Raw genomic sequence first — 57,671 nt, forward strand, 5'->3', positions numbered from 1 at the left:
CCCCCAACACCAGTGCTGCCCGCTTCCATGTGACGTACATACCCCCTCATATCACGCGTAGAAACCGCCGCCAGATTTTATGAGTTTACGTCCTAAATGCCGTCGTGGGTAACATTCTCGATGAGGCAACGAAATTGCCTAGGAACATTTTCATTGAGGCAATGCGACATTGGGATCGACACCAATCAGCCCGCAGGCCCGGCGTTGCGAGATCTCGTATTCCCGCAACACCCGCAGCACTGCGTCGCGCCGCTGCCCCGGTGTGTCGTCAGACTTTTCCCAGCAGATCCTTCAGGAAGATCCTTCAGGATGGCGTTGTCGAGCATGCTGTCCGCCAGCAGCCGCTTCAGCTTGCCGTTCTCGTCCTCAAGCTGTCGCAGGCGGCGGGCGTCGGATACCTCCATCCCGCCGTATTTGGTCTCCAGCTTGTAGAACGTCGCCGCGCTCAGCCCGTGCTTGCGGCAAACCTCCACGGTCGGAAGCCCGGCCTCCTGCTCTTTGATCATCCCGATAATCTGCGCCTCGGTGAAACGGCTTCTTCCTCATGCGTCTGCTCCTTCTCGTAGACAGACTCTACATCAGAATAAGGGATCTTTCGGGGGGCAGGTCAAGAGCATTATGGTTGGGCGGAAATCGAGGAATGAGTGGTCGACGCCGTTGAGCAAAATACTGCGCTGATTATTTTTTAATAATTGACACTTTTCATCAAGGATCACGGCGGCTTTTGAAACTGGAATCTCCATCGGTTGCCCCATTATCCCGATCAAGCGGCGGTCGACCGGACTTGAGCAGTTGAGACTGCTCGACAGATGTTATAGGCCCGGTTCCATCCACAGTACCTCGCCCGGCGTCGGCCTGTTCGAGATACCGGTTGCGCAGTCCGTCGTTTCCCAGAACTTTCTCGCTGAATTCCCTGGAAAAAGTCTTTTCCGGATGCGGTGAGCGGGCAGCCGCTTTCTCTGCTGATGCAATTGCCTCCCGGACATCATAGTTCACAATATCGATCGATGACCGCGCAACAACCGCTGAAATTCCTCGATCCGAAATCTCCGCGCTCAATCTGCCGCTCAAAGAGCCTTTGACACTGCCTTTGCCATCCGAGCCAACCCCTCGCGCCGCTGAAGCCGCGAGATCACCGGAGATGCTTTGGCTGTTTGCTGTTGAATGCTCAGCTGATCGTGACAGCGATCTTTGCCATCCTGTCTGTACCATGATCGCCATGACGTCGCGTTCAAGCGTGTCGGCCACCTGCGGCTTCAGCCGCCAGTTACCCCGGCGATCCATTTCAAACCCGCCTTTGAGCCAGTTTGCCATGGCTTCCTGCCCCTGCGCGCCGCTGCCGAGGAAATGCTCAATCGTGTCCGGCCCCGCCTGTTTACCCGCCTCGAACCGGGTGCTGGTGTCACTGCGCCCAGACTGGCTGAATCCAGTGCTGCTCGAAACCAGAAGATCGTTATGGGCAAAGCTGAACCGTGCATGTCCACCATTGGCGATTGCGCCAAGTTGGCTCTGGTTGATCAGTCCGCCGCGCCACATGTCAGCGGCAAGCTGAGGCGTCAGATTGAGGCTGACATCGCCGTTCTGATCCATCGCGATCTGGCGTTTCGGCATCGTGATGCCATGGTCGTGCAGCAGGGTTTGAATGCGCGACAGCCGCTCCTTGTCGACAATGCCGGTCAGACGCTCATTACGGGCGCGATCGGCAATGCTTCCGGCGCCTCCCTCTGCCATGTCGATCTTGTTTCCGGCGGTGACAGCCAATGCGCGGATGAAAGAATCCAGCCGCGCGGCTTCGCGCACGGACGCACCGTCTGCCCCGGCGCCTTGCGCAAAGCCTGCATTGTCAGCCTGACGGCGCTGTTCCCCGATCCTCGCCGAGCTGCGTGTGCCATCCGGCCCGACCTCGCGCTGGGCATCAAGCTTGCCTGATCTTTCAGCAAAATCATAACCGGCTGCTTCTCGGGTTCTACCATAGACGCTGCTGCCTTCACGGTGGGCCTCCGCCGTCACGCCATCAGCCGTGCCGACCTGGCTCGCGACATTGTAGGCCTCCAGCGCATGAAGTACCTGCGCCTCGCTGCGTCTTGTGGCATGTGCGAGCTGGCTGACAGCGCTCGAGCGTGCTTCGCCCGAAAGCGCATTGATAAAGCCTATGCGTCGATTGGTTTCGGTAACGGAAAGTCCAAGCATTGCAGCAGCCTGCCTTTGCCCCCGATTGTGTCCGGTCCGATGCGCCTGCTCGGTCGCAACATTGCCGCGCTCGCCACTGGCTACGCTTTTGCCCGCATAATCGCGCCTGCCTTCCATCGCGCCGACCTGAATCTGCGCGCCCGTAAGATCGTTGCGCAGCATCTGTTCCTGATCGAAGGCATTGGCAGTCAGCTTGGCAAAAGTCGTATCGGCCGAGGCCTGCGCAATGACGGTCGAGGCTTTCAGGCTTGCATCCCTGGCGGAATAGCCGCTTCGTTCAAAATGCCGCTGAGCGCCAGTAAGCATCATGTCATAGGCCCGATTGTCGCCAAACGCTTTCCACTGCACCATGTTCTGCGCGAAGGCGGCAAAGGTCCGTTCCCCTGGTTGCCCTTTGCCGAAGTAGCTGGTCCCCAATTTGCGCAGCGCGTCACCTTGCGCGAAATTATGGATCGCCGATGTCGCGGCATTGGCGCGAATGGCGCGGGCCGTTGCCGGATCGCTCAGATCACGACCGGCAAGGGCAGGGGTAAGACCGCCCAATTCCCGCGCAGCATCGGCCCGCCCGAGGCCCGATGCCGCCGTGCCGGACGCGCCGCCGCCATGCTCGCCCAGCACCGACCCTGAGGAGGCAAACGCCCGGTCCAGCCCGAAACTGCTGCGCTCGCCAAAATCCCCGAAGCTGGAGGCCGCTGAGCGGCGCGCCATGGTGCCTGTCGCCGAACCCTGCGCCTCAAGAGCATTGGCATAACCCTCGCTGGTTCCAACTGTCGCGGCCGCCGCGCTGCCCTGGCCTTGAACCCCGAGCGAACCTGAGGTGAAGGCAGTGAACACATTGCCGCTGAACCGGAACACCGTGAAGACAAAGGCTCCGGCAAGACCTGCCGCGGCGGTGCGGAACGAACCAAAGATGGCCAGCGCCTTCATCGCTGCGGATGGCGCCAGAATCCAGGTGTCGGTCGCAACTTTCGTTGCGCGCAATTCGGCCAGCACCCCCATCGCTCGCCCAAGGGTAAGCTGATAGATCCCGGCATCGATCACGCCCCATATGGCCACAAAGACGAAGAGCCCGAAGGCGAAGCTGGCAACACGCAAATTGATGGGGGTCAGGATGAACAGCAGCGCGATCGGCAACATCATCAGCATGATGGCAAAGACTGAGGCGCGGATGGTCGGCATCCATTCGTTGGCCGTTGAAAGTGTCGCCAGACCATTGGACTCGATGGCACGGTTGGCCATCACGCGTGCGGCAGCAGCCGGTGAATCCTCGAATAGGACATCGCCAACCGTCTGGCCAAGAAAGACATTGGTCAGGAACTTCTGACGGCTCATCGACTGATCGAGCATCATCCAGCCCAGCGCGTCGATCTGTTGGCGGCACCGGTCACGCTGGACAGTCTGGGTCACATCGAAGCCGGTGCGTGCGCAGATCTGATCGCTATAGGCGTCGAACAGTGTTGGATCGGCAAGCTTGTCGGCAATATAGGTCCATGCCGCTTCGCAGGACATGGTGGTGCCCGACTTATCGCCGGCGCTATAGACGGTCGAGAAGGTTGCCGGACCCGCCATGGCTGAAAAACTTGCGGGCAGGTCAGTCGAAGTGCGGAAGAGCTGGTCGTCATCGACGCCATAAGCTGGCGATACCCGGGCCACAGGGTAACATTGCCGGACATAGTCTTTCACCGTCGCGTCGAGAAAGGAGTCGACGATGGGGCTGCGCGGCGAGACAGCGTTCAGGAACAGATCAAAACTGTGCCCGCCCGCGCCGAACTCTAGCTTGGCATTAGGATCGGATGTGTTGTCATCGATCGTCTCGGCAAGCGCACGTTCCATGAGATTGGTGACGCCCGCCACCAGCACGATGAGATTGGGCACGCCGCCCACCGGCCGATAGGCATTACGGACCCGATCATAGACATGAACCGTGCCGGTGGTGGCGATCATGCCTGCAAACAGGCCAATACCCACCAGCATCTGAAAACCGAAGGCGACAAGGCCCATGCCGGAACCGCGAATGCCGGCGAGGACAGCTCCGAGTCCAATGCCGACGACAGCGATGATCACTACCAGCGTCTCGTAGCGTGGATCGCTGAAGATCAGGGCGACGATCCGAAAAGCATCAACCGTTTCGGAAAAGCCATCCCAGGTATGATAGCTGGCATCCACCGCCAGCGCGGGCGTGGCGATGATCATGCCGAGGAAAACGAGCAGGGATCGGAGCAATCTGCGCATCTGACACCTCATTGTTTGTGGCTGGCGCCGGTGGCATTGCGGGCATCGTGATCGCGCTGGCGAACCACCCCGGCATAATTGGCTGAGAGGTTCGCCTGGCTCATGGCGGCCATGTAGGACTGGCGCATCTGCGCGCGCTGGCGCAGCACCTCCTCACGGAGGTCACGAAGCTGCTCGATTCCTTTTGAGAGGATCCGCGTCTGGCAGATATTGGCGCTTTCACCGTCAGAGGCACCCGCCGCTGTCGCGCCTCGTTCAGCATTCTGAAGTGCGAAATCGATTGAGCGCGTCAGGTCATTGAGCATCTGATAGGCAAGGGTCAGCGCCACCAGTTCATCGGTGTCGGCGATCACGCTGTCGATCACGCCTTGCCGCACGCCCCATTCGAGCAGGCGGTAGACCGGCAGCGTTCTGACATTGGCGACGAACTGCTTTTCTTCGGTGGAGAGCGCCGAGCGGGTGCGGATCTTGCTGGCTATCGTTTCCATCCTCTCGCGCGCCAGCACGAGCGCGCCGCGCCCGGAACCGTTCACGGAACAGTCGGCAGCGGTCGCTGGAATATTAAGCGCCCGCGTTGGCACTCGTCCGGTCAGGAAATCATCGGCGCTCTCGGTATCCTGATGCGGGCAGGAAGGGATGGCCGAGAACAGCGGCACTTTGTCATTGGTGTCCCAGCGCATATAGACATCGCCGACCCGGGCACGCATCACCCCGGCCCAGTCCGAGGCGCCGACCCGCGCGGCAGCGTGCTGGAGCAATGAGCCTGTTCGGAAAATATCGGTCACCTCGGTCGGACAATTGGCGAGCGCTTCCTTGAGATCCTCGGTCGGATTGCCTTTGTTGGACTGGATCTTCTCGCGGCTCTGCTGCCAGCTTTTTGCAAAGCCCTCGCGCACCGATTTATAGCCCGTCATCTCCTCGACAATGCCCGACATATTGTCATCGCCTTTGGCGATCTGGACCATGCGGTTGGCCAGGCGGCAATCGTTCACCTGGATCGAGTTCAGGAAATTGGTGGCCGCCTCCATCTTCGAAATGATATTGCCCATCTTCTCGTCGAGCGTTTCGAGGAGGTACTGGAAGGCGACTGCCGGGGCCGCCTGAAGGATGGTCTCGAGCTTTTGCACCAGATAATCCGGGTCGAGAAACGACATGCCGCCAAGGAACATGTCGATGCCCCCGCAGCCCGCTTTCACCTTGGGCAGGCTCAAGGACATCAGATAATCGTCATGAACATCAACGCGGCCTGACATGCCGCCTGCGGTCACATAGCCGCGGGTCTGGTCGGCAAAGGTGCCGGGCGAGCTATAGGTGACTTTGTCGAACCAACTCTCCGCCCAGCTCTGGGCATGGGCCGGCACGGCTGCTCCGCAGGCAGCGAGGATCAGACAAAGCGCGAGGCTGAAACGGCTGGCAATGGGGACCATGACGGGCTTCCTGTTGTGGGAGGACACGGCCAGCTGCCCGTCGCGCGCTTGCCTTGCCGGGTTAAGAGGGGGCAGGGGGCATTGGCACACCCTCTGCGAGGCGACCTGCTGCCATCCCCCGATAGCGCGCCGGTCACCGCAAGTTTAAAGAGTTTGAGATGCTCTTGTAATTTATAAAAATGGCTGCCTAAATTACACATATAAAAAGGAATTGTTGCGAATTCGGTGGCGCGGTAATGATGGTCGACGCCGGTCATCGGGCAGGGCTCACGATTCCGGTAAATTTTGCCATCGCCCGGACGCCAACAGCAACGCGCACGCCGGTCAGCATTTTTGCTGCCAGATAGGTGTTGCGCGCGAGATTGACGCCATGGTCGGTGCCAATAGCGACCGGCACGATGCGATTGGGATCGGCGATTGGTCGCACCCAGGCAACAGGGTTGCCAACCCAGGGAAGCCCAAGTCGCCCGGAGCGGAGCATGGCCTCCTGCGCGCCAATCGTCCGGACCTGCCAGCCATAGCGCGCTCGTAACGTGAGCAGCTTCCCCCAAAGATCGGCGCAGGCGATGCAGGCGGGCGCCGTGCTCATCTCGATCACGTAAAGCGACGCCTGCCCGCGCAGCACGGCTTCGAAGTCGGGCGGAAAGTCGCGCGTGACAGGAACGCGGGCGAGCCATGCCCGGGCTTCAGGCAGCGTACTGACGGGATGGATGGCCGCACGCAAAGCGACATCACGGGAGATCGGCGGCTGAGCCCTGGCCGATGACGTCTGAACGGTGCCGCTCAGCAGGAGGCCGGCCCATCCGAATACCAGAATTTCCCCGGGGCTCATGGCTTCCTGCCTCCCGCCGCGATGAGATCGCCTCCGACCACGCGCGGATCGCTCGGCGATACCGGCCCATTGGCGAGGGCATCGAAGAAGCCGTCCTCTTCACCCGCTCCGGTCAGCCATTGTTCGGGGCGGATGTCGCCGGTGAGCAATTTGATGGCCTGATAAGCCATCTGGAGCAGGTTGGGATAAGTCTCGATCCCGGTCGCGATCACCATCTGCTGCTGGCTGCCGCGCCGGATCACCATCGTGGTTGGTGTCACCTCAACCCCGAAACGCTGGCCAAGGCCGGGGCGCTGCTCGAGATCCATTCGACTGACCTGCCAGCCCATCTCCTCCTGAAACCGCTGGAGGATCGGCCATTGCACCCGGCAATAGCCGCAGGAGGCTCGGTCGAACATCACCAGAGCGAACTCATTGCCGTGGGCGCGCAAATACTGGCGGCGGATATCATCCTTATGCGCGCCCAGCGCATCACGTGCCTCGCCCACCAGCGGGTTAGCGGCTTTGGCGTTGAGTTCGGGATGGGCCAGCAAGGCCAGTTGGGTAACGCCGGCAAAGGCGCGGGCCTTGCGCCGGGCAAAATCCTCCAGACGCCAGAAATCGGCGACCGCATCCACCGTCAGCACGGTTGCCGCATAATCGCGTTGCTGCTCGATCAGCCTGGCGATCCTTGGAGGCGACCATTTGACCAGTTCGGCCATGGGCGGAATGGCGGGTTTGGCAACTGCGTCCATCTCCGCTTTGTCGGGCGAGACCGGCTTTGGGGCTTCATACCACCAATAGCCGCGCGCGACGCCCGGGCCATCTGCCGCCGTTGCGGTCTGGCCCCATGCCGGCGCGGTTGAAAGCAGCATGCCGATGGAGAAGATTGTGCGCAGCCTCACAGCAGTTTCTCCATGCGGGTCAGCCTGCCGATCTCGACCGGCCCATAATATCGGCTGTCGAAACCATCGGGGGATGAGGAGCCGACAAATATCGTGCCCGCCGGGATGATCTTTGTCGCGGGATGCCAATGGGTGAGGGGGCGGCCGTCCCGGGTTCGGGGCTTGCTGATACCAAGCAGGCGGGCATTGCAGAAATACCAGCCGTCGTAGGTTTCGCCCATGGCTGATGGCTTCTCGATCATGTCGATCCGCTCTCCGGGCAGACAGAGCGCGTATTTGGTGACGCTGACCGGTTTGGGGCCGGCAATCGGATCGAACAGTGTGAAGGAGACGAGGTTGCCGGTTCGGATCTGGTCGGGCGCTTTGTAGATCACAAAGGCATCGATGGAGGGCGTCGCCACTAATGCGAATTGCGGCATCGCCCACCAGACGAGCAGCCCGATCGGCAGCACGATCCCGTAAGCCTTGAAGAGCTGTACCGGCCGGGCAGGTTCGCCAAATCCGCTTGCGCCCAGAGCAACTGCTGCGCGAAGCGGCAGGTGCCTGAGTCTCAAGGCCGCGCGTTTACTGGCGCGCCAGATGAGCGAGAGCATCGCGTATCTCCTCTTTACCGCCGAGGCGGCCATATTCCTCGAGTAGCCCGGAGAGGGCGGCATCGCCGTAGATGACATGGGCGGCACCCGGGCTGTTCTCGTCGCGATCGCAATAGGGCTGGGTGGGATCGCCGGTGATCATCGCCAGTGCGGGGACTTTCGTCACGCCATGCTGGCGGAAAATGAGCGGATCGACGATGATCTGCACGTCGCGCATCGCGCAGGCGGGGCCTTCGCAGCCCGGATCGAGCCGCAACACCTGGGCTGACAATTTCGCCATCAGCTCCACTCTGGTCATGCCGCCTGGCATGCCGCGAAAGGCCATCACCCCGCCGACGCGAGCAAGACTGGCCGCATAGGTGCGCAGCACTTCGACCGGCATAGCGGAAGACACGAAGAGAACAGCAACCCAGCTCTTTTTGAGGCTGGCGGGAGCGGCATTGGCCAGCGCATTGGCTTCGGGTTGTTCAAGACCCAGCGCCTGCGCTATTCGCTGACTTGCCCTCTCCCGCTCGGCGGCCAGCGCTTGCCGGGCCGCCGCGATATCCATCTCGGCGCGTTTCACGAGGGCCGGATCGCCCTTTGGGCGCGACAGTCCCTCAAAGGCGCGCCGCTGCAATTGGGGAGCGGCTTCGGATTGTGCCGGTATCACCGGGGCGGGGCCCTCGCTTTGCTTCGCCGCTCCAACCGCGCGTTTCAAGCGTTCCATGGCGGCATTCCCTTCGGCTTCCACCTGCGAGCGCGCCGTGTGGTTGGGCGCGGGACTGTCTGCCCAGGCCGGTATTGACGCCAGCATCAAGCCGACAAGGAGCCAGGCGAAGCTATTGGCTGATCGTTTGCTGATAGGCATCGATCTTGTCCTTCATGTCGATCTGGATTTGGGACTGGGCGCGCGCTTCGACCTCCGCATAATATTCGGTGAGGTCCATTTTCGAGAAATCGAGCGCCTGAAACTCTTCCGGAGTGAGGCCGCGGCAATAGGGCTGTTTGGGCGTTCCCCAACCCACGGCGTTGAACGATTGAAGCTGCGGTCGGCCCTGTTCCTGAATGATCCTGCCAAGTTTGGTGTTGAAGCAGCAATGGCCGACCGATTTTTGCAGGCAGATGCCCAGGATCTTCGAGCTGCAGTAGCTGCCGACTTCATGGCACATGCCCGAACCCTTGAGCATGCCGACTTCCATGTCCTGGCTGTCGCAGCCCTGCAGCAGCACCTCGATCATGAAATTGATGGCAAGGCTGATGGCGATGGAGGTCGGATCGAGCCCGATGATAATCGCATTGGCGCCTGCGCCGGCGGCCTGGCTTGCTGTCGCGCCCACCTGAAACGCGGCATAGGCTGCCTTCATGCCGGTAAACACGCCCTTGGCGATGGCGATTTTGGTCGAGATCGATGAGATCGAGCCGCCCATGCCATCCTTGATGATCTTGCCGCGATCCTTGCAGCAGTTCTGGAAGGTGGTGAGCAGGCCCGCCGGACGGCAGCGCGCGGCGCGGCCCGCGAAGATCTCGATGGACCCGAGGCAATGGCCATCGGCATCGACCGAGCCATCGGCTTCAACGCCGGGATCATCGACGACCGGGTCGGTCTGGATGGGGTTGGCGCTGGTATCGATGCAGGCGTTGGGCGTGCAGGAAGCGGGGCCGCCCGCGGCGGGCGTGACGCAGGCATATTGCGATCCAAGCGGGCATTGCTGCGCGCCGTCTGGACTGGTGACGCAAGGCGTTTCTCCGATCGGGCACATCCAGCCTCCACTTGCCGTCAGCTTGCAGCCAGCGGTTTCCCCTTCGTCGGCAGCATCGCCATTGCCGTTGAGATCGGCGGCGCACATCTGCTGGGCGCTGGCAATGCCGGGCATTCCAGCCGCGCCGCTGCAAAGCAGGGCCGCAAGGGTAAGGGAAAGCCGGCGACCGGTCATCGCACCGTCCCGGTGCAGATGAGGTCGGATCCGCCCAGACGCATCGACTGCATCATCACCACGGCCTCAGGGAAATCGTCGATGCAGCCGCAGCCCTGGACCAATTCCTCGCCATCGCCGACCGGACAGACGTTGTTGTCCTGGCACGCATGGTAGAGATAATCCCAGCCGACCGGCGAATTCTGCTTGCTGCCGGTCACACCGTCGAGCGCAGCGGCGGTGTTTCCTTGCGCCTTTCTGGTCTTGCAGACAGGTTCGCAGGCATTGACGGTGCCGCGTTCCGGCAGGGCGAAATTACGGGTAGTGAGTGAGTAGCTGCCGTCATTGCCGGCTATACGATCAGCCAGCAATGTCTCGGTGGAATGATCGATGATATAGGCGCTGCGGCTGATGTCGGGATCAGCCATACCCTTGTCTATCGTGCAGCTGTAGCGCCGATCCTTTTCGAAGAAGTCGCGCGTCAGTCCTACCGAACAGGTGCTGGCGGTAACGACACGGGTCTGTGCGATCGGTTTAAGGCCGGTGTGAATGCCGTTCAAAACCGTTGTGACGCCATCGACTGTTTCGCCGCTCAGGCTGCAGGCGGCATTGGCAGCATAGCCGACGCAACCATCGACGAGATTTTCCGAGACGCGGCAGCTTGTGTCGAGGGTTGCGTCGATCTGGGCGAAGACTTCGCCATTGCCGCCCACCGCCACCCGCAGTTCGATATCGTGGTCGCCTTTGGTCAGCCATGGTTTGAGATCGAGATTGGCCCAGCCCGACCAGTTGGTCTTGCGATCGCAGCTGGTGGAAGGAACGCCGCTTCCGGTCCAATTAGCAGGATCGGCAAAGACAAACTGCCCGTCGATCCATAGCTGGATCGAGTCGTCGAAACGATATTGGGTGAGCCGCACATCACTGAGGCGCTCGGGATCGCTGATGCGCAGCGTCATGTGATAACCGAACAGGCTGCAGCCAGCGCCATTAAGGCTGTTGTCGGCGGGCGACCCCATCATGAAGCTGATCTGATCGCTGTTGTAAGTTACCTCGCCATAGCCCCCCGCGATCCGGGAAATGATGTCGCGCTGATCAGGACTGGAGAGCGTGATCTGGCGCTCGATTTTGCAGTTACGGGTCTCGATGACCCGCGAGGTCGCGGCGGGCGAGGCCGAGAGCATCTGAAAAATCGAACTCGACGCTGCCGCAGAGCTCGCGTCACCGGCGATGGCGGTCGGGTTGGCACGGTAGGCGGTCTGCCCCAGGCTTGCGGAGGAAGCGCAGCTTGTGCTTTGCGCGCCGACATAGGAGATGACGGGCCCTTCGATCCTGGCCTGCGTGACGCCGTAGCGCGGATCGCTGGTGGTGAGCGCTGCCACCACACCGCCGCCAAGATCCTTGAGGACCGTCGGCAGATTGGCGAGCGCCAGCCCGTTGCCGCAACTGTTGTTGATGCAATAGCAACCCGCCAGATCACTCATGGCAACGGCTTCCAGTTTCGGCGCCTGCGCGGCATCGACCGCCCACCTGTAGAAATGACAATTGTTCCAAGTGCCCGTGTCGCAAGAAATGACGCCATTGGCGCAGATCCCTGAAACCGGCGCCGGCAGGGTGGCGCCGGCATCGAAGGTGCCATCAAGATTGGTGTCCCGGCTGATGCGAACCGCGGTGAGATCGCCGCTGGCCGAAGGCTGGGCCAGCACCTCAAGCAAGGTTGCGGTCTTCTGGCAGGCGATATCGGGGGTAAATTGGCGGTTGGAATCCACCGTCGAAACCGGCTGCCCGCTCAGGCCCGGCGTCAGGTAGTTGCGGAGCAGCGCATCGCTTTCGCCAGACTTGGCGCGCGAGGCCTGCGCGGCGGCGCGGGCGCGATCTTGCGCGCTCTGCGCCGCGAGCGGCAGCGGCAGGGTGAGCGCCGCGATCAGCAGGATAGCCCGGTTCCTCATGGCAGGATCTCCTGCGGGACCACCCGGCGCGAGCCGTCCGCCAGGCGGAACAGCAGGATCCGATTGTCTGGCGGTGGCAGAATCGCGTGGAACACGGCCTGTCCGTCGAAAACGGTCAGCGTGGCCACAATCGGGCGCCGAGGGGAGAGGAACCCGGCCCTGATGACTGCGGCCACGCCGACCGCCGAAGCGCTCCCATCGGGGGCAATGGGCGCTGCTCCTGCCGCAGGGAAATTGCCGGGGCCAACAGACTGACGGGTAGGCCATCGGTAAACCGGCTGCATTCCCATGCGGTATGGGGGAAACGACCGGCTCATGGCACCGCGATCCCGGCGCAGCAGATCGTTTTTTCGAAAAGCATGAACTGGGCATTGTCCTTGCCCGGCGCGTGTTTGGCGCTGGTCCACAGGGAGCCTGGCCGCCCGACATTGACGCACTGGCCGCCCTTGACGGGTTCCATGAGCTGGAGCTTGTAGCGGCTCTTGCTCCAGATCGGTTGCGGAATGAAGGAACAGCCATCCGCAGAGCTGATGGTGAGCGAGCCCAGCCGCCCCATCATAAAGATGCCGCGCGCGGCAAGGCCGGCCCAGGCCTCGACGCTGTCGTCGAAATGGATGTCGCCGGCAATCGGATAGGTCGAGCCCCAGGAACCCATGCACCAGAACAGAGGATCGACGACCTTGCCTGCTGCAGCGGCTGCGCTGTCGCTCATACAGGCAAGGCCCGCCGCAGGGTTACCGAAAAGAATGGCTTCGGGCTGGATGATCGCGCTCAGCGTTGCCGATTGCCAGGTCGAGAGCACCTCGGTGATCAGTGCGACATCGAAACCATCGTCCTCAAAACAGGGAAGGTCGGTGAACATGTCGAGCATCTTCCAGACCGGCGAGATGTAATAATGCATCTGGGCAAACATCTTGCGCGTGTTGGTGCCGTCGGCGATGGAGGACTGGCTGCCCTGCAGCCTGCCATGCGTGGAGAGAATATCGGCGCCGAGCGCCATCATGCAGCCCGGCTCTGTCACCACATCGACCATCCGGTTGGGCGACCAGAAGCTGACCTTGACGCCAAACCAGAACGTTACGCCCTTGCGGCAGGCGCACAAAGGTTTCGAGACCGATTGCGCATCGAGAGCCTTGCCCAGCGGATCATGCGGGCCGATCCTGACCCCGCCGATGGTGATAGGGAAGATGCAGGACCAGCGCACTTTGGTGATCGGATTGAAGATCGTGCCTGCCTCGCATTTGGAGGCGTGGGCGGGCGAGGCAACGGCAAGCGTCAGGCAGGTCGCGGCGAGGGCGAGCGCTTTGGGCAGGGAAAGGCCTTTCATCGGGAAGCCCTCCGTGTGGTTTTTGATGCATCCACTTCGGTCAGCACCAGGTGCTGTCCCGATTGCGCGACGATCACCGGGGCGACGGTCAACCCAAGCCGGGTCTTGATGCGTTCCTCGAGCAGGAAAATCGGGCGTTTCAGCCGCTCGCTGGCCGTAATCGGATCGGTATCGCCGGGGGCACCAGCCGCGATCAGGATGAAGTCGGACGGGCCAGCGTTGCGCATCGCCCAATCGAGTTCAGTGGGATGAACGATCACCAGCCGCTGCGGCAGCGATACATAGGCGAGCGGGTTGAAAGTGGTGCCTTTGGCGTAAAGCAGTCGCCCATCAGGCAGCTGAATGTCGGAATCGAGCGTGTAAAAGGGAACCACACTGCGCTCACGGTCGATCCGAGCCTTTCCCAGAGACGCAGGTTTTATGGCCGACCAGCCCGAGCGGGGGCCAAAGGCGGCTTTCATGTCGGGCATATGGGCGCTCCGGCCTTCGATCTCGGTCAGCGCATCCGGCTCAGCGATCGGCCATGTGCGTCCGATGGTGGATGTATCGGCGCGGACGGCCGTCGGCGCCATCAGGGCGGCGAGGAGCATCGCCAGCGCCGAAACCTCACTGCGACGATCAGGGAAGGATGGGGGGCTAGCGCGCATGACGGCGCCTCCACCAGCGCTCACCCGTTTGCGGCTTCTCACCGGCAATAGCGGCGACCAAAGCGGCAAGCGCAAGCAGGCCGGTCACCGCGACCAGCATCCGGAACAGGCTGGGGACAGCAGGCAGATGCCAGGCCATCAGCGATTGCATCAGCAGCAAGCCCTGGCTGCCCACGATCAGCCGGATCGGTCTTGGCGCCGGCGTTGAAGAAAAGATGCCGTTCATGGCTTTCCTCCCTCCGCAGGTCGCGGGGCCGGCCATGGCATGCCAACATAGAAGTTCACGGCCATCTGGCTGAAGACCGGCACCATATAGACCAGGCCGACCCAGACCGCGCAGGCGATAAAGAAGCCGCCAAACCAGATGGCCGGAAAGATCAATGGCGCGACGCCGCAGCAGGTCTGTACAATCGTGCCGACAAGCGGGACGTGTTCGGCGTCACGGAGCATCTTTGCGATGAGGCCATCGGCCACTTCAAGATCACGGTTCAACCGATCGTTCTCGTCTCGCAGGAACCCGACGAGCCGAACAAGATAGTCCTGCGTGCCTTCGCCGGGGTGACGGCAGCATCTGCCGATGAGGGCAAGATCATCGATCAGTGCGGGCGTTATGGTTTTGGTGGTGCCGGTCATTTCGACCTCCACTGACGAAAGCGGGACGCCGCGATGCCGCAGGCCGCCGAAACCCCGATCAGCAAAAGGCCGCTGGCAAAACAGGCCGCTGCAACGATGGTCCCGGCGCGCAGAACCTCGAGCCCGGGGCGGCCAAGCACCAGGCCTCCGGCGATGACCAAGCCGCCCATGATGAACGTCTCGATGATCATCAGGCGAAGGCGCCATTGGAAGGCTTGGCTCTGCGCGCGCTCGGCCACCCTCTGTTCGATCATTGCCTCGATATCCGGGTTCCTGATCCAGTCGAGCTTCAACGGATCGGTATGGTCAACGTGATGGCGTGTCATACGGACCTCCCATGGGATGAGAGGGGCCAAACACGTCCTGCGGATCGACGCCTGCCAGTTCGCACACCGCTTCAAGCGGGCTGCGTCCGGCGCGGACCAAAGCCTCGAAGGCAGCCACCTCATTGGGGGCCGAGGTGTTGATCCAGTAACTGAAAGGATCGACGACCAGTCGTGCGATGCCCAGACCCAGCGGGCTGTCGATGAACACCTCGGAATAATGAGGCTTGGCGTTGCGGACCGATTTCAGGAGATCGAGGACGAAGCCCGAATAATCGAGGATCTTGTTGTCGACCGCCTTGTCATAGGTTGAGCCCTGAAGCAGGAATTTAGTCGCGGCATTTTCGAGGATCACCTGTCCGGTGCCGCCAAAAAGCGTCAGGTCATTCATGCTCTGGAGCACGATGCCGAAGCTGCCCTGATATTTGCGGGCGCGGCGATAGCCTTGCCCGAAGGCTTCAGCGAGCCGTGAAAGATCCTGCCCGTCGCTGCGGGTCATGAATTGCGCGGCCTCGTCGCATAGGACGAAGCGGGGCTTGTCGCGGGCCGAAAGGTACAGCTCCTGAGTGACCGCGTTCACCACCACCATCACGATCACGTTGAAAAGATCGGGCAGGGCTTTGAGGCGCTCGAGTTCGAGCACGACGAATTCATCGCGGGAAATGTCGAAGGTCGAAGGCCCGTTGAAGAAATGGCCATACGCCCCGTCCGACCCGAAATCGCGGAGATTGAAGGCCAGTTCGCGCGCCACCGGCACGAGATGATCGACGCGGTCGAGATCGGAACTGGTGTTCTCGGGATAGCGTCCAAGCCATGCCCGCACCGCGTCGATGCCATCCTCGCCGCGCCCGCTATCGACAGTCCATTGCACCGCCGATTTGAGCAGATTCCATTCCGAGGTGGTGACGGGCTTGCGGGTCGAGGCATTGGCCATTTCCGCAACGATGGCGACGGCCATCGCAATGGCGGACTGCTTGTCCTCGCCATCCAGCGCCAGTCCCATGTCGAAGGGATTGAGGACCAGCCTTTCCTCGCCGATGTCGATATAGCGGCCCGAGCAAAGCGTGCAGAGTTTGCGATAGGACCCGCCGATATCAATGATGCGAATGAGCGCGCCTTGGGCGTAATATTGCTGGCACAGGTTGTTGAGCAGGAAGCTTTTGCCCGCGCCGGATTCGGCTGAAACGATGAAATTGTAATTGTTGATGCGCGGATCGAAGAGGTCGAGCGTGACGAGCTGGCCTTTGCGCCCGACATAGAGCAGGGCAGGGCGCCCGCCCCCGCGAAAATCGGTCTGGACCGGGGCCATCAGCGACGCGGCTTTGACCGGCATGCGAAAATCGCGTTCCAGCAGCTTGAGCGTGCGCTTTTCCGGGTAAAGGCCGAAGGGCAGACTGGCGGCGAGCAGGACGGGGAGGAGATAGCTTTCTTCCTGCACCATGAAGGGCAGGGGTTCTGATTCCCACAGTCGCTTGGCGCGGGCGGCCATCTCGCGGGCCTGCGCGCTGTCGCGACCGAACACCCACATGGTCGGGATCACCGAGACAAAACGGCTGTTTGAAGCCTCGTCGAGGATCCAGCCGATTTCCTCGATCTGCTTGCCGACCTCGACCGCAAAGCTGCCGGCGGCCTTTTGCGCGGAGAGAATTTGCGCGCGCTTATGAATTTCGAACTGGGAATGATCGAACATGACGGTCAGGCAATAGAGGAAGGGGCCGCCGATCTGATCGCTGTCCTCGGCGCTTCCGCGCATCCCGCCCATGAGACGGTTGGCGCGCTCGGCAGTGATCCTTCGTGCGGGCGCCTTGGGGGTGAGGCAGCGCGCCACCTGATTGCCGAGAAAGACTTCGGGTCCCTCGAAACAAAGATCGGGCCCTGCCTCAATGATCTGGCGCGCAATGGGCGGGGCAGGCATGCCGCCGACGCTCTCTCCCAGAAACACGCCCGGAGCGGGAGTAAAGACGCCGTTAAAGATGCGCCGGTAAAAACTCACCATCTCTTCGGGCGCCAGACGCCGGATCCCCATCTTGGCGAGTTGCTCTTCAACCTGACGGCGCAGATCCGCGCCGAGCTTCACCCTCGTCTTGATCGCGAGGAACAGACGGAAATCGCGGACGGGAATGCCATGGAGGGCATCGAGCCCGTTGGTGCCGGCGCGCAGATAATCGGCCATCCGCCGCGCGGAGGCCTGGACCAGCGGGTCGGGCCGGAATTTGAGATCAAGATAGGCATCAAGCGCCGGGTCGATCAGCGGGTCGGCGAAGGTGATGAGCTGGAGGACGGTGCCTTCGGGGAAATAGACGTTGAGCAGGCCCTGCAGCGCCTGACTGACATGGGCGAACATATAGGCGGAAGGAACCAGTTCCCATGCCTGCCCCCAGCCATCATCGATGCAAAGGAAGGCTTCCTCCTCCTCGACCCAGGCGACCATCGGCAGGAAATCGGAATAAGCATCGCGCTCGACAGCGGCGCGCAGACGGCGGACTGTCAGGCCCGGGCGACCCGCCGCGCTCACTGGCGGGGCTCCGTCAGAAGGGCAGAAGCCTCTTTAGCATCCTGCCGCGCCTCTTCTGGCAAGGCATCCTTGTCCCGCATCGAGCGGAGGACGTGAGGGGTTGGCGCGTGTCCGCCAGGCTCGACCAGATAATCGCCGACCACCCAGGCGGGCCGATCGATGATCGAATAGATATAGCGCGCCATATAGAGCCGGTCGGGCCGCTGCCGATCAGCATAGGGCAGAATGAGCGTGCGCAGCGTGCGTGAGGGTTTCAGCATCGGGGTGGAATTTCCGACCGCCAGTCCGCTTGTGTCAGCGGACCCGGGCTTTGCCGGCACAGTGGTTACGCCCTGTTCGGGCCTCTTGGGCTTGCCAGACAGGTTCATTGACTTGTCCGGCATCTGCTCCTTGACCGTGGCGGAGACGGCCATTGCAGTCTGGTCAGGCACCAGAAGCTTCCGGTCGTTGGTGACTGCCGGATCGGATTTCGAGGGGCGACCGGCTACCGCATCGGCCCAGGCCTTTTCGGGATGAATGCATTGGCCGTGGTCACTGTTCTTGCAGGAGAACTTCTCGCTGTAAGGTGACATCATCGAGCCTAAGGCAGCGCAGCCCGAGAGCGCGAAGAGCGGCAGACTCCGCAGGATCTGGCGGCAGGGCTGCATGAGGGGATGAGGCTGGATCATCATGCTGTCTCCGGTTGAGGCGCGCATCAGAACTTCACTCCCGCGCCGGGTTTGATTTCGAGGGTGACGCCTTCCTGGATCACGACGACCACGTCCTTGGCGGCCCCGACTTCGACGATGGGGCTGGCCTGACGCGCGAGGTCGAGATAGAAATCGGTCAGTTTTTCGGAGGATTTGGACAGGCCTCCGGCGATCCCGGTCTTGGCTGTGTCTCCGGCATCAAGTGTTCGCACGCTGCCGAGGGCCGAGGTCGAGGTGCTGCCAAAAGTGCCTTCGACCGATTGCGAGATGCCGCTGACGGTGCCGGCGATGAAGGCGCGCGCAAGCGTTGCGCCGGCCCGTGTCACCACCTTGCCCGAGAGACCCTTCTTGCCGTCGGCATCGACGAAGAAGCCTTTGACCGGTTGATCGACGATGGAATGTTCATCGAAGTCGACGCAGGAAATCGAGACCAGTTGGATCTCGACCCGCTCTTTGGCCAGACTTCCGGTGGCGTTGCCGATGACAAAGCAGCCGGCAAGATTGGCTTTGACTTCATTGGGGAGCACGGCGGGCGCCTGAACCCGGGCGATGATCGGTTCGGGGTTGCTGGTCGCGTCCCGACTGGCCAGCGCGTCGATCCCCGTCAGCAGCCGCGCCTTCATGAAACCAGGCGGCAAATAGATCGTCCGATTCTTTTTTTTGGCGACGGACGCGGCATCGCTCGCGCCCTGCGGAACGAGCTGGCTGGTTGCCGAACCGATCGCGCCCACGGTCTTTTCGACCGGCGGAGCGGGCGGGGCGGGCGGTGCCATCGCCCCGGTGGGCGGCGCAGGCAGCTTGTCGGCAGCGGCGCCGATATCGCCAGTCAGCGGCGGCGAGGGAAGATGCGGCGCGCTGCCGGGCAGGGCAGCGGGCAGGTCGCCATCGCGGGCCGAGCTTGCTCCGCCTGCGGATCTGGCGCCCGGTGTGACCTTGCCCTCTTCTATCGCGCTGATGCGATCACCGAGCAATTGCTGGCCGTCGAGCACCTTCTTGAGGTCGCCTCGCAGCTTCTCCTCAAGACTGTCGCCGCGCAGGCCCGCACCCATGTTGAGCGAGGTCGATTTAGCGACAGGCCTGGCCTCTTCCTTGTGGCCGGTCGCGGTATAGAGCCCGAGGCCCAGCACACCGACGCCGACAGCGACAGCCAGTTGTCGGGCGCGCAGCTTTTGGCGTGCGGAAAGGCTTTCCCAACGGGCCTTCCAGTCCCGCGACGAACGGGGAGCGGCATCGCTCCCGGCCATATCCTGGTCTGCTTGCCGCGCGAGATGCGCCTGATAGGTCGAGGGGCGCTCGCTTTTCTGGCCCGTGTCCGGATCGACCTCGGTGCTCATTGCGCGGCTTCCCCGCGAATGACGATCAGCCGGGCGCTTTCACTCGCGCCAAGGCGGCTGCGGTCAAAAGTGATCGCGAAAATGTGCTGACCCAAAGTTGGATCGATAAAGGCGCGCTCTTCAAGCGTGACAGGGGCTGCGGCCCGGACCCAATATTCCGATGCGGACAGGCCGGAGCCTTCGATGGCGAGGCGGCGGTGTTCCGCGATCGTCACAGCCGGAACGCTGGAGAGCCGAATGACGGCATCGGATGGGGCGACCTCGGAAAAGGAGGCCGGGATGCGGTTGCCGAGCATCGCCATGGTGATCGAGACTGCGCGATCTTCGTTGGCCAGCGGGCCAAGCAGGTCGCTGTTGGCTTTGGCGCGCTGGCGCGCTCCCGGGGCCAGCACCACGGTCTGGGCCGGAATATCAGCAGGTTCGGCATAGAGCGGATAGGTCGCCCCGTTGCAGGTGATGAAAAATTCCGAAGGCTGCGTCACATAGCTGCGCGTCACCTGTCCGGCGTCATCGATCTGCTTGACCAGAAATTTGATCCAGGCATCTGAGCCGCCCTTTTCGACAGCGAGGCCCTTCTCCTGCGAGAATTTGACATCCTCGATATCGCCGCTCTCGCAGACGATATGGTTGATGTCGTGGTTCGAGAGGCGGATGCGGCTGGTCTGCTCGGGAAGCGCGCGGATGGTCTGGGCGCCCGCCGGCATGGCTACCAGCAAGGCTATCGCTGCCAGCAGCGCGCGCGGCGGCGTACCGGGCTTAATGGGTTTCGGCATCGAACTGCTCCTCGGAAAGGCGCGTCAGCCAGAAGCGACCGTTCTCGATCGCGTAGCCAATGTGCAGATTGCCCCGGAATTTGCGGATCACGCCGCCGATCACGCGCACCTTTTCAACCGGCACGGTGATCATGCTGGAGGTCCAGATGACGGGCTGGTCGTTGCGAATATAGGTGGCGATCGAGAGCGTCGGATTGTCGGCCAGATCGTCGAGCACGCTGTTCAGGCTGTCGCGCATCGCATTGTAAGCGGATGGGTGCGCCAGTCCGAGGAGTTCCTGAAACTGCCGGTCGGCTGAATAGGCCGAATAGGTGCCCGCCAGCCCGACGATGTTGCGCGTCATGGCGACCAGATAGGCCTGCGAAGGCTTGTTGCCCGAGACATAGAGATCGCCGGTCGCGCCAAAGGGCACCACCACGGTCCGCGCATTCTGGTTGGTGGTATAGATCACCATGCCGAGCACCGCGTTCACGCCGAACATCCCCGCGATGGCCGCTTTGAGCAGACGGTTCTCCTCAAACAGATTGGCGGAACCTTGCAGGTAGCGGTGGATCCCGAAGCTGGCCGGTTTGCCAAGCAGCGGGTCGGTGCCGGCCTCTTTGCGTTGGAACAGTGCCATGGCGTCTACTCGAAGAAGCGGGTCTGGGTCGGACCCGGATAGTGAGGGAAGGAGACAAGGCCCCAGCGCCACGCCAGATGGGCTAAAAAACCGCGCGGCTTGCTGCGCTTCCAGGGAATAAAAAGGAGAAGAGCCAGGATGAGCATCCATCCGAGCATTCCGCCCACGATCGCCGCCACGAACACGCTCGAGGTGGCCAGCATGAACTCGTCCGATCCGAACCACAGGATCTGAACCGGTCGATGGAGATATTGCGGAAGGCGCTCGTCCATGGCCCTTCTCCTCCTGCTTCATGACACCTGCGAAGGTGTCGGTTTCCAGGAACCGACCATCGGTCCCCAGCTCGTTGGCGGCAGCGCTGCGCTGATCGGGTCACCCCGGACGCAGGCGCGCCGCATGGGTCAGACGACCATCCCGAAGGTCTGGAGAATGCTGTCGGCCTTGATCAGGCAGACGGCGGCAACAATGGTCGGGATGCCGATCATGATGTTCGAGAACAGGCGGCTGACCCCGAACAGGAAGGCGGCGACGCCGCCCACAAAGCCAAGCGGCCCCTTCACGCCCTTGTTCACGACGATGTCGTAAATGTCGTAGCCGAGATCGCCCTGAGCCGGTGCCTGGAAGGCATGGGCGGGGCCGGCGATCAGGGCCATCACGGCAAAAGGGAGGCCGAAATTGGCCAGTGCAAGCGCGCGCGAACCAAATTTGCGCATAATGGTACTACTCCTTGGAAATGGAGCCGCCCGCGATATGCCTGCCGGCATCGATGACAGATCGGTGTCGGCCGGGGCGTCGGTGGACGGCTCCGGGAGCCCGTCGCCGCCGGCATCCTGGTTCATCCGCCCGTGCCTCGCGGCACTGGGCAGGACGCCCGCCAGAAAGAGCGTGTGCGCCCGCCCGCAATCCTGACGCTGCACGCGATCAGCGCACGGCTTCGGAAGCGGCCTTGAGCGCAGGTTTGGCATACCGGTCGAGAAAGGCTTCCAGTTCGGCCTGCTGAAATCCCGAGATGAGCTTGCCATCGACGATCAGGGTCGGCGTACCGGAAATACCGACACGGGCGACCAGCTCGGCATCCTGCGCCACTCTGGTGTGCCCGGCCTCGCATTGCCGCAGGATCGGCGGTGTCTGCCCCGAATAGGCAGCGCGGAAAGCGGCCTCCTTATCCGGCGAGCAAAGGATATGCTCGGCTTTGGCAGCCGCGGTGGGATGGATGCCGCTCACGAAGAAGACGAGGCGGCGCACCGGTTTGCCTTCGGCAGCTTTGGTGTTCCAGAAGCGCTCGAGCGCCTGACAATAGGGGCAGTCCGGATCGGTGAACTCGATCACCGTCGGCGCGCCTTCAGGACCGATCGCCAGAGCTTTGGCGGGGTCAATAGCTTTGAGGCGGCGGCTAGCGCCCTGTTCCTGCGCCAGCGCCGTCAGATTGACCCCGTTCTTGTCATAAACAGCGGCGAAGAGCAGATGCTCGCTTTGCGGCGCGTAATAGATGATCCTGCCACCGGCATTGGCCTGATAGATGGGGCCATTGACCGCCGATGGCCCGAAATCCTCGAACTTGAGGTTCGTGAAGGTCTGATGGAGCTGCTGCTGGGCAGCTTGCGCTGCCAAAGCCAGCGCCTTTTCGTTGTCGACCTTGCCGGCATGCGTGTCTTGCGCCCGGGCCTCAAACAAAGGCATAGTGCCGATTGCGAAAGCGACGAGCAGGCTCACGCGACGGACGCGCGTTTTTGACATGAGCGAAACCTCCATTGTGATCCCTGAAGGGACTGCCGGGGTCGAAGCGGGTTGAGCTGGATCTGCCGATCGTTTGGGCTGACCGCTCAGGTCTGTCGTTTCGACATGGATCTGAGTGCCGACATCGGCCCCCGCCCCGCAAGAGAGGGGGCAATGGAGTTCCGGTTTGAGGAAATCCATTGCCGGTTATCGGCAATCCATTTCCGAAAACCGGAAATACACTTCCGGTTTCGTCCTTTGTTCTTTTGCAGGATTTTGCGTGGCGGCACAGAATCGCCCTGTGCCGACGAGCGCTGTCTTCGAAAGGCAGGGGCGCGTCGTCAGTTGGAGAGTGGAAATTGGCAAACCCGCGATCGCGAGCCTACAAGCTGCAGCTCTCTGAGCAGGGCATCCAGCTGTTCCTGCGCTGTCATGGCCGGCTATGCGGCCTTGTCGGGGATTTCCTGCCCTATGGCAGCACGCTGTTTGTGGCCGCTTCCTTGCTGCGCCTATGCCCGGCGCAGGATCTGCCGGGGGAATTGCTCGCCCCGGACATCAAAGGTTATGGGGGGCGCCTCGTGCGTTACGTCGGGACATCGCCGACCCTGTCCGGCGTGGTCCAGGAGATCGCGTCGCGCATTGAGGAAAGCGGCCTTGTTCATCCCTCGCCCCAGACCTGGAAAATCTTCCTGGCCGCCCTCAACCATATGGAAACCGCTTCCGATCGAGAGCTGCTGGGCATCTTTTGCGCGGTTGCCCGCGAGATAGGTCGCCCACCCGGGCGCTCCGGCAATCCCTAGTCATGCGCGAGACCATTTTGTCGAAGCGTCTGAAATTGCTCTCGTTGACAGGAGCTTATCCTGATTGACGGGCGGATTTTAATGCAACACTCTTCACCTATAGGGCAATGCGCTTTGGCCTTTGAGACGCTGTCAGGGGGACCTGCAGATGACGCTTCAAAGTCCGCAAGCGACTGACGGTGAAATTCTAGCCTTGATCAAAGAGCTTTCCGGCAAGCTCATCGAACGACGCCGCCGCCGCGAGCACGTCTCGCAGCAGTTTCTGGCAAAAATTGTCGGGCGCAGCGAAAGGTGGCTGCGCGAAATCGAAGGCGGTGTCGCCACATCGAAGTTCGAAGACCATGTCCGCTGCGCTCATGCGCTGCGGATGACGACGCCGCATCTGTTCATTCCTCTCATGGCAATGGAGCACAAGATGGCCGTTCCGCGCGAACTCCTGATGCAGGACGATCTGTGGGATCTTGAGCGCGAGATGCTCGGGGCGGTCGAGCGCCATCAGGCCTCGGCGCTTGCGCGTCTGGCCGGCAAGCCTGCCCAGCCGGGTTCGCGTGAGCGATAAGAGGCGGGACAGGCCATGATGTCACCCAGACCTGTTGCAGCGGAGCGAGCCTACGGCCTTTTGAAGGGCGATGTTCTTTCCGGTCGGTTCGCTCCCGGATCGACGGTGATCGAGCGCATCATGGCCGAAGAATATGGCGTATCGGTCTCGCCGTTTCGCGATGCGGCGCAGCGTCTGGTCGGCGAGGAGTTTCTCGAGATCGGCACGGGCGGCGGCTACCGGGTTCCTGCGATCAGCGCCGATAGTCTGCTCGACCTCTATCACTGGCACAGCCATCTGGTTCGCCTCATCCTCAAGGTGCAAAAGCCGGTTCAGGCCATGCCCGCTTCCTCCGCCGGCATCAGCCCGGTCGATCTTGCTCAAGTCCCGTTAGCGATGACGAATTGCTTCCGCACGCTGGCGAAGGCGGCACCGAATCGCGAATATGCCCGGGCGCTCAGACTGGCGACCGACAGGCTTTATGTCGCCCGGCTCCATGAGGGCGGGGTCCTGACGAATCTTGGGTCTGAGCTGCAGATGGTTGAGGCCGCGACCGCTTCGGGTGCGGGTCTCGACCGCTATGAGATCCTGTGGGCCTATCATCGGCGGCGGATCCGGCGGGTTGGCCGGATCGCCGATCTGATCAATTCAGCAAAAAACCGATAGATTTCAGAAGCTATCTTTGGGCCGGCTGACAGCCTTGGGCCTGCCGGTTCGAGATAGGCGCTTACGCGGGATCTAATAAACTCGGCGGCGCCGAGCCTTCCACCGTACCCTGATCCGGCTGCAATGGTGCAGCGTTGAATGAAGGAGATGGCAATGGAACGCGAACATCTGAGTGATGAAATCATCGTTCTCGGTGCAGTCACCGAGGAAACGAAGGGCATTTCCAATGTGCCCCAGCTCGACAACCAGGGCAATTTCGGCGGCGGGGGTCTCTCCGACGACTGATCCTTCCGGCGGCGCGTTGTTTTTCGGCGCGTCGCCACCTGCCATGGGCGGCAATTCCTTTGGCGCCAGATCACAATCCTGATGGGAGAGGATGGATGGGCTTGTCCCTTGGCGAGAAATGGTCGTTCTGCGTGCCCGAAGAACAGGTCATTCTCATGGATATCGCGAGCAACGCCTATGTGATGTTGCCGCCCTCGCTGGCCGCTTCCTTTGACCGATTGTGCAGGCAGGAACCCCTCGATGACCGCGATACGCAGGGCATGGCGATGCTGCTCCAGGCGGGCATCTTCGTCCAGCAGGAGGAGCAAGGCGCGATCCTCCCTTGCTCGCTTCCGGTCGAACCAACCTGCGGATTTGACGAGCGAGACCTTCCCGGCTGGTCGGCCCGCGATCTGCTTCAGGCGATCCTTGCACTGGGCAGGGCCCGTTATGCGCTGCGCCAGCATGATCTTGCGGGAATACTGGTCCGGATCCGGGATCAGAAGGAAAGTTTCAGTGGCGCGGCGAGGCCAAGCACGGATCGCCGCGCGCGCGCCATTGCTGCGGCCTTTTACCGGCTCAATGCCCTGGTCACCCGCTACGACCAGTGCCTGCTGCGATCCCTTGCCATGATGCATTGTCTGCTTGCCAATAGGGTGCCGGCCAATCTGGTCTTCGGGGTGGCGACAAGGCCCTTTCGCGCCCATTGCTGGTTGCAGCATGGCGGCCTTGTGCTCAATGACACACTTGAGGGAATTGGAAATTACACACCAATTCTGGTGGTCTGATGCGCGCCGACTATCTTGTTGCATGGAGCTTTGCTGCCGGCCGCGGCCATGATGACCTCCACCGGCTTGCTGAAGACCTCGGGCTGGGTCTTGTTCATCAGGGGCGCCAATTATCCCTCTTCGCCTGTCCCGGGCAAGTGCTTCAACTTGATCCCGACAGCGGCCTTCTGGTCATCGGGCGATTGTTCAAGGGAACCAATCCTGTCCAAATCATCGATCGCTTCAGTGCCGGGGAGTGGCAACGCCTATCGTCCACTCGGGGCGAAGCCCTGATCGAGGATTTCTGGGGAGCCTATGTCGGGTTCGTTCCGGACGGCGAGGGGGGCAGCCTGCAGGCGATCCGCGATCCATCCGGGCAATGCCCATGCTTCTATCGGCTTGAGCAGGACCGCATTCTTTTCAGTTCACGCGCTGATATTCTTGAGGCCGCCTCGGGGCATAAGGCAGACATAGATTGGGAAGCCCTTGCCGCTCATATCGTCTGGCCGATGGTCCGCGCGCAGGAAACACCTGTTCGCCATATCCATGAAGTCCTGCCCGGGATGCGGGTCACTGCCCATCGCGGAAACGTATCGAGCAGCCTCGCCTGGTCGCCGTGGAAATTCACGCGTCGGGCACGCTCGCTGCCTCGCCGGGAAGAGGCGGTGGCCACGCTCCGCCGTCGCGTCATTGCCTGTACCGATGTCTGGGCGTCGGAGGCCCGGCATACACTTCTCGCTGTTTCGGGTGGTCTCGACAGTTCGATCATTGCGGCAGCGCTCGCGGCTTCGGGCAGGAACTTTACCTGCCTCACGCTTTATACCGGGCAGGCGGCGGGCGATGAACGTCCCTATGCCCGGCAGCTGGCCCGGCATCTGGGAGCCGAACTAAAAGAGGAACCCGAACGCGTTGACTTTGTCGATCTTGCGCGCAGCGAAGCCAGGCATCTGCCGCGTCCGATATCCCGCGCTTTTGCCCAATCGGGCGACCGCGCGCATCAGGAGCTAGCGACAAGGCTCGGCGCTGACCAGTTCATGACGGGCGGGGGCGGCGATAATGTGTTCTGTTTCCTCCATTCGGTAGCTCCGCTCGTTGATCGCCTGATCGTGCCCGGCTCGCGCCTTGGCAGTCTGCAAACGCTGATGGATGTCGCGCGATTGAACGAGGTCAGCGTCCTTTCCGCGCTATCGGGCGCGCGTTCTAAGATCCGGCAGTTCGGCCAACCGCACCGCTGGCCCATGCGCACAGGCTTCCTGTCCCGCGATCTCGTGCGGAGCCTCGCCGGGCCGCCGTCCCACCCTTGGCTGTCGCCGCCCGGGGATGAAGTGCCCGGAAAGATCATGCATGCGGCCTGGCTGGCCGGGATCCAAAATCATCTCGAAGGTTTTGGCCGCGAGTGGCTGCATCCCTTGCGCGCGCCGCTGATGGCGCAGCCGGTGGTCGAACACTGCCTTACTATTCCATCCTGGATCTGGTGCAGCGGCGGTCAGGATCGCGTCCTTGCGCGGGAAGCCTTTGCGGACCTTCTGCCGCCCGCGATCGTAACGCGGCGATCCAAAGGCACCCCGACCGGCTTTGCGATGCAGCTTTTCGAGGTCAACCTGCCGGCGATCGGGGCATTGCTGCTCGAGGGCATGCTGGCAGGACAGGGCATTGTTGATCGCTACGCCCTCGAGGCCTTTCTTGCTCGGCCTGATCCGCGCGATGTCGTGGCTTACATGGAAATCATGGCGCTGGTGGACGTCGAGGCATGGCTCAGAGCCTGGGCCGTGCCATCGCCGCATATCGCGCGCCGTGCTCATGTGCCGTGAGGCTTGGGTGCGGGTAGCTCGCGCTTCAGCTTCTTCCAATGCGCGATATCGGCGGCGTTTGCTGCATTGTCCGACGTGTGATCGAGCAGCCAGAAGTCGAACCAGTCGATCGAGCGCCGCATCCGCGACAATTGATGGACGGGCTCGCGGGTTATCAGGTGGCCCTCATTGGGGTAAATATATAGGTCCGAAGCGCCGCCGGCATGCTGGATCGCCGAGAACAGTTGCAGGGCCGAGAGATATTCGTTTTCCGGGGTCTGGATCAGGAGCGAGCCTTTGATCTTTTCGGCGTTGAGGGCCGGAGAGATCGCCTTCCACCTTCCATCCTTGTCATCAAGCGGATGGGGCACGTTCAGAACGTCGAGCAGCCCGGTGTTCCAGCCATGGCGAGCCGGATCGATGAACATCATCGTGGCCGGGTCGATGGTGATGCCGGTGCCGATCACGACCGTCTTGAACAGGTCGGTGTGGCTGAGCGCATAAGCGCCGACCATGCTGGTAAAGCTGTGTCCGGCGAGCCCGACCCGCGTGGGATCGATGAGCTTCTCAGCGGCAAGCTGGTCGATGATGGCCTTGTATCCGGCAATAGCGGCGAGATGCGGGGCAAGGGTCTGCAGCTTGCCGTCTGGCGTTGCGGTCATTCCGACGGAATTGTTGTGATTGACGCACAGAGCAGCCATTCCTCGCTGCGCCAGCATTTGCTCGGGAGCCAGCGAGGTAAACCCTCCGCGAAGCAGGCCGCGGCAGCGATAGCTGGTGATCACCAGCGGTACCGGCCCATTTTGATGGCGCGGCGTTACAAGAAAGCCGGTAAAATTGTCCCCGCCGGCGCTGCGCCAGGTGACAAAGCGTGCGGGATTGAACTGGCGCCGCCGCAGGACAGGATTGGGATCGAACAGGGTGACGGTCTCGCCTGTCGTCGTATCGATACGAACAAGGCGGGGCGGGGACGTGGGGCCTGCATGGATGCAAAGCAGATAGGCGCCTTGTGCCGAGCAGGGCCTGTTGCTGTAGGTCGATCCGCCATCGAGCGAGCCGTCGGCAGCGCGAATGACCCGCGTGGTCCCGCTCTCAGGCTTCCAGCCGTACAGCGCCGTCCAGGTGGAGTAATCGGCCTCATGCGCGATGACGAGCTCGCGTTCGCGTGGGTTCCAGCTGACGCTGCGCAGGGCTGCCGAATGGGTGAAACAGAAGGTTTCGCTGCATGCGCGCTCGCTGCCGTCGGGCAATTGGGCAACGACCTGATAGGTCGGCTCCAGCAGGAATTTTCCGGGCGGAGCGGTCTGGACCAGTCGGGCCGTCAGCTTACCCGAAGCGATCGAGATTGTGCGGTCAGCATCGCCTTTACCCGCCCCCGACAGGACAGGATTGAATTGCGTGCCGGTTGGAGACGCTGTCATTGGCGCGCGCTTGAAAATCCCCCGCAACGGCACCAGTTTCTGCCGCAATTCCCCGGAAAAGGCCTCCCGCGCGCTATTGCCCTGGCCGACATAACGCATGGTCGACCACCGATGGCCGATGAGGAAGTTGCCCGTGAGGCGGCTTCCTTCCAGCGATACGGACCGGTCGATGTGCAGGCCGTCGCGGCGCTCTTGTGCCGCGGCCTGATCGATAGCTATTCTTGATGCGCGCACGCCGATTTCGGCCTGACGCTCGCCGGGCAAGATCCTGAATGTCTCAATGTCGGCGCTGTCCGATAGTGCTACCTCGTCCCCTCCTTTGGGCGCGATCCGGTTGATCGTGACACTATTGCCCCGCAGCGTCTGGACATAGAGGGATTTGCCATCTGGAGCCCACTGGGCTTGACCATCGAGGATCGTGTCAAACATCGGTTGCCGCAGGGGCAGGCTCGGACGTCCAAGCGGGACCGCTGCCATGTGGCTTCCACGCAGTTCGACCCAGAACCACTGGACGGTGACGCTGTTGTTTTTGAGGGACGGGGTAATCACCCGGAAGGCCGCCAATCGACTATCAGGCGAGATGGTCACGCTGTCGAGGGTGCGCGTCCCCACCAGATCCTGCAAGGTGACTGGCGCGGCAGTGGCCGCGTCAGTTTTTCCGACAGCCGGCATGGAGCCCATTGCCCACAAAAGGGCGATGGGCATAAAAGCGATTTTGTGCATTTTAAGAATCCAGATGGCGAGCATAGGCGGCTGCCGCACAGCGGTACGGCAGCGCGATGGGTGGGGAGCTAAAGTCGCGGGAGGCGGTTACCAGTTCTTGCGAATGCCAAGGCTGATGAGCCTGCCGACCGGCGAGTAATTCGTCGTGTCATAAGGCGCATCATAGGCTGCGCGGGTACGGGTGATGTCCGGGCTGGCATTCGTGATGTTCTGGACCGAAAGCGCGATTTCATCGCCATCGAGCGCGCCGCCTGCCAAACGCAGCCGCCCGCTCAGATCCAGCGTTGCCATCCCGCTGACAGGCGTTGCCGGTGTGTAGCGGGTGTCGCTGACCCCGCCGATGTAGTTCACGAAGCCGGCGAGAGAGGCTCTGGGCGAGTCCCAGGCCATACCGACACGGCTGCGAAAATGGGGCGGGTTATAATAGGTTCCTGCCAGCGCGATTGTACCCGCGCCGGGAAGCAGTTTCTGCTCGCTGTCGAGATAGCTGGCGGTAGCCGACAATGTGATGCGATCGCCGTTGCCCATCGCATGCTGATATTCGGCAGAAAGGTCGATGCCGCGCAGCTTTTGCGTTGCGATGTTGAGATTGCGATCATCGACGATCGCCACCACATTGGCAGGATTGAGGGCCGCGCCCGAGTAATTGTAGACGACCTTGTCGGCGAGCGTGCTGGTGACCGCCGATGCTGCGGGATTATAGGTCACGACGCTGGCATAGGCCGGATTGGAAAGCGACTGCTGCGGCAGCGAAATGGGCATGATGACCCGATTACGATACCTGATATCGAAATAGCCCAGCTCGATTTTGAGGCCGCGCACCCGCGCCGGATGGAAGGCGAGGCTGGTGGTCCAGGTGTCGGCGCGTTCGGGCGAAAGGTCGGGCCGCCCGCCGAGCAGAAAGATCGCGGTCGATCCGGTAGGATATCCGCTCCCGCCCAAGGTTCCGACGGCATAGACGCTGGCGCTTTGCGCGGTATATCGCTGATACAGAGTGGGAACCTTGAAGGATTGACCCCATGATCCGCGCAGGTCAAAATCCCCGCTGGGCGCGTAAGTGAAGCCAAATTTGGGCGTGACGACCTCATCCACACCGGGATAATTGTCATATCGGGCTGCTGCGCTCAGCGCGAGCGAGCGGATGAAGGGAATATTTTGCGAGGCTCCGACCAGCGGAATGTGCAATTCGGCAAAACCATAGCGCTCTGCCTGACTGGCTTGAAAATTACTGGCGGCATACATGCTGTCCTGACGGAACCGATCCCGGCGATAGCCACCGCCCACCGCCAGTTTCGCCATGCCGCCGGGTATTTCGAGGAGCGGGCCGTCGGCCTTCAGTTCAACCGATACGGCGGTGTTGCAGGTGCAGGTCAGCTGCGTTGTCGAGGTGGTTCCGCTGCTCGTCAGTTGCTGAACCAGCCGGGCCCGATCTTCTCCGTACATGCCTGAGAGAGAAACCAGCCAGCTGCCCGAGGCTGCCCATTGCAGGGAAGGGGCTACAAAAAAGGACGATGAACGCACGCGCGAGTCATAGGCCGGGGCATTGGCTGCGGTGCTCAGCGAATAGCCTCGCTGATCGGTGCGCCAGTTATAGCCGCCATCCAAGCTGAATGTGAGGCTTTTTGCGATATCCTGATGCAGGTTGATGATCGCGCTCTGGTGCTGGATGAAAGGGTAGAGAGTTAGGCCGGGATTAGTCACGGCGGCATAGGAGCGCTGCGAGGCGAGGATGGCAGTGTCCTTGCCATATTCATAAGCGACCACCGCGCCGCCATTGCGCCAGCTTTTTCCGGCAAGGATATTATACTGCTGCTGCCGGTCACCACCTTCTGTCGCAAGGCCGAAGCGGGCGCTGGTTGAGAGGCCCTGATAGTTGCGCTTGAGGATGACGTTGGCCACGCCCGCCACCGCGTCGGAGCCGTAAAGCGCGGAGGCTCCATCGGTGACAATTTCGATCCTTTCGATGGCATCGATGGGGATCGCGGAAATATCGACACTCTGACGATTGCCGCCATTGGCCACGCGATGCCCGTTGATCAGCGTCAGCGTGGCATCCTGCCCGAGGCCGCGAAGATTGATCGAAGTTCCTGAACCAAAATTCTCGCCATTGGCGACCGGAATGCCAATGCCGATGCCCGGATTTTGGCCTCCGGTGAAATTCTGGGGTATCGATCGCACCACATCACCCAGATTGGCATAGCCCGATGTTGCGATCTGCTGGCTGGAGATCGTGATCAACGGCCCGGTGGCGGCTGTGCCGCGGATCTGGGACCCGGTGACGACAATGGCGGAACTGCCCGCATTCAGCTCCTCGGATGTCGGGAGAAATCGCTCCCCGATGAGGATACTTCCATCGCGACTGGTGGCCGTCAGGCCGGAATTGCGCAGCAGGATGTCGACAGCTTCGCCTGGCGTATAGGTGCCGTCGAGGGCAGGGGCGCGTTTGCCTTTGACTGATCGCCTCTCAAACATGATTTCCTGATGCGATGCGCGACCGATGGTCCTGAGCGCGGACCCGAGTTCCTGCTCGGGAAGATGGTATTCTTGTCTGTCGTCTGGCCCGGCCATCGTCGGCGAGAGCACCGCGATGGCTGAAAGGGCGATTGTGGAACTCAGAATGTACTTTCGAACATTTGCCATACTAACCCCCATGGCGCCGATTGCCTTGAAATTCGGCGTTCAGGGGGAGCGACAATCAGCTGGGCATGTTTATGAGGGGGGCTGACAAATATTTTGCCGGCCTGCCGGACATGAGCGGGCGAGGGACAAGCTATTGGGAGAGGCAACCAGCGACAGTCCCAGAAGTCCTGCAAGATTTTGCGCAAGATGCTTAGTATCCGTCACCCTAAATGTACCCGAGACCCGGATTTCGTTCACCTCGCTCGAGCCGGCAACAAGAGGCTGGCTGGCGTAGCGATTAGCATCAGCGATCAGATCACCCAGCCGGACATTCTCATAATCGCGCAAGCCATCCGGCCATTGCGCATCGCCATTGTTCGCGTCCGAAGCCTGCGCCAATTGCAGCACGCCGCCTTCCTCAAGCGATATTTGCTGACCGGGCTTAAGACGAAGCGGAGGGCCGCCCGATTGCCCACTGGCATCAGCCATGGCGACATCGACGGCTCCGCGTAGGAGGTGCACCTTGATCCGGCGATCATCGGCCACGGCCACATCGAAAATGGTGCCGCGCGCCGTCACGGTGCCGCCGCCTGCGGACACCACGAAGGAGCGGGCCTCGTGAGCCACTTCAAAACGGGCATGGCCGCGAACCAGGCGCAGGTCGCGCTCAGCCTTGCTCAGCGAGACCAGCAGCAGGCTTCCTGTATCGAGCGTGACGGTTGAGCCATCGGCAAGTTTGAAGGAGCGAATTTCGCCAATGGCGGTCGCGAGTTTTTGGGGCTGGGCGCCTGACGGAAGCGATACCGCAATCGGTGGCGATGAAACGAGGTTGCCGGCAGGAAAGTCGCCGTACCAGTGAAAGGCCCCGATTGCGGTCAGCCCTACAAGAGCGGTGCCGACAAACGCCAGGTGCATCCCGCGACGGTTTTCTCTTTGGGGTTTCGGCAGATCCGGCTTCTCGGTTTCGCGGGTTTCATTCAGAAATTTGCCCAGGCTGAAAGTCTCGGCAATCCGGTTATACGCCATTCGATGCACCGCGCCCCGCGCCAGCCAGGCTTCGAATTCCTGACGGCGGGTTTCGGCTTCCGGTCCGCGCATGATGGTGAACCAGTCGGCCGCCTCATCGCGCAATTGCCCGTGAGAAGGCGGTGTTTGAGCTTCTTCCATCATTCCTGTTCCAGGGCAGCGTCAATATGCGCGAGCGCGCGTGCAACGTGATATTGCACGGTCGGGATGGAAAGGCCCAGCCTTTCTCCGATTTCCCTATAGGGGAGCTCTTCGACCCGGTGAAGGAGGAAGATTTCTCTGGTCTTGTCAGGAAGTTCGCTCAAGGCCCGCCGATAGATCCGCATCACGTCTGCCACCTCGAGACGGTCACTCTGGTCCGGCGGCATCGCGTGCTCGTAGCCATCGTCAAAGGACACGTGGAAGCGTCCAAGCCTGTTTTCCAGCCGCCGTGTCCGATTGAAAAGCAGATTGCGCGCGATGCGCTGCAAATAGGCCGCCGGTCGCTGCGGAATATCCTTCGCCATCGCGCCGACCAGTCTGGCAAAGGCTTCCTGCACGAGATCGCTGGCGTCATCTCCGCTGCGCAGGCGCGCGCGAAAATAGCGCCGAAGTCTCGGGGCCTCCACAGCATAGATATGACCAAGATCGGTGGTGCCTGCGTCTTGCCCATCATGGTGCGCACGCTCATTCACCTGCTGCGCCCGGTCGGGGCGTTCGGTATAGAAAGACATGAAACCACGGATCCTCACGGCACGGCAGAGATTTCCCCGGAAGCTACCGGAGATCATCTTGGGTGAGGTGGGCCGTGTCGTCGCCTGATCGGACGACCAGCGCCCGACGATAAGGTCGAGCTTCGATATACCTGACAGGACAATCCTGCGGGTGGCTGCCAGCGTTCCAGCCCGCGTGCGTCAATATGTGACCAATCGGGGACTCAATCAAGTCTTTGGTATTGAAGGGCGCTTAATACGTACAAGGTCACGCGCGCCAGTGCCCGATGCTGTAATGCCAACTTTGAATTCTGCGGAAACTTGTGTTGCTGACGATGAGAAGTGGGATGAAACGTCCAAACAAGGGCGGAACTCGATACTGCCTGAATGAAAGCGACTATTCCGCTTCCGCTTCGAGACCAGAGGGCGCGGTCAAGGTGCCTGCATAAAGTGACGACCACTGCAAACCTCATCGGCTGAGCCGGGGAGGGCCTCGCCCGATTGGCCAGAAAGCAGGTCGAATTAAGTTCCTTGATCCTGCGCGCCTCTTGCTGAAGGCAGGGTACCGATGGCCACCGACATGCCGATAATGCGGGGAACATCTTCTGGCTTCAAAATCACGGGCCGACCGACACCCGATCGGAAGAACTGGAGAGGGGGAAGCGGTTGTGGGGGCGATAATTGGCTTCGCCCGGACCAGGAGATATCCATGAGCTTACCCGCTTCTATTCAGCCAAGGGTCGGCCCTTCGCTGATCACCCGCGTGACCCGGCTCTACAACGGCACTATCGCGGATTGCCTGCATGAACTTTTGCAGAATGCCAGGCGAGCCGGGGCCAGCGCGATTGGAATCGATGTCGAAGACATTGATGGCGTGCCCACTCTCTCGATATGCGACGATGGTTGTGGGATCGATGATCCCCACAATCTGCTGACGCTGGGCCAGTCGGGCTGGGATCCGGCCATGGCTGCGCGCGAAGATCCCGCGGGCATGGGCGTGTTTAGCCTCGCCGGGAGGACGGTAACGGTAAGGTCATGGTCGCGTTCGGCGCAGGCAGGCTGGCAGGTGACGATCCCGGACAATGGCTGGGAAGGACAGATGCCGCTCGCCATCGAACCTGCCAATATAACAGGCGGTACGCAGATCTTTGTCGCATTGCCTGCCCTCTGGGCCGAGGGGATCGATGTCGCGGTGAAACAGGCAGCCCTCCATTTTCCGTTGCCGGTCCATTTTCGCGAAGAAGAAATGAAGCGCGAGGACTTTCTGGCCGAGGCCCCTCACGTTGAAACCCATCAAGGCGTTCGGATCGACGTGTTCCGCACGAATGGTCGTCCCTATTGGAAGTCACCGCGCATCAATTTTCATGGGGTTACGGTGTCATGCAGCCATGAGGCTGTCAGTGAGGTAGACAGCTTTTCCTTCTGGCACGCCAAAGTGGACATCATCGATGCGCCGGCCTTGCAACTGGTCTTGCCCGCCCGCAAAGAAATGGTCGAGAACGAAGCGCTCAGTCAGCTTCGGATCGCGATGGAAGCAGCCATCTATCGCGCTATTGCAAGGCAGTCCGCGCATCGTCTGCCCTTTAGATCATGGCAGCGTGCGGCCGAGCTGGGGGTTGACCTGCCTGAGGCAACGGCGTGGCTTGATCGCTGGATGCCAAAGGTCGCGGACAGTACATCTACACCGGCTGGTCCCAAGGTCGCTTCCAAAGAGATGATGATCGTTTCTCACTCCCAAGCCGACCTTGAGCAGGCAGCAGCCCCGATTATCGGAAATGCCACGTTGATGGGCACGCAAACCGTGGACCCCGAACCGGCATTTGAAGGTTACAGCTGGTACGACCGCCTGCCGCGGGCCTCCGCGATTGATTTCACCTTCGACCATGACGGCAAGTCATGGATCTATGGCGACAGCTCCGCTGAATATCTGCCTCCGGATATGCCCGCCAGCCGGGTCGCCAACCTCACGCTCGACCTCTCGATTGCCGGCGATGGCAGCGAGCATGCCTCCACATGCGTCAGGAGTTTCGATATTCCGATGCTGGTGGCAGGCAACGACACCAATTCGATCGATGAGGCAGCCATCCTCATCCGCGAAGGCGCTGATGTGAAGCCAGATGATCTGGTCACGTTAATGGAAGCGAGCCTGTTTTGCGCCAGCGAGGATGCCGATAGCGATAGTTGGGAAACGCAGAGGGATCGCTTTTGTGCCGAAGCGCGAAATCTGGCCAATACGCTGTTGCTGGGCGAGGAAGAGGCGCTGATCGCCCAATTGCGCGAGGCGATGTTTGACCATGTCGTCTGGCTAATCCCGCATGGGCGCCAGATGGTGGTGACCGCTGCGAAGGGGGCGCTTGAGCTGACCCTCTCTCCGCAGGTCTGAGCCATTTCGCCAACCTTCCTCAATTCGACCAACCATGGAGGGCTTTATGCGCCTTGCCAAATATTGCGTCTGTTCGACGGCTCATCTGCCAGCCGAGGAGCGTCGGGCTTTTGATAGTCTTATCGCGCAAGCGCCTCGGCGGGCGGGACGGCTGATCGTGGATCATGACGTCCTTTCCATCGAAGCGCATCAATATGGTTTTGCCGTTCATCTGGGATTTTTCGATGATAATCCTGACCGGCCCGAGCAAGTGTCGGTCACGCTCTGGGCCTTGCTGACCCGCGCCAAAAGCTGTGGTGCCGACTGGCTATCGTTCGACCGCGATGAGCCGCCGATGGCAGACTTGCCGGTTTACCCTGAGGATGAGGAAGGCGAGGGCATTACGCCGCCGAAGATCGTGCTGTGCGGGCAATGCCGCAGTGAGGATCTGATCTGCGATGCTGCGGCGCGTTGGGATAAGGGCGCGCAGGGCTGGGTGGTCGAAGCGGTCTTTGAGGAGGCCTGGTGCGACACCTGTGGGGACACGCACCGGCTCGAAGTATCCGGCACAGGCGTTCCGGACGGGCAGGAGGCGGGCCATGCGTGAAGCCAACCATTTCACCTTTTCGCTCTTCCACCTGCCCACCGAGGAGCGCGAAGCCATCGAGCAGATGATCCGGACTTCCTCCCGCAACGAAGAGGGACGCCTTGAGGTCCGCTACCCGGACCTTGTGATCGAGCCGCACCTCGATGGCTTTTTCGTGCATGCCAGCGTGGCCGGATGGGCGTCGGCTGAGCGACCGGAAGCGATTTCACCTGCGTTCTGGGCCATTCTTGCCTTTGCCGCTGAAGCGGGGGCGTCATGGGTATCCTTCGATCGCGAGGTGCCTGCGAGCGAGGACTGGCCCAGCTTTCCGTAACCTATGCAATGCGGTCTCTATGCTTTGGGCCGCGAGGCCGTTCACGTCAGCCCGCGTCTGCTTTAAGAACAGGGCTCCAATGGACCAAGCGTGCCTTGGTGTACTTTGCCCGGATATCGAAATTGGCGCGAAAAGCGGGCAGGGCATTCCGACCGACTGCGTTTTTCGCGGACCAGGCAGCCTATCCATGTATCGTTGCAGGCAGCGCGGAGCTTTCGCCAGCTGTCAAAAAGGGCCAGTTCGGTCTCATCCTGCCGTTTAGGGTGTGCTGAGAAATGGAGGAACTGGCCTCGCATACGCCTTTGGGTTATAACCCGCAGAAATCTGCGAAAGCCTTGCCTTTCCGGCGGTCACACTTAGCCCTCCGGGCGCTTGAAGTCCACCCCGTTGGAAGCCTTGGGCTACCCGGCAGCCACTTTGAGAGGGCAAATTGCGCTGTCGATTTGGAGCAAGAAACCTGCGCTAAGCGGCTGGGAAATGGCGGCTTCGGAAGGGGGCTCGCATCGCCGTCGAACCTAACTTCCGGCTCATCGAATCTCCCCCGAATTGCACCTCCCTTTGCTAGGTTTTGCCCGCTAGGAATCGGGCGATCAGATGCAGAAAACTTATAACCTTATGGGAAGGCCACCTGATGCGATGCGGGTAACGATGATGTCCATCATTCGATGCTGCCGTGCGCTGTGAAGGTGTATCGGGAGTGCTGGAATTCGGCGTTCCGATGCGCAAAAATTGGTCCTGGCCAACGGGCCATTTGCTGCCGTTTACCTCTTCCCTTTCACGCGGCCTTCTACCCTTTGGAGGGGGCAAAGGATGCCTCTCTCAAGCGGCCAATTTTGCGCGATGCCGATCGATGGCGGTGACGACTTCGCCTGAAAAAGTCAGGTGCCGTTTCTCCTGCGCCCATGCCGCGTCGAAGCGTTCAACCGTCTCCCTGACCGTGTCCATAATCAACCTTGCGGGCAACCGTGCCCTGTCGGCCATCACCGTCAGTTCCTCATGGGTGAAGGAGTCCCACGCCCGAGACCGATGGAACTTCAACGCCGCATCATCCTCGGGAATATAGCCCACCGTAGAGAGCAGATCGTAGGCAGGCGCGAGGCTCGGTCGCCGTCCGTCGGGATAGATCAGTGACCAGTTTTTCAGATGCATGTCGCCATTGCCGATCAGCACGCAATAGGTCAGGCGGCGGATGAATTCGACCACGCTCGCCTCGTCCGTTTCGATGGCCAGCACCGAGAGGATGTGCCGGTAGCTGGCATTCTCATATTTGTCGGCGGGGAAGACATTGAAGACCTGCGCGAAGTCTTCAATGTGGACTGCACCTGCCTCATTGCGGTCGAATCGCCGGATCGCATAGGCCGAGGTGCCATAGCGCCCAATGCCAGCGGGAAGGCCCGCAATGGCATCGAGCGGCAGCAAGTCGATATCGGGCACATTGATGCCCACCATGCGCGCCAGATTCATCGCGGCAAATTCGTTCTCCGGCCCATCGGGATGTCGAACCGAGGGCAGCTTAATGATCCAGTCGCCCCCCATGCCATTGGCCGGAATGGTCAGCCCGCCTTTCTTGCCCCGGTTCTGGATGGCGGAGAATTTGAGCTGAACGCCGGCTAGGGAAAAGCGCAGTGTTTCTTCGACCTGCGCGGATGATGGCGCGGTGGAGGGCAGGGACGCTGCCTCGATCGGCAGGGCTTTGACAGCACCGGGCAGATCCTGCCCCACCAGCGCCAGCAGCGGATATTCGCGGATCAATTTCACACCCGCCAGATAACCGCGCAACATACCTTCGGGTGAACATTCCCAATAAATTCTATGAGGTGAAAATGGCGGCGTGAGGGAGAGAGGCGTTTGTAAGCGACGCATGAAGAGGGGTAAACGCTCCATCATGCGCCACTTGATTGCAGGCTAGCGGATGGAGAAGCCGCTCACCCATGGTCCCACGTCGATCCCTGCTGCTCGTGCTGACATGACCTTGCGACCTCCAATCCGCAAATTCTCGATCCGCAGACCCTTGACCATGGTGCCTGCACCTAAGCCGCTTATGATCGAGCGATTAGGCATCCCATCGCCAGCAAAGGCGATATTGCGCAACGTCACGTCTTCGATCCCGCGACCGGGCACTTTGTTGGCTTGTGCGCTGGCGATGGTCAGCTTTGTCTGACCGGCGACGATGTTGATCAGCCGTCCTTCCTCGATGCGATGGACATTGATATCGCTGAAGGTGACATTTTTGATCAAGGTGCCATTACCCGAATAGATGGCCATGACGCCATCCCACATTGGGTCGTCCTCGTCGAAATTGACAATGTCAATTTTCTCGAACGTCACATTGCTAACCGTGCGCGGGGCATCGGCATCGCCGAAATGGCCGACAAACAGCGAGTGGGCCACATCGTTCCAGATTGTCAGATTACGCGCCTTGATATCGAACGTGTCCGCTGGCTGAGCGGCACCGGGTGGGCCGCCCGCCGGGATCGGACGATTGCCGCAAATTGGGCAGTCAGTGACGGCGTAGACCACCACGCCGTCATCCGACACGCGCAGATAGCCTCCGTCGATACGCACATGTTGGGAAGTCGAGATATTGATGCCATCGGACCATTTGCCCGCAGTGAACCCGCTGATTTCGCGGACTGACACGTTTTCTGAATTGCGGATGTTGATCACACGCGCGGCATTGGTGTGTTCGTCGTTGACGACGATCAACTCGCGGATGTCGATGTTGCTGGCCCCGTCGAGATCGATAGGGCTGCCGGGATTGTAAAGCAGGCCGCGTCCCGAAATCCGGACATCTCGAACATGATCCAGTGCAAAACTTCCGCGCAGCACAGCGCCGGGCGCCAGATAGATCCTGTCGCCGGATTTGACCGGAAACCGGTTGCCGCCATCAGGCGGGACGTGGAGGCCGGGGCCAAAATAGATGACATCATCCCCTTTCGGACGACCCTCCGGTATCGCGCCGGCCAAAATATGAAGATTATGCAGCCGATCACCATCGAACTGGATTGAAAATCGCTCGGGCCTGTCAAGTGTCAGACGGATCAACGATCCGCCGCGTAAAAGGCGCATTCTCGGTCGCAAAGGCAGGATCTGCGCGGTGTTAAAGTTGCCATTGTTCTTTTCGATCTCGATTTCGACCTTGCCGGCGAAATCGAAATAGACCAGCGATGCATTCTGTAAGGTATCGGCGTCTACTCGGATGCGATATTCATACAGGCTCTGCCACGGACCTCCCGGTTTTCGCACCCGCACCGTGTAATCGTCATTATGTGCCGCATAAAGTAGTTCTCGCGGTACTTCGTAAACGCGCAGGTCGTTCGCGGCCTGCGCGTTTGCCGGTTGTACGGCCGTGCTGGCGCAACCCAGCATCATCAGGACGGCAAGAGTAAGGAAACGCAGCATATTTGTTTCTCGCAAAAGCCATTGGATGAGGAAGGAAAAGGTCTCTGATCGGGCTGAAGACCGCGGTGTTTCCAAGTGTGGTGCGATGGACTCTGCAATATCATCGGCGGGCATTGTAAAGCTGAATGACCGTTTCATAGAGACTGTATGACGAGTGCTGCGTCATCATCCCCAAGGCCAAGCTGATCCGCGTGCGAAACCATTGCGCAAGTGCCCGGAACCAACTTGTCCTTACCCGCCCAAATCCCACCTTTCAGTGGCACCACAAGAACCGGCCCATTGCCATACCGCCGGAGTAGATCGTCGTTCAGGGAGTCCACAACATGATCCATGCGAAAGTATGGGCCATCCACCAGAGCGATTGTGCCACCATTGAGGTCCACATGCCTGTGCCAACGGGACAGGTCATATGTTTCCCCTAAGGCTACCGCGATCCCGTCGTCCAAGTGCAATTCGCGCGGGCGGCCGTAATCGTACAGTCGGTAGGTGATATCGCTGTTCTGTTGAACCTCCAGCAAGGTTACTCCAGCGCCGATCGCATGCACGGTATTGGCCGGGATGTAGAAGAAATCTCCGGCAACCACCTCGTGCCAGACCATCTGATCCTTGATGCTGCCATCCATTGCGGCAGCGCGCATTCTGTCCTCATCTATCTGTCCGTGAAATCCGATGCCGAGTTTGGCGCCGGGCTCGGCGGACAGCACCAGCCAGCATTCCTCCTTGCCCTGTTTGCCAAGGCCTTTAGCCAGCGTCTGGGCATCATTCGGATGCACCTGAACCGAAAGATTCTCGCTGGTAAAGATATATTTGACCAGCAATTCGGGGCATTGCGCAGGCGGTTCGAACCAGATTTCGCCAATGCGGCGGTCACCCAAAGCTTCAAATTGTGGGGGCAGATGGGTCCTTCCCCAGGGTTTCTCCACCAGCTTTTGCGCAAGCACATGCGGATCTGGTATCGTGATCAAGGGTGATATCCTTTGCATGCCGGACTCAAGGCTGGTGACTGGCCAGTGTCTTTTTCGGCGGAGTGATTGTGACGATGACACGTCGATAACTGGTAAGCGCCGGCTCTCCGCGATCACGCAATTCGAGGATGAAGTGCAATTCGCTCGCTTCGTTGACCCGTGGCAGAACGACCTCGGTCTGCCCTGCGCCGGGCGAACGGATAGTCGCTTTCGGTTGGGCGGGAATGCCTCCGACGTCCTTATATTGCCAACAATGGCTGGTGAGAGCGTCGCCATCGGGATCGCTAGAAGCAGTCGCGTCGAGGGTGATGGTCTGGCCGCTATCGGCCTGAATGTGCAGGGCGGCTTTGCCGCTTACGCCATTTATGATGGCAAGTGGCGCATGATTGACCTTGGCGCGATCCGGGGTCAGGGTCCATGCCATGCGCGCCGCAAAATCATTCTGAAACGCGCCGCGCCAGCGGTAGACCGTTGCCTGATTGCCCGCCCAGACCAAACCGTCGCGCTCGAAAATATCCCTTGTGTCGGCAAACAGGCCTCGGTTCGGCGCGGATTGGACATAGCGCCCGCCCCATGACCCCCAATCGGGATGCTCGGCATCACCCAGACCATTGGGGATCAGGTAGAGGAAGGAAGGCGTGTCCCCCTCTATGATGAATTTGGGCAGGGGATAGAGCGCGCCCAGCGGCCCGCGCCGGATATGTTCTTCAAGCCAGGGATCGAGAACCTTGTCTCGGTCGGGCCAGTTTTCGGCGGTGCGGCGGTCGGCGGAAATCCCGCTCCACGCCGCCGCGCCATATTGATTCCAGCCGTGGATGCTGGCGATCCAGAACAGGCGCGGAAAGGTCTGGCGCAGCCATGGTCCGGCATCGTCCTGATCGGAAATGGAATAGATGCGCAGGCGGGCCGTAAAGCGCTCTAACCCCGCCTGTGAGCGCGTCGCGCGGACATGCCACAGGGCTTGTGCCAGATCGGTCGCGCCGCCCCATGCCAGCACCCAGAGCGGCTGCCTGTCAGGTCGGTCAACCGCCGCGATAATGGCGCGCGAGGCTGCCGTATCATGACCTTTGCCGACCCCGGCCATGCCATAAAGCGGCGCGCCCGCGAGAACCCGTTTCCGCAGCCAATCGGCGGTGGGATAGCCAGCAGCATGTTGCGTGAGATTGGGCCAGACCTTGGCATAGGCGTCAATGCGTTGTGTAATCAGGTCCGGCTGTACCTTGTCGCGCTGCCATACCGAGGTGGTTGCGATGAGATTTTCGACATCGAACTCGTTGGTATAGAGCAGAAATCGTACGAGACTTTCGGAATCGTCCGGCTCATTGCCAATGTCGGTCAGCACCAGAACGCGCGGCTTTGCCTCCGGCTCGGCCAAGGTGGGGTCAGGCATGCAGAGCAATCCGCAAACCGATAGCATCAGGCCCTTGAGGAGTCTTGTCATCATGGGCGCGCCTGCGCCGAAAATGCGGTGATACGGAAGAAGTCGAAATCGGCGCTGCCATTGACTGTGGCGGTGGCCGATGGCGTGCCAAAGGGGGCACTGGCAAAGAGGCCCAGCCTGGCGCCGACCCAGAGGCCGGGCTGCGTCATGAAAGGATGGCCCAGCGGCGTGTAATGCTGACCGTCCAGACTGTAGGACAGCGAGATCTGTGCGTGCTCTTCGCGCAGCATGGATGGCCAATAGGGGCTAAAACCAGGAGGTCCGACATTCACAGTGATCGGTGTCGCGCAGAGCTTCAGCCAGACCGATTGAGCCGTCAGCAGCGGACCTGCGCTGCGTTGTACAGGTTGCCCCGATCCGGCGGCGCCTTTGGCATAGGAGACGATCTGTAATCCCTCCGCGGTTTTTTCGACGCCGATCCATGCGAAGGTCTTGCCGTGGATAGCAAGACCGGCCTTTTCACCCAGAACGCGGGCAGAAAGCTTCATGCGCGTCGTGGCGGTAAAAGCGGGTGCGGGAAGGCGTTGCGACAGGACCGCGCCATTTTCGAAAAGATCCGCTGGACCGGGTACGGCGAGCAGATGCAGGGCGCCCTCTGAGACTCTCGCCCAATCGGGAGCCGGATTGCTGTTGAAGCTCCAGACAGGGGAGAGGGCTGCGTCAAATTCATCATTGCCGGTCGGCACCGCGATGGGCTGCACGGGTAATCCCGGCTTGGTGTGACGGTCGACAGGCTCGCCCCTGCCGCTGGACCTGACAGGTTTGCCGATCACCGGCCAGTCATCCACCCAGCGCATCGGTTCCAGATGGACCACCCGCCCATAGGTATCGCGATCCTGAAAATGCAGGAACCAGTTCTCACCGGAAGGCGTTGTGATCCATGCACCCTGATGCGGGCCGTTGATGGGGGTGCTGCCCTGATCGAGGACATCGCGGCCTTCGTAGGGACCTTGGATCGAGCGGCTGCGGAACACGCCTTGCCACCCGCCTTTGACGCTGCCGCTGGGGGCAAAGACATAATACCAGCCGTTGCGTTTGTAGAGTTTTGGCCCTTCGGTGGTCTGCCATGGGCGCGGGCCAAGGCTGGTCATCACCGCCGGCAATGTGTCGCCGTCGATGATGGTCTTGCCCTCGCCAAGTGTATGCGTGCCATCACCATTCAGGGGTTTGAGCGTGATACGATTGGCAAAGCCCGCCCGGCTCCTGGCATAGGCATGGACCAGCCAGCCTTTGCCATCCTCATCCCAGAAGGGCGCCGGATCGATGGCCCCGCGCGTATCATCGACCAGCACCGGGGCGGACCATGGGCCTTCGGGTTGCAAGGCGGTCACGAGGAAAATCCCCCGGTCGGGATCGGGGAAATAGATCATGAAGCGCCCGTTGTGATAACGGATCGTGGGCGCCCAGACCCCGCCTCCACGCCGGGGCGTCTGGTAATGCGTATCGGGCAGCAGTCGGGGTAGGGCATGACCGATCAACGTCCAGTTCACCAGATCGCGCGATTCCAGAACCGGCAGGCCCGGACTTTCGGTGAAGGAGGAAGCCACCAGAAAGAAGCGGTCGCCCACCCTTTCCACATCGGGATCGGCCCAGTCGCCGATCAGCACCGGGTTGCGATAGGTGCCATTGCCCTGATCCGCTATCCAGTGGCCGTCCGTTTCAGGGGCAGGAGAGGCGCTGGCCAGCAGGATGGCGGAGAGCAGGGCGATGGAGGCCATATCAGAAACGGGCGCTGGCGGTGAAGAAGAAGGATCGCGGCGCGTTTACCTGAACCGTCGAGAGCGCATTGGGGTATTGGGCGATGAAATCCGCCTCAGTCATGTTCGAGGGGATTGTGCCGACGGTCCCGACCTTGGTGGGCGAGGCATCGTTGAACAGGTTGTTGACGTTGAACTGAAGCGTCAGCCGGTCATTGACGTTATAGGTCACGCCCATGTCCGAGAGTTTCTGCGGAGCAAGGCGGAATGTGTTGCGGATCGTGACCGGGCGCGACCCGATATAGCGGAAGCGGTAATAGGCCCCGAACCGGCCAAAGCGCAGATTGGCGGTGCCATTATAGACCAGATCGGCCGCCAGCGGCTGAGGCCCGGACGAATAGGTTGCGGTATCATCGTCCTGGGGCTGGATGCCGCCGGGGCAGGTTGTGGCCGTGGGCACGCCGTTGCAGGTGCCAAGGCTGATCGAGGGGAAGGAAAGCGAAAGCGAGCGCTGAACCGTCAGGACATTGCGGAAATTGAGCCATTTGGCGACCCGCACCGTATTGTCCAACTCGATCCCGTAGGACTGGTAATGCGCCATGAAGGGCGGCGTGGTGTAGCGCGTGACGCCATCAGCCAGAAAACCGTCATTGCGCCGCACGGGCACATTGTTGAGATCCGTGAAATAGAACACCGGGTTGAACTGAAGCCAGCGATTGCGCCATTGGAACGAAAGCTCGGCGCTCTTGAGCGTAGGCAGAGGCGCGAGGGAGAACTGATCGACCAGGTTCTGGGCGACGTTGAAACCGTCCCAGAAGGCGTCATTGTTCTTCTTGCCCAGCGTGAAGCGCGCAAACATCGAGAAGCGCGGGCTGAACAGATAGCTCGCAGCGCCGGTGAACTGGGCATAGGTGATGCTCTTGTCGAAGGGAAAATGCCCGGCGGCTGTATCGACGGCATAGACATTGTCATAGATCGTCGTGGCGGTGCCATCGACACCGCCAAAGCTGCGCGTGGCGGCATTTGGATTGGTGACGAAGCGGTTGTTTTCGCCCCAGCCGCGATACATCGTCAAACGCGCGCCCGCATCGAGCAGCAGGTGGGAGTTGGCCTCCCATGTGATGCCCAGCAGCGGGGAGATTTCGCGCACATGCGCCCGGTCGCGCAACGTGAGGCCGACCGAGCTGCCCAGCGCGCCATAGCCTGTGGGATCGGTGATCTGATAGGTCGTGCCTGCCGCCCCGCCTGCCGTGCTGGTCGTGGTGGTGGTAAAGGCGACGCCCAGCGTGGTCGGCTGGTTCTGCAAAGGCAGGATTGCCCGCCCGCCATAGGCGAAATCGCGCGAAAAGCTGGTCTGGTTGAAATAGACGCCTGCCGTGATCGTGACCTTGCCAAAATCCTTGGTCAGGGTGAACAGGTCGGTGATGTCACGGCTGTTGATGATCCCGCTGGAATTGGATGTGCCGGTCATCAGGATCAGGTTGCTGCTGTCAATCGGCGCCTGATTGACCAGCGTCTGATTGGGCAGCAGGTTGGGTGTGTTCCTGTCCATGCAATAGCCATTGGTGACGGCGGTGACGCAAACGCCGTTCTGGCTGGCAGAAGTTATGCGATAGACGCGCGCCAGCACTTGCCCGGTCGAACGGTTGGTCAGTGTGAAATAGCCCGGCGTGTTGCTCAGCCCCGCCGCGGCCGTACCCATCGTTGTCCATGTCGCGGAATTGAGCAGGCTTTGATAGGCAAAGTCCGTGGCATAGGTGTGTTCGACCGAATTGTTCTGGATCCGCAGATTGTTCGAAAGTTTCAGGCCGTTGTTGAATGTATGATCCCATTTGATCGTCCCGGCAAAGGACTTTTCATGACTGAAATTGCTGGGATCCCAGTTGCGCGAACCATCGCTGCCAAACGGCACCGTATGGGCCAGATCGCCCGTCGGCAGATAATTCACATCGCGGCCAAAGCCCGGAAGAAATTGCGGATCGTTGAAACCGATGGTGATCGGGCGGAACGTGTCATTGGTGCCGGTGTGATCGTCAAGATATTTGAACGAGACGAGCAGGCCGCCCGAACCCCAATCGCTGTTGTAGCTGTAATTCATATTGGCCTTGATCTGGCCGCCATAATTCATCGGATAGGCAATGGAACGATAGCCGTAACCGTGGCGGTAATCGCCGCCGACTGACCAGGCCAGTGTCTTGTCATCGTTGTGCCAGCCATAATAGGCATCGTATTTCTGATAGAGATTGCCATCCCCTTCATTGCCCAGACGCACGATCACCTGTCCGCCGGGATCGGTCATGCCGTTTTTCGAGATGTAGTTGAACAGGCCCGCGGGTGCATTGGGGCCGGTGATTGCCGCTGAACCGCCACGCACGGCCTGCACACGCTTGATGGTGACATCGGCGCGCAGGAACATGTCGGGCTGAAAATTGGAATAGGGCGCGGGGGTGAGGGGGAGCCCGTCCTCCATCATCGTCGTCCAGTAATAGCCATAGGTCGAGGCATCGGTGCCGTTCGACAGGCCACGGGCAAAGACGGTCGCCTTGGCCTCGCCCGCGTCGGAATTGACGACCACGCCGGGAATTTCTGTCAGCAGATCCGCCGCGCTCAGCGGTACAGTGGTCTGGATCTTTTCCTCGCCCACGGTGGTTGAGGAAATGGGCGCCTTGCTGGCCATCGTATCGCGCAGCACGCCCGTGACGATGATTTCCTCATTGGTCGCGCGCTCATTATTGCGGGTCTGTGCCATGGCGGGCGCGGTGACCGCTGCGGCGCTGGCGTAGAGTGCTGCCAGAAGAATGTGACGTTCCATTTTGCCCCTCCGTTTATGCGCCGTCGCTATGGTTGCGACTGGCGGGTCGATCCGTTCAGGCATGGGCCTTTGCGAACCTGTTATCGATATCTGATACCGATAACAGGTTCGCAAAGCAAGAGGCTAAAAGCTTGTAGGACTAAATAAGGTCGAGATGGCCAGCGCGCATCAGAAAAGCACTTAATTCCAGAGGGAAAGCGACTTTCCTGAACCAGCTCTTCGCGCGCCATGCTTTGTGGGATAGAGCGAAACGGTCAGATCGAGATCGCCCGTGGCCTGCGGTTGGGCGCGAATGGCGAGAATCGAGACATCCTTATTGTCCGCTTCGCCAGGATGATCGGGCGCGGCGGACAGCACTTCAAAAACATGGCCGGGCGTGTCGATCACCGCCTGCATCGCCTTGCCTTCCTGTGTCAGCGTGGCCCGGTTGCCGTGCAGAGTGATCGTGGCGCGGGTGAACATCGCCCAGCGCCAGATCTGATCGGGCCGTCCGGCGCGGATCTCGTCACGGATTACGATATGTTGTCCGTCCGCAAGGAAATCGACGCCGCGCTGAAGGCTTTGTGCTGCCCCCGGATAGGCTTTGGTCAGGTCAAGAACGGCCATGCCGCCATCCTCACGCTCTCTGAACCGTGAGATCGGGGCGAGCCCTTCGGGCGATTGTTTTCCGCCTTCGGGCATGATCGTCCCATGACCCTTGGCCGAGATGCGATAGATGTTGAAGCGCTTGCCTTCCGGCCCGCTGTCGAAGTAGCCGGGAACCTGATAACTGTCCGAACCCAGATCAATGGCCCAGCGCACGCCCTGACTGTCCAGCACGAAGGAGCCGAGGTCGTGGTGTGCATGGTTGGCCGCATTATTGCCGCCCTTGAAGCCGAGATAGACGTCCCCCGGCGCCCACCCGCTACGAAAAATTGCCAGATCGGCTTCGCCGCGAAAATGGCGGGCCTTTTGGGTGTCGGGTTTTGCCGCCACGGCTTGCGGATACCACAAGGTATAGAGCGGCAGGAAACGATCGAATTCGCCATCCAGTTTTGCAGAGCGGATCAGTTCGAGCAGGTCTTGCCTTGCCCTTTCCACACTGGCGGGATGGCCGAAACGCTGGCCCAGATAGGCAAGGGCGGGGCTGGGCGCGAGTTTTTCGTGGCAATCGGCATAGTTGAAGGCCTTCCCGGTCGGCCCCTGCGCCCAGAGTCGGAAAGTATCGGTCACCTGAAACCCTGCGGATTTCGCCAGACCCCGATCATTACCAAAACCCACCTCGAGCATGGCCAGAATGATCACATGATAGGTCGTGCCATAGGTCCAGTACACCGGCCCTTCGGCGCTGATCCCGTCCGGTTCATAGGAGGTCAGCGCCAGCGGAACCGATCGCACCGCCCCGGCGATGACATCGGCGCAGAGCAGCGCCTCGCTCTCTGCCACGGCCATTGCCGCGGCCAGCGCGCCGCCGTTGCAGACCTGATTCCAGTTCCATGTATAGGCCGGGAAGCCCAGCCACGGATCTTTCGACCCGCGATAGGCACGATCGGCCCAGAGAAGGCATTTTTCCACCAGCGCCGTGCGGACCAGATCGCGCGTGTCTTCGTCCATAAAGCCGTGGAGCCAGTCATAGCCGACGGCCACGCCAAAAGCGGTTTCGGCCACATCGAGAAAATGGGTATGGTTCCATTCGGGAAACCGCGCGGCGGATGTCATTTCCGCCACGGCCCTTTCGGCAAAGGCGCGCTCTCCGGTCCAGCGCCAGGCAAAGGCGCAGGTCATGATGTAATGGATGATCTGGCGCGATCCGCCCAGCATCGATGGGCGCTCGGCCCCGGTCAGGCGAAAGGGCACATGGGGGCGGGTAAGGATTGCGCGGGCATCGGTCAGGATATGCTCGATCAGTTGCGCGAAGAGCGGGTCGCCCTTTGCGGCGGCGCGCATGGTGTTGAGCGCGCCATCGGTGATCAGCAGGCGCGGATGATCCTGTTTGAGATCAGGCAGGACTTCGCCAAACTTGCTCGAGGGAAAACCGCTGCGGGCAAAAGCGGGCAGGGCCCTTCCGGCCAGCAGCAGCGCGCTGCTTCCCATCAGGGCGCGGCGGGTCAGCCGTTTTGTTTGAACCATTTGTTCTTCTCCCGAAATTGTTCTTTGTGCTGTTCGATCAGCGCCTGACATCGCCGGAATTGCCGGTGAAATTGTCCACTTCCGAGCGCGGGAGGCGGAGCCAGTCGCCGTGGAGGGAGTGCTTGAGCGCATTCATGGCGAGGCCCAGTTCCGCCATCTTGCGTGCATCCCCGCCTTCGAGCCAGCCCGTCAGCACGCCAGCGGCAAAGGCATCACCCGATCCCACCCGGTCGACGATATCGGTGATCTCGATCTCCGTCGTCTGATGCCGATCCTCGCGCAGGTCCACGCGGGCCGAGAGGCGGTGGTGGGTTTGGGTGATCGGATGACGCGCGGTGCTGGCCATGACCTGAAGGTTGGGGAAGGTCGTAAAGGCAGCCTCGACCGCCTCGCGCCGCCGTTCCGCGCCATCGCCCGAGAAGGGCTTTTGCAGCAGCAGCGTCATGTCGCGGTGGTTGCCGAACATGATCGTCGCGTCGGCCAAGAGTTCCAGCAGGATCTCACGCGGATTGCTGTCCCATGCGCCCCAAAGCTTCTCGCGGAAATTGCAGTCGAAGCTGACCGGTACGCCTGCCGCGCGGGCGGCCTTGATCGCGGCGCGGGCAAGCTCAACGCCCCCCGGCCCCAATGCGGCGGTGATGCCCGAGATGTGGAACAGCGAGGCACCGTCGAGCGCGGCGGCAAAGTCGAACTCCTCCGGCTTTGCCGTGGCAAAGGCCGAACCGGCGCGGTCATAGGTGATCGCCGAGGGGCGGAGCGACCCGCCAACCTCGAGGAAATACAGCCCCATGCGGCCCCCAGATTCACCGGCACCGCGCACGAAATGCTGCACCTCAACGCCCGCTCCCGCCAGTGCCGCCCGCGCCTTGTCGCCCAGCGCATTGGCGGGGACTTTCGACACAAACCGCGCCTGATGCCCCATCGCCACCAGCGCCACGCCGACATTGGCCTCCGCCCCGCCGATCGTCAGGTCGAGCGATTGCGCATCGGCAATCACCCTCCCCGCTGGCGTGGCAAAGCGCAGCATCACCTCGCCAAAGCAGACGACGGGGCCAGAACGCACCGAAGTCATCGTGCCAGCCAACCGCCATCGACGGCCAGCACATGGCCCTGAACGTAATCCGCCGCGCCGCTGGCCAGAAATACTGCCGCGCCGCCCATATCCGCCGGGCTGCCCCAGCGGCCTTCGGGGATGCGCTCCATGATCTGGCGGTTGCGCGCCTCGTCCGATTGCAGCGCCGCTGTGTTGTTGGTGGCGATATAGCCCGGCGCGATGGCGTTGACGTTCACGCCCTTGGCCGCCCATTCGCAGGCCAGCAGCTTGGTCAGCCCCGCCACGCCGGATTTCGAGGCAGTGTAGCTGGGCACGCGGATGCCGCCCTGAAAGCTGAGCATCGAGGCGATGTTGATGATCTTGCCGCGCTGGCCCGTGGCCGCATGGTTGGCGATCATGTGGCGACCGGCGGCCTGGCTCAGGAAGAACACCGACTTCAGGTTGGTGTCCACCACCGCGTCCCAGTCTTCCTCGGTGAAATCGACGCTGTCATTGCGGCGGATGATCCCGGCATTGTTGACCAGAATATGCAATCCGCCCAGCTTCTCCACCGCCTGCGCCACGACATCGCCCACCGGGGCAATCGAGGACAGATCCGCGCCGATGATCTCGGCCCGGCGCCCGGTGTCGCGCACCAGAGCCGCAGTTTCCTCCGCCGGTGTGCGGCCTACCAGCGCCACATCGGCCCCGGCGGTGGCCAGAGCCAGCGCAATCCCCTGACCGATGCCCGTATTGGCACCGGTCACCACGGCCACGCGGCCGGTAAGGTCAAAGCTCATTCTTCCTCTCCCTTGGGGCCGCTTACTTGAGCTGGCAGATGTCGAGGACCTTCATGTCGGTATAGTCGAGGTTTTCCCCGCCCATTGCCCAGATGAAGGCATATTTCTTGGTGCCGCTGCCCATGTGGACCGACCACGGGGGGCTGATCACGGCTTCTTCATTGCCGATCACGATGTGGCGCAGGTCTTCGGGCTGGCCCATGTAATGGAACACGCGGTCGGCCTCGGTGGGCATGTCGAAATAGAGATAGATCTCGCTGCGGCGGTCATGCAGGTGCGGCGGCATCGTGTTCCACACGCTGCCTTCCTCCAGCACGGTCAGGCCGAGCAGGAGCTGGGCGCTCTCGCAGATGCCGGGGATGACCAGCTGATAGATCGTGCGCTGGTTCGAATTGGCCAGATCGCCACGGGCCAGCGGGTTGGCCTGATCGAGCGTGATATGCTTGATCGGGAAGGCCTTGTGGGCCGGAACGCTGGCGATGTAGAAACGCGCGCCTTCGCCTTCAAAGATCACCTCGCCGGTGCCCATGGGCAGATAGAGGCATTCCTTGTTGCCCATTTCATAGCGCGTGCCATCGACGGTGATCGCGCCGGGGCCGCCAATATTGACGATACCCGCCTCGCGACGCTCCAGAAACGGATGGCCGGCAGCACTGGCAGGCTCGGTCTGCGCGGGGAGTTTGAGCGGTTCCTTACCCGGCACCGCGCCGCCGATCACGAAGCGTTCGTTATGCGAATAATTGAGGCTCACTTGCCCCTCGACAAACATGCCCGATACCAGATAACGGTCACGCAGTTCATCATTAGAAACACATTCCATCATGTCAGGATGTGTGGCATGGTAGGTCTTGCAGAACATGGCTTTATCCTTTGACGGATGGGAGCGGGACGCCCGATGCGATGATGCCGCTGGCGGCAAGTTCGGCCCAGAAAGCGGCGGGTATGGTGATGGTGGCGAGAGCATGGGTTTCGGCCACACGCGCCGCGCCGGCGACGCCCGGCAGAACCGAGGCCACCGCCCGGTGCCCGAGCCCGAATTGCAGCGCTGCCGCCACCAGAGGCACACCATGGGCGCCGCAAAGCACTTCCAGTAGGTTCAGGCGGTCCAGCACCTCGGCCGTGGGGGCGCCATAATCATAGCGCATCGCGCCGCTGCGCCGGCTGCCGCCAGCCAGAAGGCCCGTGTTATAGGGGCCTGCGGCAATCACGCTGACACCCTGTTCGTAGCATCGATCCAGCAGCGGCAAAGCCCCCGCATGATCGAGTAGCGTATAGCGGCCCGCCAGCAGGAAACCGTCCACCGGCGCTTCATCGAGCATCCGATGACAGACCGCCGCCTCGTTGACGCCCAATCCGAAGGCCTTGATCGCGCCGCTGCTCTTGAGTTCGTTCAGCGCCCGCAGCCCCCCGCCGATGAATTCCCGCCAGCGTTCCGGATCCTCCTCGCCATGGGCATAGGCGCCGATGTCATGGACGAAGAGAATATCGATACGGGCCAGTCCAAGGCGATGCAGGCTGTTTTCCCATGACCGCATCACACCGTCATAGGAGTAATCGAAACCGGCGCGGAACGGCATGGGCGAGTGAAAACCATGGCGCGGCTTGCCGATATCTGCGTCATGATCGGGAATCAGCGGTCGTCCGACCTTGCTGGAGATCACAAAGTCATCGCGCGGCGTTTCTCGCAGCGCATCGCCAAGGCGGCGCTCGGCAAGACCCAGTCCGTAATAGGGCGCGACATCGAACCAGTTGAGTCCGGCCTCCAGCGCGGCATGGCCAGTTTCGGCGGCTTCCTGAGGCGGGCGGGGGCGGTTGCGATTGCCCATATCGCTGCAACCGATGCCGATGGTGGGCAGGGTGAGGCCGCTTTGGCCGAAGGGGCGGCGGGGGATGGTGTTCATGTTCCCCTCACGCCCAATAGGGTTGCCAAGCATGGCGCAGGCGCATCAGCGCTTCGAGATAGAAGTAATCCCCCCAGATGCAGCTTTCATCGACCCCGACCCCGTTGGGCCAGTGATAGACGGCATGGGCCAGCAACCCGTCGCTGCCCTCCACCGGCGCGAGGTAATCGCGGTCAAGGCTCTCGGCCATGCGCAAGGCCTGGCTTTGATAATGCATACGGCGATGGTCGGTGACGGGCAGCGCGGCGGCCAGTTCGAGCAAGCCGCAGATGGTGATCGCGGCGGCCGAACTGTCGCGCGGTTCGTCGGCGGTGAAGATCAGATCCCAGCAGCAGATGCCATCTTCGGGCAGGCGCGCCAGATAATAGTCGGCCAGATCCGCCGCCAGCGTCAGATATTCGCCGCGCCCGGTGTGACGGAAGGCCAGCGCGAAGCCATAGATGCCCCATGCCTGCCCGCGCGCCCAGCAGCTGTCGTCGGAATAACCCTGATGCGTCGAGCCATGGCGCGGCAGGCCGGTGCGCGTATCGACATAAAAGGTGTGATAGGTCGAATGATCGGGGCGGACCAGCAGCCGGGCTGCCTGTTCGACATGGGCATCGGCGGCCTGCGCGAACCTCTTGTCGCCCGTCTCGCGCGCGGCCCACCACAGCAGCGGCAGGTTGAGATTGCAGTCGATAATCATCCGCCCGCTCTGTTCCGGATCGGACAGGTCGCCCCATGCCTGAATGACATGGGCCACACTGTTATAGCGCGAGAGCAGCAATTGCGCCGCCATCAGGCCGGACAGACGCGCTTCCTCATTACCGGTCAACCGCCATGCCGCGCAGGTGGAGAGCGTATAGAGAAAGCCCAGATCGTGATGATCGGTCAGATGCCGCCGCGCCACGCGATCGGCAAAACCTGGCATCAGCGCTTCGGCAGCGGCGCGGTAACGATCCTCTCCGGACAATTCCCAAGCCAGCCAGAGCATGCCGGGCCAGAAGCCATTGGTCCATTCCTCGTTATCCATGACGGGATAGCGGCCATCGATGCTGGAGGGTGCGGGAAACCGCCCGCCATAGGCGGTGATCGAACGGTCGATCCTTTCCAATGCGCGCGCGATCATGATATCGGCCATGGCGGGGCTCAGCGAAGGGGCATTCTTGCCCATATCAGTCCTTTCCTTGGAGGCGCGGTTCGGGGTCCGGCGCCAGCGCGAAGAGCGAGGCGATCCAGAAACACAGGGCGAAAGCCGCGATGGTGAAATAGGTGCTGCGAAAACCGATGGCGTCATAAAGACGGCCTGCGACGGGCGAGAGAATGGCCAGTCCCAGCGAGTGGCCGAAGCTGACCCCGACCATATAGAGCGTGCCGGACAGGCGGGTTTCGAAATGCGCGGCAATATAGCGGAAGATCGACACCAGCAGGATCGGCAATTCGAGCGAATGCAGCATCTTGCAGGCCGAGATCGACCAAGGCCCCGCCGCTACCCCGGTGGCCGCGATGCGCGTGATCATGATCGTGGTGGCCAGCAGAAGGCCGCGCTTCATGCCGATGCGGTTGACGATGATGGGGGCGATGAACATCATCCCGGCTTCGACGAAGATCTGCGCCGAATTGAGATAGCCGAACATCGCATTGCCCGCTTCGCGCGTGGGGAAAAGTGAGGCGAAATAGGCGGGGAACTGCTGATCATAGACAAGATAGAGGTTGGTGACGCCCAGGATCAGCACCATGAAGCGCCAGAATTTGGCAAGCCGCAGCACGCCCAGCGAATCGGCCAGCGTCACGGGGCGGGGGGCATCAACATGGATCGGCGCGATGACATTGCCGCGCAGCGCCAGAATGAGCGGGATCAGCACCAGTCCCGCCGCCGAGGCGAGAAAGAAATTGATGCGCGGATCGAGGTTGAACAAGCGCCCGGAAAACAGCGCGGCCAGCGAAAATCCCAGCGATCCCCACAGTCGCGCCCGGCTATATTCGAAACCGTCGCGGCGGCTGACGCGATCGACAAAGCTTTCGATGGCATAGCTGCCCGCCACGAAAGTCGCCCCGATATAGGCTCCGCCAAGGATCGCCCCAAACAGCAGATGATCGCGCAGCAAAGGCGCATAGACAAAGCTGAAGAACGGCCCCGCCAGAACAACCATGATCGCGATGGAAAGCGGCACCGTGCGCCGATAGCCCATACGATCAGACAGCCAGCCATAGAGCGGCTGACACACCATGGCGGCGATGAAATTGGCCGAAAATACCGTGCCGACCTGCGCGCCCGACAGCCCCAGTCGCTGGCTGAGCCAGATCGACAGCAGCGAGATAGCGGCCGCCTGCGCGAAGAAGAAAGCGGCGACATAGCCGCTGACAAGCAGGTAGTTGCGGCGTGCCTGACCTTGCAACATCCTTGTGAAACTCCCGTGAGCGGGCGGAGAAAGGCCTTGCGTGGGCCTGCTTCACCGCCTATCTGTTGCCATCTGTTATCGATATCAGATGCGGCTAGATAGCGGCAATCCGGGATGAAGCGCAAGAGGCTGCTTCAAATTTGCCGAAATTGCCCGTAGGAGCGACAGAGGAGACCTGATGGCCAAGGAAGATAAATCAAGCGCTGACGCGCCTTTGGCAGGGGCCCGCAAGGGAGCCGTGACCATTCATGACGTGGCGCGCGTGGCGGGGGTTTCCTCGATGACCGTGTCGCGGGTGATGAATGATCATCCCCATGTCAGCAAGGCCACTCGCGCCAAGGTCATGGCCACGGTCGAGGCGATGAATTTCTCGCCCAATGCGGCGGCCAGTTCGTTGAGAAGCGCGCTGAAAATCGGCCTGCTCTACTCCAATCCCAGCTCGTCCAATCTGGGTGAATTCCTGATGGGCGCCTTTCGTCAGGCGGGCGAATCGGGGTGTCAGTTGATGATCGAGCCCAGTTCGGCGCATCCCGACGGGCTATCGGCGGTCAACAAGCTGCTGGGCATGGGGGTGGACGGCATCATCCTGCCGCCCCCGCTCTGCGATTCGCCCGATGTGCTGGAGCGGTTGATGCAGACCGGTGTTCCCGCATTGGGTTTTGCCACGGCTGAGCCGCGCCCTGATACGCCCGCCGTGATGGTGGACGATTTTGCGGGCGCGCGTTTGATGACCGAGCATCTGATTGCTTTGGGCCACCGCGATATCGCTTTCCTGCGCGGCGATCCGATGCACTCGACCGCCCGGCGGCGCGAGGCCGGTTTTCGCGCGGCGATGCGTGAGGCGGGCCTTGCCGTCCGGCCAGAATGGGTGGCGCAGGGCTATTTCACCTATCGTTCGGGCATGGACGCGGCGCAGCAATTGCTGGGGCAGGAAAGCCGGCCAACGGCGGTTTTTGCCAGCAATGACGATATGGCGGCGGGCGTTTCGGCGGTGGCGCACGGGCTGGGGCTGAACATTCCGGGCGATATCAGCATTGCGGGGTTTGACGATACCTCGGTGGCCACCACGATCTGGCCGGAACTCACCACCATTCATCAGCCGATTGCGGAAATGTCCTCTTCGGCTGTGGCGGCGATCACCGAGCTGGTGCGGCGGCGGCGGGCGGGCGAAAGCGTGCCGATCCGTCACGATGTGATCGCCATCCGCCTGGTCGAGCGAGCCTCGACCAGCGCGCCCGTCAAGGGCTGAACCTTTTCCCGAAATCACGACGGCGCGGGTCAGTTGCTGGCCACGCCGTGCCTATGATGGAGCAGAGCCATGTCGGCCATCCACACATCTTCCCTGTTCGGCGCGATCGAGGCCGGCGGAACCAAGATCCTTTGCGGCATTGGCGACGAGCATGGATCGCGCGAAACGCTGCGTATCGCCACCACCGATCCCGAAAGCTGCCTGGCGCAGATCCTGTCCTTCTTCCGGGCGGCACAGGATCGCCACGGGGCGATGCAGGCGGTGGGGCTAGCCAGTTTCGGCCCGGTCGATCTCGATCGTGCCTCGTCCACATGGGGGCATATCACCACCACGCCCAAGCCGGGCTGGCGCGATGCGGATCTGCGCGGCGCGGTGGCGACGGGGCTTGGGCTGCCGGTTGCGGTGGATACCGATGTGAACGCCGCTGCGCTGGCCGAGGCGGCGATGGGGGCGGCGGTCGGCTGCCAATCGGTGGCTTATATCACGGTGGGAACCGGCATCGGGGTCGGCCTGACCTCGGGCGGGCGGACGGTCAGCGGGCGCGGGCATCCCGAGGTTGGCCATATCCTGCCCCGCCGTCACGCCGCGCATGAAGGCTTTGCCGGGATCTGTCCCTATCACGGCGATTGCTATGAAGGGTTGGCCAGCGGTCCGGCAATCATTGCGGCCTGGGGCGGCTCTCTGGCCGAATTGCCGCAGGACCATCCGGCCTGGGCAG

Annotated in this window: 50 protein-coding genes and 1 pseudogene (1 of these 51 running past the window's edge); 11 read left to right on the plus strand and 40 right to left on the minus strand. The window is 61.4% G+C overall.

Annotated elements, in window-relative coordinates:
* Positions 1 to 171 precede the first annotated feature (171 nt).
* The 23 genes and pseudogenes from FHW96_RS22620 to FHW96_RS22730 all read right to left on the minus strand — a co-directional run.
* Positions 172 to 506, minus strand: a pseudogene (locus FHW96_RS22620) (transposase); the annotation flags it as partial.
* Positions 507 to 705: 199 nt separating this feature from the next.
* Positions 706 to 4,422 (minus strand): conjugal transfer protein TraG N-terminal domain-containing protein, encoded by a 3,717-nt coding sequence (locus tag FHW96_RS22625; protein WP_172342843.1) that lies wholly within the window; start codon positions 4,420 to 4,422, stop codon positions 706 to 708.
* An 8-nt stretch (positions 4,423 to 4,430) separates the two neighbouring features.
* On the minus strand, positions 4,431 to 5,849 hold the full coding sequence (locus FHW96_RS22630) for a conjugal transfer protein TraH (protein ID WP_172342844.1): 1,419 nt from the start codon (positions 5,847 to 5,849) through the stop codon (positions 4,431 to 4,433).
* A gap of 253 nt (positions 5,850 to 6,102) precedes the next feature.
* Positions 6,103 to 6,681 carry a hypothetical protein gene (locus FHW96_RS22635; protein ID WP_253951170.1) on the minus strand — a complete coding sequence of 193 codons (579 nt, stop codon included), beginning with the start codon at positions 6,679 to 6,681 and terminating at the stop codon, positions 6,103 to 6,105.
* Positions 6,678 to 7,565 carry a conjugal transfer protein TraF gene (locus FHW96_RS22640; RefSeq protein WP_371815791.1) on the minus strand — a complete coding sequence of 296 codons (888 nt, stop codon included), beginning with the start codon at positions 7,563 to 7,565 and terminating at the stop codon, positions 6,678 to 6,680. Before FHW96_RS22640 ends, FHW96_RS22635 begins: the two co-directional genes overlap by 4 nt.
* Positions 7,562 to 8,158, minus strand: coding sequence for a S26 family signal peptidase (locus FHW96_RS22645; protein ID WP_172342845.1), 597 nt, complete (start codon positions 8,156 to 8,158; stop codon positions 7,562 to 7,564). The genes FHW96_RS22640 and FHW96_RS22645 overlap by 4 nt, the downstream gene beginning before the upstream one ends.
* Positions 8,130 to 9,008 (minus strand): type-F conjugative transfer system pilin assembly protein TrbC, encoded by an 879-nt coding sequence (locus FHW96_RS22650; RefSeq protein ID WP_172342846.1) that lies wholly within the window; start codon positions 9,006 to 9,008, stop codon positions 8,130 to 8,132. The genes FHW96_RS22645 and FHW96_RS22650 overlap by 29 nt, the downstream gene beginning before the upstream one ends.
* Positions 8,980 to 10,074 carry a conjugal transfer protein TraN gene (gene traN, locus FHW96_RS22655; protein WP_371815792.1) on the minus strand — a complete coding sequence of 365 codons (1,095 nt, stop codon included), beginning with the start codon at positions 10,072 to 10,074 and terminating at the stop codon, positions 8,980 to 8,982. The genes FHW96_RS22650 and traN overlap by 29 nt, the downstream gene beginning before the upstream one ends.
* A complete protein-coding gene (locus FHW96_RS22660) occupies positions 10,071 to 11,999 on the minus strand; it encodes a hypothetical protein (protein WP_172342847.1) in 1,929 nt (642 codons plus the stop codon). The genes traN and FHW96_RS22660 overlap by 4 nt, the downstream gene beginning before the upstream one ends.
* Positions 11,996 to 12,316, minus strand: a complete 321-nt coding sequence (locus FHW96_RS22665) for a hypothetical protein (protein WP_172342848.1) — start codon at positions 12,314 to 12,316, stop codon at positions 11,996 to 11,998. Before FHW96_RS22665 ends, FHW96_RS22660 begins: the two co-directional genes overlap by 4 nt.
* The gene (locus tag FHW96_RS22670) at positions 12,313 to 13,326 is read right to left on the minus strand and encodes a TraU family protein (protein ID WP_172342849.1); all 1,014 of its coding nucleotides are present in this window, start codon (positions 13,324 to 13,326) and stop codon (positions 12,313 to 12,315) included. Before FHW96_RS22670 ends, FHW96_RS22665 begins: the two co-directional genes overlap by 4 nt.
* A complete protein-coding gene (locus tag FHW96_RS22675; RefSeq protein WP_172342850.1) occupies positions 13,323 to 13,916 on the minus strand; it encodes a conjugal transfer protein TraW in 594 nt (197 codons plus the stop codon). The genes FHW96_RS22670 and FHW96_RS22675 overlap by 4 nt, the downstream gene beginning before the upstream one ends.
* A 46-nt stretch (positions 13,917 to 13,962) precedes the next feature.
* On the minus strand, positions 13,963 to 14,199 hold the full coding sequence (locus FHW96_RS22680; protein ID WP_172342851.1) for a hypothetical protein: 237 nt from the start codon (positions 14,197 to 14,199) through the stop codon (positions 13,963 to 13,965).
* Positions 14,196 to 14,606 (minus strand): hypothetical protein, encoded by a 411-nt coding sequence (locus tag FHW96_RS22685; RefSeq protein ID WP_172342852.1) that lies wholly within the window; start codon positions 14,604 to 14,606, stop codon positions 14,196 to 14,198. Before FHW96_RS22685 ends, FHW96_RS22680 begins: the two co-directional genes overlap by 4 nt.
* Positions 14,603 to 14,899 (minus strand): hypothetical protein, encoded by a 297-nt coding sequence (locus tag FHW96_RS22690; protein WP_371815793.1) that lies wholly within the window; start codon positions 14,897 to 14,899, stop codon positions 14,603 to 14,605. Before FHW96_RS22690 ends, FHW96_RS22685 begins: the two co-directional genes overlap by 4 nt.
* A 13-nt stretch (positions 14,900 to 14,912) precedes the next feature.
* Positions 14,913 to 17,444, minus strand: coding sequence for a TraC family protein (locus tag FHW96_RS22695; RefSeq protein ID WP_172342854.1), 2,532 nt, complete (start codon positions 17,442 to 17,444; stop codon positions 14,913 to 14,915).
* Positions 17,441 to 18,115, minus strand: coding sequence for a TraV family lipoprotein (locus tag FHW96_RS22700; protein ID WP_172342855.1), 675 nt, complete (start codon positions 18,113 to 18,115; stop codon positions 17,441 to 17,443). The genes FHW96_RS22695 and FHW96_RS22700 overlap by 4 nt, the downstream gene beginning before the upstream one ends.
* Positions 18,116 to 18,138: 23 nt before the next feature.
* Positions 18,139 to 19,467 carry a TraB/VirB10 family protein gene (locus FHW96_RS22705; RefSeq protein ID WP_172342856.1) on the minus strand — a complete coding sequence of 443 codons (1,329 nt, stop codon included), beginning with the start codon at positions 19,465 to 19,467 and terminating at the stop codon, positions 18,139 to 18,141.
* Positions 19,464 to 20,240, minus strand: a complete 777-nt coding sequence (locus tag FHW96_RS22710; protein ID WP_172342857.1) for a type-F conjugative transfer system secretin TraK — start codon at positions 20,238 to 20,240, stop codon at positions 19,464 to 19,466. Before FHW96_RS22710 ends, FHW96_RS22705 begins: the two co-directional genes overlap by 4 nt.
* A complete protein-coding gene (locus tag FHW96_RS22715; protein ID WP_172342858.1) occupies positions 20,224 to 20,859 on the minus strand; it encodes a TraE/TraK family type IV conjugative transfer system protein in 636 nt (211 codons plus the stop codon). Before FHW96_RS22715 ends, FHW96_RS22710 begins: the two co-directional genes overlap by 17 nt.
* A gap of 5 nt (positions 20,860 to 20,864) precedes the next feature.
* A complete protein-coding gene (locus FHW96_RS22720) occupies positions 20,865 to 21,131 on the minus strand; it encodes a type IV conjugative transfer system protein TraL (RefSeq protein ID WP_168605486.1) in 267 nt (88 codons plus the stop codon).
* Between the two features lie 129 nt (positions 21,132 to 21,260).
* Positions 21,261 to 21,572, minus strand: a complete 312-nt coding sequence (locus FHW96_RS22725; protein WP_216651021.1) for a hypothetical protein — start codon at positions 21,570 to 21,572, stop codon at positions 21,261 to 21,263.
* Positions 21,573 to 21,780: 208 nt separating this feature from the next.
* The gene (locus tag FHW96_RS22730; RefSeq protein WP_253951171.1) at positions 21,781 to 22,596 is read right to left on the minus strand and encodes a DsbC family protein; all 816 of its coding nucleotides are present in this window, start codon (positions 22,594 to 22,596) and stop codon (positions 21,781 to 21,783) included.
* A 179-nt stretch (positions 22,597 to 22,775) separates the two neighbouring features.
* On the opposite strand from FHW96_RS22730, the gene FHW96_RS22735 reads away from it, so the two are divergent.
* From FHW96_RS22735 to FHW96_RS22760, 6 genes are all read left to right on the plus strand, one after another.
* On the plus strand, positions 22,776 to 23,375 hold the full coding sequence (locus FHW96_RS22735) for a hypothetical protein (protein ID WP_172342859.1): 600 nt from the start codon (positions 22,776 to 22,778) through the stop codon (positions 23,373 to 23,375).
* Between the two features lie 148 nt (positions 23,376 to 23,523).
* Positions 23,524 to 23,934 carry a transcriptional regulator gene (locus FHW96_RS22740; protein WP_172342860.1) on the plus strand — a complete coding sequence of 137 codons (411 nt, stop codon included), beginning with the start codon at positions 23,524 to 23,526 and terminating at the stop codon, positions 23,932 to 23,934.
* 18 nt (positions 23,935 to 23,952) lie between these two features.
* The gene (locus FHW96_RS22745) at positions 23,953 to 24,579 is read left to right on the plus strand and encodes a GntR family transcriptional regulator (protein ID WP_253951178.1); all 627 of its coding nucleotides are present in this window, start codon (positions 23,953 to 23,955) and stop codon (positions 24,577 to 24,579) included.
* 153 nt (positions 24,580 to 24,732) lie between these two features.
* Positions 24,733 to 24,864, plus strand: coding sequence for a benenodin family lasso peptide (locus tag FHW96_RS22750; protein ID WP_172342862.1), 132 nt, complete (start codon positions 24,733 to 24,735; stop codon positions 24,862 to 24,864).
* Between the two features lie 131 nt (positions 24,865 to 24,995).
* Positions 24,996 to 25,631, plus strand: coding sequence for a lasso peptide biosynthesis B2 protein (locus FHW96_RS22755; protein ID WP_172342863.1), 636 nt, complete (start codon positions 24,996 to 24,998; stop codon positions 25,629 to 25,631).
* Positions 25,631 to 27,421: an asparagine synthase-related protein gene (locus FHW96_RS22760; RefSeq protein WP_172342864.1), complete on the plus strand. Its 1,791-nt coding sequence runs from the start codon at positions 25,631 to 25,633 to the stop codon at positions 27,419 to 27,421. The genes FHW96_RS22755 and FHW96_RS22760 overlap by 1 nt, the downstream gene beginning before the upstream one ends.
* Here the strand turns inward: FHW96_RS22760 and FHW96_RS22765 are convergent.
* From FHW96_RS22765 to FHW96_RS22780, 4 genes are all read right to left on the minus strand, one after another.
* Positions 27,409 to 29,568, minus strand: a complete 2,160-nt coding sequence (locus FHW96_RS22765; protein WP_172342865.1) for a prolyl oligopeptidase family serine peptidase — start codon at positions 29,566 to 29,568, stop codon at positions 27,409 to 27,411. The genes FHW96_RS22760 and FHW96_RS22765 overlap by 13 nt on opposite strands.
* A 63-nt stretch (positions 29,569 to 29,631) precedes the next feature.
* The gene (locus FHW96_RS22770; RefSeq protein WP_172342866.1) at positions 29,632 to 32,016 is read right to left on the minus strand and encodes a TonB-dependent receptor; all 2,385 of its coding nucleotides are present in this window, start codon (positions 32,014 to 32,016) and stop codon (positions 29,632 to 29,634) included.
* A gap of 237 nt (positions 32,017 to 32,253) precedes the next feature.
* Positions 32,254 to 33,333 carry a FecR domain-containing protein gene (locus FHW96_RS22775; protein WP_172342867.1) on the minus strand — a complete coding sequence of 360 codons (1,080 nt, stop codon included), beginning with the start codon at positions 33,331 to 33,333 and terminating at the stop codon, positions 32,254 to 32,256.
* Entirely contained in the window at positions 33,330 to 33,902 is a 573-nt protein-coding gene (locus FHW96_RS22780; protein ID WP_172342868.1) for an RNA polymerase sigma factor, read from the minus strand. Before FHW96_RS22780 ends, FHW96_RS22775 begins: the two co-directional genes overlap by 4 nt.
* A gap of 547 nt (positions 33,903 to 34,449) precedes the next feature.
* Between FHW96_RS22780 and FHW96_RS22785 the strand changes: the two genes are divergently transcribed.
* The 3 genes from FHW96_RS22785 (at position 34,450) to FHW96_RS22795 (ending at position 37,163) form a co-directional block, all read left to right on the plus strand.
* The gene (locus FHW96_RS22785) at positions 34,450 to 36,264 is read left to right on the plus strand and encodes an ATP-binding protein (RefSeq protein WP_172342869.1); all 1,815 of its coding nucleotides are present in this window, start codon (positions 34,450 to 34,452) and stop codon (positions 36,262 to 36,264) included.
* 157 nt (positions 36,265 to 36,421) lie between these two features.
* Positions 36,422 to 36,850: a hypothetical protein gene (locus FHW96_RS22790; protein ID WP_216651015.1), complete on the plus strand. Its 429-nt coding sequence runs from the start codon at positions 36,422 to 36,424 to the stop codon at positions 36,848 to 36,850.
* Positions 36,843 to 37,163, plus strand: coding sequence for a hypothetical protein (locus FHW96_RS22795; protein ID WP_172342870.1), 321 nt, complete (start codon positions 36,843 to 36,845; stop codon positions 37,161 to 37,163). Before FHW96_RS22790 ends, FHW96_RS22795 begins: the two co-directional genes overlap by 8 nt.
* 819 nt (positions 37,164 to 37,982) lie before the next feature.
* Here the strand turns inward: FHW96_RS22795 and FHW96_RS22800 are convergent.
* The 13 genes from FHW96_RS22800 to FHW96_RS22860 form a co-directional block, all read right to left on the minus strand.
* Positions 37,983 to 38,945, minus strand: coding sequence for a type II toxin-antitoxin system HipA family toxin (locus FHW96_RS22800; RefSeq protein WP_253951173.1), 963 nt, complete (start codon positions 38,943 to 38,945; stop codon positions 37,983 to 37,985).
* A 123-nt stretch (positions 38,946 to 39,068) separates the two neighbouring features.
* Positions 39,069 to 40,565 carry a glycosyl hydrolase family 28 protein gene (locus FHW96_RS22805; RefSeq protein ID WP_172342872.1) on the minus strand — a complete coding sequence of 499 codons (1,497 nt, stop codon included), beginning with the start codon at positions 40,563 to 40,565 and terminating at the stop codon, positions 39,069 to 39,071.
* A 134-nt stretch (positions 40,566 to 40,699) separates the two neighbouring features.
* Positions 40,700 to 41,530 (minus strand): class I mannose-6-phosphate isomerase, encoded by an 831-nt coding sequence (locus FHW96_RS22810; protein ID WP_253951174.1) that lies wholly within the window; start codon positions 41,528 to 41,530, stop codon positions 40,700 to 40,702.
* Between the two features lie 25 nt (positions 41,531 to 41,555).
* Positions 41,556 to 42,920 carry a DUF1593 domain-containing protein gene (locus FHW96_RS22815; RefSeq protein WP_216651016.1) on the minus strand — a complete coding sequence of 455 codons (1,365 nt, stop codon included), beginning with the start codon at positions 42,918 to 42,920 and terminating at the stop codon, positions 41,556 to 41,558.
* 50 nt (positions 42,921 to 42,970) lie between these two features.
* On the minus strand, positions 42,971 to 44,689 hold the full coding sequence (locus FHW96_RS22820) for a glycoside hydrolase 43 family protein (protein ID WP_172342875.1): 1,719 nt from the start codon (positions 44,687 to 44,689) through the stop codon (positions 42,971 to 42,973).
* 1 nt (position 44,690) lies between these two features.
* Positions 44,691 to 47,480, minus strand: coding sequence for a TonB-dependent receptor domain-containing protein (locus tag FHW96_RS22825; RefSeq protein ID WP_172342876.1), 2,790 nt, complete (start codon positions 47,478 to 47,480; stop codon positions 44,691 to 44,693).
* Positions 47,481 to 47,660: 180 nt separating this feature from the next.
* Positions 47,661 to 49,589: a heparinase II/III family protein gene (locus tag FHW96_RS22830; protein WP_172342877.1), complete on the minus strand. Its 1,929-nt coding sequence runs from the start codon at positions 49,587 to 49,589 to the stop codon at positions 47,661 to 47,663.
* Positions 49,590 to 49,626: 37 nt separating this feature from the next.
* Positions 49,627 to 50,661, minus strand: coding sequence for a sugar kinase (locus tag FHW96_RS22835; RefSeq protein ID WP_172342878.1), 1,035 nt, complete (start codon positions 50,659 to 50,661; stop codon positions 49,627 to 49,629).
* Positions 50,658 to 51,422 carry a 2-dehydro-3-deoxy-D-gluconate 5-dehydrogenase KduD gene (gene kduD, locus FHW96_RS22840; RefSeq protein ID WP_172342879.1) on the minus strand — a complete coding sequence of 255 codons (765 nt, stop codon included), beginning with the start codon at positions 51,420 to 51,422 and terminating at the stop codon, positions 50,658 to 50,660. Before kduD ends, FHW96_RS22835 begins: the two co-directional genes overlap by 4 nt.
* Before the next feature lie 22 nt (positions 51,423 to 51,444).
* Positions 51,445 to 52,281: a 5-dehydro-4-deoxy-D-glucuronate isomerase gene (kduI, locus tag FHW96_RS22845; protein ID WP_172342880.1), complete on the minus strand. Its 837-nt coding sequence runs from the start codon at positions 52,279 to 52,281 to the stop codon at positions 51,445 to 51,447.
* Between the two features lie 4 nt (positions 52,282 to 52,285).
* Positions 52,286 to 53,323, minus strand: coding sequence for an aldo/keto reductase (locus tag FHW96_RS22850; RefSeq protein WP_172342881.1), 1,038 nt, complete (start codon positions 53,321 to 53,323; stop codon positions 52,286 to 52,288).
* 7 nt (positions 53,324 to 53,330) lie between these two features.
* A complete protein-coding gene (locus FHW96_RS22855; RefSeq protein ID WP_172342882.1) occupies positions 53,331 to 54,476 on the minus strand; it encodes a glycoside hydrolase family 88 protein in 1,146 nt (381 codons plus the stop codon).
* A 1-nt stretch (position 54,477) separates the two neighbouring features.
* Positions 54,478 to 55,704: an oligosaccharide MFS transporter gene (locus tag FHW96_RS22860; protein WP_172342883.1), complete on the minus strand. Its 1,227-nt coding sequence runs from the start codon at positions 55,702 to 55,704 to the stop codon at positions 54,478 to 54,480.
* Between the two features lie 178 nt (positions 55,705 to 55,882).
* On the opposite strand from FHW96_RS22860, the gene FHW96_RS22865 reads away from it, so the two are divergent.
* Entirely contained in the window at positions 55,883 to 56,953 is a 1,071-nt protein-coding gene (locus FHW96_RS22865; RefSeq protein WP_172342884.1) for a LacI family DNA-binding transcriptional regulator, read from the plus strand.
* Between the two features lie 69 nt (positions 56,954 to 57,022).
* On the plus strand, positions 57,023 to 57,671 hold the 5' portion of the coding sequence (locus FHW96_RS22870) for an ROK family protein (RefSeq protein WP_216651017.1). It continues 257 nt past the right edge of the window; only the first 649 of its 906 coding nucleotides appear in the window; it begins with the start codon at positions 57,023 to 57,025; its stop codon lies off the right edge, out of view.

Origin of the sequence: Novosphingobium sp. SG751A, from assembly GCF_013149295.1 — a bacterium.
Lineage (GTDB): Bacteria > Pseudomonadota > Alphaproteobacteria > Sphingomonadales > Sphingomonadaceae > Novosphingobium.

Excerpts from the sequence above, each read along its gene's own strand:
- FHW96_RS22780 (WP_172342868.1), bottom strand. The coding sequence starts at position 33,902 with ATGTCTTTCTATACCGAACGCCCCGACCGGGCGCAGCAGGTGAATGAG.
- FHW96_RS22710 (WP_172342857.1), bottom strand. The coding sequence starts at position 20,240 with ATGCCGAAACCCATTAAGCCCGGTACGCCGCCGCGCGCGCTGCTGGCA.
- FHW96_RS22685 (WP_172342852.1), bottom strand. The coding sequence starts at position 14,606 with ATGACCGGCACCACCAAAACCATAACGCCCGCACTGATCGATGATCTT.
- FHW96_RS22860 (WP_172342883.1), bottom strand. The coding sequence starts at position 55,704 with ATGTTGCAAGGTCAGGCACGCCGCAACTACCTGCTTGTCAGCGGCTAT.
- FHW96_RS22665 (WP_172342848.1), bottom strand. The coding sequence starts at position 12,316 with ATGAGCCGGTCGTTTCCCCCATACCGCATGGGAATGCAGCCGGTTTAC.
- FHW96_RS22830 (WP_172342877.1), bottom strand. The coding sequence starts at position 49,589 with ATGGTTCAAACAAAACGGCTGACCCGCCGCGCCCTGATGGGAAGCAGC.
- FHW96_RS22800 (WP_253951173.1), bottom strand. The coding sequence starts at position 38,945 with ATGTTGCGCGGTTATCTGGCGGGTGTGAAATTGATCCGCGAATATCCG.
- FHW96_RS22740 (WP_172342860.1), top strand. The coding sequence starts at position 23,524 with ATGACGCTTCAAAGTCCGCAAGCGACTGACGGTGAAATTCTAGCCTTG.
- FHW96_RS22670 (WP_172342849.1), bottom strand. The coding sequence starts at position 13,326 with ATGAAAGGCCTTTCCCTGCCCAAAGCGCTCGCCCTCGCCGCGACCTGC.
- kduD (WP_172342879.1), bottom strand. The coding sequence starts at position 51,422 with ATGAGCTTTGACCTTACCGGCCGCGTGGCCGTGGTGACCGGTGCCAAT.
- FHW96_RS22680 (WP_172342851.1), bottom strand. The coding sequence starts at position 14,199 with ATGAACGGCATCTTTTCTTCAACGCCGGCGCCAAGACCGATCCGGCTG.
- FHW96_RS22635 (WP_253951170.1), bottom strand. The coding sequence starts at position 6,681 with ATGAGCCCCGGGGAAATTCTGGTATTCGGATGGGCCGGCCTCCTGCTG.
- FHW96_RS22625 (WP_172342843.1), bottom strand. The coding sequence starts at position 4,422 with ATGCGCAGATTGCTCCGATCCCTGCTCGTTTTCCTCGGCATGATCATC.
- kduI (WP_172342880.1), bottom strand. The coding sequence starts at position 52,281 with ATGTTCTGCAAGACCTACCATGCCACACATCCTGACATGATGGAATGT.
- FHW96_RS22660 (WP_172342847.1), bottom strand. The coding sequence starts at position 11,999 with ATGAGGAACCGGGCTATCCTGCTGATCGCGGCGCTCACCCTGCCGCTG.
- FHW96_RS22765 (WP_172342865.1), bottom strand. The coding sequence starts at position 29,568 with ATGCTCGCCATCTGGATTCTTAAAATGCACAAAATCGCTTTTATGCCC.
- FHW96_RS22835 (WP_172342878.1), bottom strand. The coding sequence starts at position 50,661 with ATGACTTCGGTGCGTTCTGGCCCCGTCGTCTGCTTTGGCGAGGTGATG.
- FHW96_RS22645 (WP_172342845.1), bottom strand. The coding sequence starts at position 8,158 with ATGCTCTCGCTCATCTGGCGCGCCAGTAAACGCGCGGCCTTGAGACTC.
- FHW96_RS22760 (WP_172342864.1), top strand. The coding sequence starts at position 25,631 with ATGCGCGCCGACTATCTTGTTGCATGGAGCTTTGCTGCCGGCCGCGGC.
- FHW96_RS22750 (WP_172342862.1), top strand. The coding sequence starts at position 24,733 with ATGGAACGCGAACATCTGAGTGATGAAATCATCGTTCTCGGTGCAGTC.
- FHW96_RS22730 (WP_253951171.1), bottom strand. The coding sequence starts at position 22,596 with ATGTCAAAAACGCGCGTCCGTCGCGTGAGCCTGCTCGTCGCTTTCGCA.
- FHW96_RS22820 (WP_172342875.1), bottom strand. The coding sequence starts at position 44,689 with ATGGCCTCCATCGCCCTGCTCTCCGCCATCCTGCTGGCCAGCGCCTCT.
- FHW96_RS22725 (WP_216651021.1), bottom strand. The coding sequence starts at position 21,572 with ATGCGCAAATTTGGTTCGCGCGCGCTTGCACTGGCCAATTTCGGCCTC.
- FHW96_RS22865 (WP_172342884.1), top strand. The coding sequence starts at position 55,883 with ATGGCCAAGGAAGATAAATCAAGCGCTGACGCGCCTTTGGCAGGGGCC.
- FHW96_RS22745 (WP_253951178.1), top strand. The coding sequence starts at position 23,953 with ATGTCACCCAGACCTGTTGCAGCGGAGCGAGCCTACGGCCTTTTGAAG.
- FHW96_RS22650 (WP_172342846.1), bottom strand. The coding sequence starts at position 9,008 with ATGCCTATCAGCAAACGATCAGCCAATAGCTTCGCCTGGCTCCTTGTC.
- FHW96_RS22715 (WP_172342858.1), bottom strand. The coding sequence starts at position 20,859 with ATGGCACTGTTCCAACGCAAAGAGGCCGGCACCGACCCGCTGCTTGGC.
- FHW96_RS22720 (WP_168605486.1), bottom strand. The coding sequence starts at position 21,131 with ATGGACGAGCGCCTTCCGCAATATCTCCATCGACCGGTTCAGATCCTG.
- FHW96_RS22700 (WP_172342855.1), bottom strand. The coding sequence starts at position 18,115 with ATGATGATCCAGCCTCATCCCCTCATGCAGCCCTGCCGCCAGATCCTG.
- FHW96_RS22850 (WP_172342881.1), bottom strand. The coding sequence starts at position 53,323 with ATGAACACCATCCCCCGCCGCCCCTTCGGCCAAAGCGGCCTCACCCTG.
- FHW96_RS22795 (WP_172342870.1), top strand. The coding sequence starts at position 36,843 with ATGCGTGAAGCCAACCATTTCACCTTTTCGCTCTTCCACCTGCCCACC.
- FHW96_RS22705 (WP_172342856.1), bottom strand. The coding sequence starts at position 19,467 with ATGAGCACCGAGGTCGATCCGGACACGGGCCAGAAAAGCGAGCGCCCC.
- traN (WP_371815792.1), bottom strand. The coding sequence starts at position 10,074 with ATGACCGGTCGCCGGCTTTCCCTTACCCTTGCGGCCCTGCTTTGCAGC.
- FHW96_RS22770 (WP_172342866.1), bottom strand. The coding sequence starts at position 32,016 with ATGTTTGAGAGGCGATCAGTCAAAGGCAAACGCGCCCCTGCCCTCGAC.
- FHW96_RS22825 (WP_172342876.1), bottom strand. The coding sequence starts at position 47,480 with ATGGAACGTCACATTCTTCTGGCAGCACTCTACGCCAGCGCCGCAGCG.
- FHW96_RS22815 (WP_216651016.1), bottom strand. The coding sequence starts at position 42,920 with ATGCCTGACCCCACCTTGGCCGAGCCGGAGGCAAAGCCGCGCGTTCTG.
- FHW96_RS22675 (WP_172342850.1), bottom strand. The coding sequence starts at position 13,916 with ATGCTCCTCGCCGCCCTGATGGCGCCGACGGCCGTCCGCGCCGATACA.
- FHW96_RS22785 (WP_172342869.1), top strand. The coding sequence starts at position 34,450 with ATGGCCACCGACATGCCGATAATGCGGGGAACATCTTCTGGCTTCAAA.
- FHW96_RS22855 (WP_172342882.1), bottom strand. The coding sequence starts at position 54,476 with ATGGGCAAGAATGCCCCTTCGCTGAGCCCCGCCATGGCCGATATCATG.
- FHW96_RS22775 (WP_172342867.1), bottom strand. The coding sequence starts at position 33,333 with ATGATGGAAGAAGCTCAAACACCGCCTTCTCACGGGCAATTGCGCGAT.
- FHW96_RS22805 (WP_172342872.1), bottom strand. The coding sequence starts at position 40,565 with ATGCTGCGTTTCCTTACTCTTGCCGTCCTGATGATGCTGGGTTGCGCC.
- FHW96_RS22630 (WP_172342844.1), bottom strand. The coding sequence starts at position 5,849 with ATGGTCCCCATTGCCAGCCGTTTCAGCCTCGCGCTTTGTCTGATCCTC.